This is a genomic window from Streptococcus sp. A22 (genome assembly GCF_043674215.1).
GTDB lineage: Bacteria > Bacillota > Bacilli > Lactobacillales > Streptococcaceae > Streptococcus > Streptococcus suis_V.
The window spans coordinates 1-57671 of record NZ_JBIMJQ010000006.1 but is presented as its reverse complement, the minus strand read 5'-3'; the positions used below and the strand labels follow the sequence as shown (position 1 = coordinate 57671).

Below are 57671 nucleotides of genomic sequence, written 5' to 3'. Positions count from 1 at the left end.
ATCTCTAAAAGCATATCCAATTTTTCATCGAACAGTTCTTCATAGTCATGCAAATCATAACCAAACAACGGGAAGGACTCCGTAAAGGAACCACGGCCAGCCATGATTTCCGCTCTGCCGTTTGACAAAGCATCAATGGTGGTGTACTGCTGATAGAGGCGGACTGGATCCATAGAGGAAAGAATCGAAACTGCTGATGTCAGTTTGATATGCTTGGTATTGACAGCACCTGCTGCCAGGACAATTTCAGGTGCAGAGACCGCAAAATCTTCGCGGTGATGCTCCCCAATCCCATAGACATCCAGGCCAACCTGATCTGCCAGTTCAATCTCTTTGACCAGCTGACGAATGCGCTCGTCGTGGCTGTACGTTTCTCCTGTCTTTTCAAGAGGGGTTGTTTCTCCAAATGTTGAAATACCTAATTCTACCATGATGTTACTCCTTTAATCTGAATGATGTCCTTATTTTATCTTTAACTAGTGACAATGTCAAGCCGTTTGCTCACAGAAAAACGACTAGGAAAAACCTAATCGTTTTGAATGTTATTCATATCGCAGTGCTTCAATTGGATCCAATTTAGAAGCCTTATTTGCTGGGAGGACACCGAAGATGATACCAACCAGGGCTGAGAAGGCGAGACTCCCCAGAACCACTGGGATAGAGATGACGGCGGACATACCCTCACCCATGACCTTGCTGATATTGAGCAAAACGACAGTCGTTTGGGCGATTAAGAGACCGATGGCACCGCCCAGAGTGGTCAAGACCATAGCCTCAATCAAGAACTGACTCAAGATATTGGCACGAGTCGCTCCCAGTGCCTTCCGCAGACCGATTTCCCGTGTCCGCTCGGTCACGGATACCAGCATAATGTTCATCACGCCGATACCGCCGACCAAGAGGGAGATACCTGCAACCGCACCTATAAAGGTGGTCACAATACCTAGCTCACTCTTGAAACTTTCAATCATGGCAGACATGTCAAAAATATCATAGCGAGCCTCTTTTAGACCAGAAACCCTAGTCAGATAGTCCGCAGCAGCCTGACCAACCTCTGTGGCCCTGGTCACATCTTCGACATAGACATAGAGTCCAGAATTTTCTTTCATGCCCATCTCTGCAGCAACCTGGGTATTGGCCATAATGGCATTACCGCCTGAGTTCATCCCAAACATGGCCGTACCAGCATTGGGCTCCTTATAAACACCGATAACTAGATAGGCATTGCCATTGAGAGAAACCGTCTGGTTGAGGGAGGCTTCCATGGAGCCAAACAGTTTTTCAGCCAGATTGACATCCAGCATGATAATGCGAGCAAAGCGACTATAGTCATTAGGAGTGAACTTGCGTCCTGCCAAAATTTCTAGATTTTTGACATCAAAATAGGAATGGCTGACCCCATTGATGGTCACATTATCAGCTGATTTGTTACCGGCTTCTATTGTTCCCATATTACTCAAATTGATATAGTAGTTGCTTAAACCGTCAATTTCCAGAAGTCCTTGCAACATGCTATGGGTCAAGTCAGGCTCTTCTTCCATAGACATTTCCCCAGTGAAGCCAGCATTAAATAAACCCGACGAAACCTCTTCTAAATTTACATAAGGAGAAAAATGGACAGAGACATTATTTTGCTCACCAGCCAGGGCCTTCTCCATGGATTTCTGTAGGCCTTCACCTAGAGCCATGATGATAACAACAGCAGCCACACCGATAATGATACCCAGCATGGTGAGGAGGGAGCGCATCTTGTGGGCTAGGATTGATTTTAAGGCAAATTTCCAATTTTCCATTAAGCCTCCTCCCTTCTTCTGTCCTCAGTGATAACCCCGTCCCGAAGAACGATTTTCCGCTTGGCATAGGCGGCAATCTCTGGCTCGTGGGTGACCATGATAATGGTCTTACCTTCATTATTGAGCTCAGTCAAAAGCTCCATAATCTGCTGGCCAGTCTTGGTATCCAGGGCCCCCGTCGGCTCATCCGCCAAGATAATGGCTGGGCTATTGACCAAGGCACGCGCAATAGCCACCCGTTGCTTTTGACCTCCAGACAATTCCGACGGCAGGTGGTCCATACGTTCTGCCAATTCAACTTTTTCTAGGTAACGTTTGGCCTTTTTCTTACGTTGGTTGGACGGTACTCCTGCATAAATTAGGGGTAACTCCACATTCTGCAAGGCGTTGAGCTTGGCAAGGAGGAAGAATTGTTGGAAGACAAAACCGATTTGGTCATTGCGGACCTGGGCCAACTTTTTCTCCGATAACTGGCTGACTTCCTCGCCTTCTAGCCAATAGTTGCCAGAACTAGACCTGTCCAGCAAACCAATAATGTTCATGAGAGTGGATTTACCAGACCCGGACGGTCCCATAATGGCTAGAAATTCTCCCTCTTCGACTTCCAAATCAATATCCTTGAGAACTCGCAACTCCTGGTCACCGTTTTTATAGGATTTGTTGATTTGTGTGAGTTTAATTAGCTGGTTCTTCATCGGCTTCTACCTCTTGACCCTCTTGTAAGTCAAAATCTGGGAGGACAATGACATGGTCACCAACAGACAAGCCCTTGATCACTTCCTGGTTAAGAGCATCTGCATTACCCAGAGTCACCTCTACTTTTTTAGCCTTACCATCTACCAATGTCCAAACAAAGGTCTTATCATCCTCATAGACAACAGCTGTCACAGGGACCAAGATATTTTTGCTGGTGTTGACCACTTCCATATTGACAGTGAAACCTTGCTTGAGGTCGCCGATATCGCTAGTCAAAGTCACCTTGAAAGGATACTTGGCACCACCACCAGATCCGCCGCCACCCGGTACTGCTACCGCAGTTTGATCATTGGCTGGATAGTTTGAAATATAGGAAATTTTACCAGTCCAGGTCTGTTCTGGATAGACTTTAGTGCTTAATTTCACTTCTTGGTCAACCTTGATATTGGCCAAATCATATTCTGTAAGCTGACCTGTCACCTGCAGGCTATTTTGGTTGACGATGTGAATGACTGTCTGGCTATTGGTTGAGCTCTTAGAAACAGACTTATTGACCTCAACAACTGTACCTGACACGGTGCTGGCAACGGTCGCTTCATTGACGGCCGTCCACGCCTTGTCTACCGCCGCTTGGGCATCCGCATAGGCATCATTCAAATCCGCCAATTGCAAATCAATGGAACGTTGGGCAGAGGCCGCTGCTTCTCCATCCAAGGCTGGGTCACCTGTTGTTGGCAAGGTCTGACCACCATTTTGCACCTCATATATTTGACGTCCAATCTTATCCCGTCCGCGCACAGCCGAATCAAGAGCCGTTTGCAATTCATAAGCATCATAGCGAAGCAGGGCCGTTCCAGCCTCTACCTGGCTCCCCTGTTCAACGTAAAATTCACTGATATCGCCTTTAGAGGGGTCATAATAGACAAACTGCTCTTCACCCGCAGCCACTGTCCCCGTCAACAAGGTCGACGAAGCAATCGAACCTTCCTGAACCACCCTGTAGGTCATGGGTAATGTAAAGTCTTCACCTGCGCTACCTGAACCACCTAAGGCATTAGAGAAGAGTAAGGCCCCACCGACCAGGGCTACCGATGCAACCCCAAGACCAGAAAAAAGGGCAATTTTTGCTTTTTTGGACTTAAACATATCTGTCTCCTTTACATGTTACAAAAATAATTGTCTTATACAGATAATACACCTATACATCGTTTTTTGCAAGTGTTTTCCATACTAATTTTATAATATTTTTGTCAATTATCCCACTTACATTTTTGTAAGAAATAGCTTCTATCAATCATGCAGGTATGGCCAGTATTTTTACAAAATAATAGTAAGAAAAACCTAAACAAGGTTTCACGATAGACGTAGCGGATTTTTGATTGAAAGATAAAAAAAGGGTAGAATGTAGTCAAGAAATCTTTGGAGGAAGAAAATGAGAGAATTTGATATTATCAGCATTGGTGGAGGAAGTGGTGGCATTGCCACTATGAACCGAGCGGCTATGTATGGTGCCAAGGCTGCCGTTATTGAAGGCAGCTATATCGGTGGAACCTGTGTCAATCTAGGCTGTGTTCCTAAAAAAATCATGTGGTACGGTTCTCAAGTAGCTGAAGCCATTCACACTTATGGACCAGAATACGGTTTCACCAGCCAGGATGTTCACTTCAACTTCGCAACCCTGCGTCAGAACCGTGAGGCCTATATCGAGCGTTCTCGTTCCTCTTATAGCAATACCTTCAAAAACAATCAGGTTGAGGTCATTCAAGGTTTTGCCAAATTTGTAGATAGCCATACGGTCGAGGTCAATGGTGAGCGAATCAAAGCCAAACACATTGTCATCGCTACTGGTGGTCTTCCAGTTATTCCCGCCATTCCAGGTGCTGAATTGGGTGTCGTGTCCGACGACTTCTTTGCCTGGGAAGAATTGCCAGAGTCTGTCGCTGTTATCGGCGCTGGCTATATTGCCGTTGAGGTGGCTGGCGTCCTACACGGTTTGGGCGTGGATGCCCAGCTCTTTGTCCGCGGCGACCGCCCATTGCGTAACTTCGATACCTACATTACCGATGCCCTCATGGAAGAGATGGAGCGGACCAAGCTCCCACTTCACACCCATAAAACGCCAAGCAAGCTGGAGAAAACGCCAGAAGGAAAAATCCAAATCTTCTTTGAGGACGGCACTTCCCACATTACTGACCAGGTTCTCTGGGCTGTTGGGCGCAAGCCAAATACCAACCAGCTTAACCTAGAAGCTGCTGGTGTGACACTAACAAAATCGGGCCACATCGAAGTCAACCAATACCAAGAAACAGTGGTTCCTGGCATCTATGCCTTGGGCGACGTGACGGGTGAAAAAGAGTTGACACCCGTTGCTATCAAGGCTGGACGGCTCCTATCGGAACGCTTATTCAACGGTAAAACAGATGCCAAAATGGACTATACAGACATTCCAACTGTTGTCTTCTCCCACCCAGCTATCGGTACGGTCGGATTAACAGAAGACCAGGCCCTTGTTCAATACGGTGCGGACCAAGTCAAGTGCTACACTTCAGCCTTTACCTCTATGTACACAGCCATGGCAGACAACCGCCAGCTGACCAAGATGAAACTAGTCACCGTTGGTCCTGAAGAACGAGTGGTCGGCCTCCACGGTATCGGCTACGGTGTCGACGAGATGATCCAAGGTTTCTCAGTTGCTATCAAAATGGGAGCTAGCAAGGAACAATTTGACGCCGTTGTGGCAATCCACCCAACTGGCTCAGAAGAATTTGTCACCATGCGATAGAAATTTCATAAAAACGCTCAGACTTTCATCTGGGCGTTTTATCATCTTATGGCAAAATAGCAATGGCTCTAACTGGTGAACCCGAGCCCTTTTCCCAATGTGGAAAGGCGATGGAAATCAAGCTCCCCGTCGCTGGAACCTGATCAAGATTGTTGAGGACTTCTACCTGGTAAATGTCTTTTGACAGAAGATAGTATTCCTCTGGAAGGCTACCACCATTCTCTGCTGCTGATACTCCTGAGTCTGTATCCAGGGTCTCATGACCAACGGCCTTGACCTTGCGTTCCTCAATCAGATACTCCAAGGCATCATGGCTCCAACCTGGGGTATGTTGCACTCCATTATCATCCAAATTACGGATGGCATCCTGGCTTGGCCAGCGATTAGACCAGTCTGAGCGGAAGGCAACAAAGGACTCCTCTGCAATAGGACCATGTTCCTCTTCAAAATCCAAAATATCCTGCTTGGTGATTTGGTAATCTGGATTTGCTGCAACTGCCTGCGACTTATCGATAACATAAAGAGGCAGGAGCAAATCTTTCAAGTCAATCTCGTCCAAATAACGAGCCCCCTCCACAAAGTGAACAGGCGGGTCGATATGGGTACCATACTGGCCAACGACCGTGAACTGCTCTACGAAAAATCCGTCCTTGTGGTCAAACAAGGTCTTCTTCTCCAAGGCAGGCAGGGCAGGGAAATGAGGACTATTTTCATTGATTTGATGGGTCAAATCCACCCATTTTTTAGCTTTTAAGGTACGGTAAATAGCTAATAATTCTGACATAGGATGTCTCGCTTTCTTATTTTTATCCATTGTAGCATGAGAATGGACCAGTCTACTTAAAAAACATAGTTTTTTGCTTATATAACTTTTTTATGAATAGCTATAGATTTTTCCTATAACTGTGACAGCTGATAGTCAATGGATTGACTTCCTTTGAAAATCAAACTATAATTTTGTTAACCAATTATTATAAAAGGATAACCATCCCATGAAACAAGAATCAACTCTCCATTTGGTCTACACTGCAATCGGTGCGGCCCTCATTGCAGCCCTTTCACAAATCAGCCTTCCCATTGGTCCTGTTCCCTTTACTCTCCAAACCCTGGCTATCGCCCTGATTGCCTGCCTCTACCCAAGGAAACTGGCCCTGGCAAGTGTCGGAATTTATCTGACCTTGGGTGCCATTGGACTGCCTGTATTCGCAGGATTGTCAGGTGGAGTGGCCAATCTTTTCGGACCGACTGCTGGATTTCTCTGGGGCTTTTTGGCCTACGCGGCTATCACATCCAGCTTGACGACAAATAATAGTTCTCCATTCCAGGTCTTTCTGGCTTGTCTGCTGGGAACCGCTACTTGCTTTGGACTGGGATGTTTAGTATTCAAACTGGTCAGCGGTGCTAGCTGGACAGATACACTTGTCTGGACAGTCCTGCCCTTCATCCTGCCTGATTTAGCAAAAATTTCCCTCGCCACAGTGGCACACAAACTCCTCCAACCAGTTATGAGAAAAAGGAACCTAATCGCTTAGGCTCCTCATCTTACTAATTGGTAAATGCATCCAGCATGACTTGAAATTCTTCATTGCTGAGGGTAATGCCCTTGCCCATCTTGGTATGGTCGGGACTCCAAGTGCGGATGTCATATTTGGCTGGTGCCCCGTTAAAGGACACACGATTAAGCTCCTTGGTCCAGCCCTTATCATTCTCAGATAGGACCAAGAGTTTTTCTTCGATTTCAAATGTAAATTCTGCCATTTGTTACCTCCTTCACTTATTTGTTCGCAAACACTTGTCATTTTTATAAAAATTGTATAAGATGATTATAGCAAGTTTGAAAGGATATTGCCATGAAGAGGTTTTTGGAATCCATTTTCGACCGTATCAATGATTTTCTGGTTTACAGATCCCAACCAAAGCCTATGGAGCCTGCAACCAGAGAAGAGATTCAAGAGTATCTTGAGCTGGCCATTCAAAAGAAGGCTGCTATCCATGTTATTTATGGTGAACGTAGCTTTACCGGGGATATTGTCAAGTATGACAAGGAACGACAACGCTTGATTATGAAAAATTTCAAACGGCGCGTGACCAGTATCATTCGGATTGATGAGATTAAAAAAATCTCTCTGGTTCCAGAAAACATCAAAAAATCACAATTATCAAAAGGCTGAATTTCTCCAGCCTTTTTCTTATGCACGAATAGTAACAGCCTTGCCGTCCTCTTGATAGAGATTGATGAGCCCTGACTTGCAGGCGCGGATCATATCGCCTGGATAGATTTCACGGTCTAGCTTAATAGTCAGCAGTTCCATAGGCTTATTGGCACGGTCAATCTTATCTCCATTGGAATCATGCAGGCCTTGAATGGTCGTTTCAAAATGACGGAAACCTGGCCCGTAGAACTCAACTTGGTCTCCTTCGTTGATGACATTGCGCTGACGAATAGTTGCTGTCATGGTTTCCTTGTCAAAGGCAACAACTTCAGCGATAAATTTGTACTCAGGAATTTTGCGACGGGCACCAAACAATTGCTCATTTTCAGTTGGTGGATTGTAGTAAAAACCAGTTGCCAGTTCACGCTGGGCTACTTTCCACAACTCGTCAATCAGGTCTTGTTTGATCGCTTCAAACTTTTCTGGACTTTCTAGATAGGCATCGACCGCAGCCTTATAGCAGTTGGTTACGGTTGACACGTAGTGGACAGATTTCATCCGGCCTTCGATTTTTAGGCTATCAACCCCATTTTCAATCATGTCTGGAATATGGTCGATCATACACATGTCCACCGCAGACATGGAGAACTCCTCTGGTATTTCCCCCTTAATCGAACGACGCTCTTCACCGAATGGCAAGTCATAGAGGTTGTACTTCCAGCGGCAAGACTGGGAGCAACCGCCGCGGTTGGCATCACGTTTGCTCATGTGGTTGGAGAGGACGCAACGTCCTGAGTAGGAGATACACATGGCACCGTGGACAAAGGCTTCGATTTCAACATCTGTCCGTTTACGAATTTCAGCTACCTCTTCCATGGTCACTTCGCGGGCTAAAACAACGCGGGTTAAGCCCAATTCCTTCCAGAACTCGAAGGTTTCATAATTGGTCGATGAAGCCTGGGTGGACAGATGGATTTCAAGTCCCGGCGCTTCAGTGGCACAAATGACGATGAGGGCTGGGTCAGACACGATAACCGCATCCAAGCCCATATCCCGCAGTTCACGGAACCAGGCTCCCGCTCCTTCTTCATTCCCTTCATGGGTCACCATGTTAGCCGCAACATAGACCTTGGCACCACGGGCGTGGGCGTATTCAATCCCTTCCCGCATCTCGTCCATAGTAAAGTTCCCAGCCCGGCTACGCAGACCGTAGGCCTGACCGCCAACAAAGACAGCATCGGCACCATAATCAATGGCAACCTTCAATTTCTCCAATGTCCCAGCAGGTGACAAGACCTCGGGACGCTTTAATGCTTTTGACATAATATTCCTCTTTCTATTTGCAGGATAGAATTAAGATAAAAATTAAGAATTGGCGACGGTTTTCAAATGGAACGATATTTTTCCACTTGAAAACCTATTGCAGGGCCTAGAACTCGCCTAAAGGCGGTTCCGTACTTGGACCTTACCTATATTAAGTGGCAAAGTTGGCTCTGCCAGTATAGATTGATTTGAATTAAAATATGCGACGATAGCTAGGTCAAAACGACACTTTTTGACCTAGCTGTCTAGTGTAACTGACTAGGAAAGGTTCAATGGAACTTTCCGTTTAGTGTCAAGCTCCTTTAGAAGCCGACACTAAGTCAGTTACCAGGATAGAATTAAGATAAAATCTAAGAATTGGCGATGACTAAAACAACCCTCTGGACCGGGCTTTCCCATTGACAGGCTCGGGATAAAACAGTCCCACGGACTGGCCTCGCTTCTCTATTTCTAGGCTCGGGATAAAACAGTCCCCCGGACTGGCCTCGCTTCTCTATTTCTAGGCTCGGGATAAAACAGTCCCCCGGACTGTTTTATTACCTCACCTTGTTCCGGTCAAATTCGTAAAATCCGGTGTCCAAACCGCGTTGGCTTGGGTGGAACTTGCGTACTTGTTCGTCCAAGAGAAAGGCTTGGTCGTAGGTGAATTCTCCTTTTTCCAATAAATCACGCGCTTGGACGAATAATTTGGCAATCTCGACGAAGTTCTGACCTGGACAAAAAATACCATCCAACTTCCAATTTCGGTAGCCATGTTCATAAAGCTCTGTCAACTTGGTCATCATGTCGATATCATTGTTAATAAAAATATGCGTTCCGTGTTTATCCTCAAAAATGGAATAATGACTTTCTGGATCTGCAGGTTCTGCCAAGAAAAGTCCACGTTCCTTGGACAAATCCGTCTCATCCGCCTTAGTGAAGTTATAGTAGTTTTTGAGCAAGGTCCGCTTGGAATGGTGGATAACAGAGGCACCGTAAACCAATATTTCCGCAGGAATTTCCAGATTTTCCGAAATATCAAAGAGTTCTGCCGATGGGATTTCTCTTGCTAAGACAGCCTCGACAGCGCCGTGGTCCTTCCAGAAATTGATTTGTCGGCTGGATGTTACAAAGACAGATGTGTCGTAAATAAGCTTGAAATTGTAGCCGTCCCGCTTATTGATATAAAAAACACCTGCATCCCCAACGACCAGATAATCGACCTTGATTTCTTTCATCAATTCCATAAAAGGCTTGATATTGTCCATCATATCTTGGTGCATGAGAGCGTTGGCTGCGACAGTCAATTCCTTGCCTGCCTCGTGAACCAGCTCTGCTATTTGGCGAAGCTCATCATAGGAAAAATTGGTCGGAATGCGGAGGGCATGGTCTGCCTCACCAACATAAATACGGTCAACACCTGCTGCTAACAGTTCTTTGACCTGTTCAATGCTTTCAGCTGTTGCTGTTATAATAATATTTTTCATAATGTTCATTATATCACAAAGATTTTCTAAAAAAGGAAGCGGACCTGAATTTTAATCTTCAGACTTTTCTAATTTCTTTGTAACAATATTGTAATAATCTTGTTACAGTTTCCACTCAATTTTATGGTATTCTTGAAAAGCAAAATAAAGGAGACGATATGGCACTTAGACAATATCGGCCTGACCAAATCCCCACTGAAGAGTATATCCCGAAAGAGAAACAGGCCCCTTATCAAGCGTACCAAGCAAGAGAATCCAGTCTTCCACGAATCAATGAATTATTATTTTTTGTGAATATTGTTGTTTTTAGTATTTTGACGGTTCTAGCAACTTACGTGTATCTTTCGCTGAACATCCCTGCCTTCCTGTCCTTCTGCTTGGCTATTCCAAGTGGTTTTATTGGCATGCAACTGCTCAAATACTCATCAAATAAAATATTTAAACGATTATTCTCGTAAACATCACCTGAGGGCTCAAAGCCCTCTTTTTCTTGCAAAAAAGCCAGGGCAGTAATACTGTCCTAGCTCGCTGTCTTCGTTAAAAAACTAATATTGATTCAATAGCCTTGAAGTAGAAATCCACTACTCTTGACGGACGTGGCTAATCTTATATCTGAACTGGTCTGCCCGCGCAATACTAAAGGTAAACTCAATAATCTTATTTTTTTGATTGTAGGTCTTCCGAGTGATATGAAGAACAGGACTATTGTTTTTAATGCCCAGGACCTTGGCCTCATGGTCTAGTGCAATACTGGCATAAAATTCTTCTTCTGCCAGCCGAATGGTTTGATTGTAATCTTCAGCAAATATTTCATAGAGCGGCATGTGATTAAGGCGCTCTTCAGTCATTCCAGGTACAACTTCAGCTGGAATATAAGTCTTTTCCAGCATCATTGGAACATTATCAGCTAGGCGAATCCGTTCTAATTCAACGATGGGCTCGTTGATGTCGATTTGCAGCTGCTTGGCCAGATACTCGGACGCATTTTTCTCAAGCAACGACAAAATCTGGGTCTTTGGAACCTTGCCGATTTTCCGCATCTGCTCTGTAAAACTATAGGCAGAGGACAAATCAACAGCAGGCTCTCTTATCTCTGAAACATAGGTTCCCTTGCCATGTTTTTTATAAACAAGTCCCCTTCTTTCCAATTCTTGAATTGCAAGGCGGACTGTAATCCTACTCACCCCATGAATATGGGTTAACTCGCGCTCAGAAGATAATTTATCATTCGGCTCCATGGTATTCCGAATCTTCATCTCCAATTCGTCTACCAATTGTAAATATAGCGGTTTGTCACCTGCTTCGGTAACCATATTATCACCTCTTTCATTGGTTATAACCACCATTAGTATAGTAAAAAAACGTTCGGAAATCAAGAGTTTGTAGGGATTTTCCCTACTTTACATTTTTTAGGAAAATTTCAAGAAAAATGTCGGTAAATCATCCGTGACTGCCAGTAATAGACTCATTTCCTCACCAACTTAACCACCGCTTCAACCGGTGTACTATTGTCCAAACTAATTTCTAAGTCTTCCTCAATGATTGGAAGCTTGAAATGAATGGCTTTTACCCAACGCCCTGCCTCATTTTTTTCATCATAAATCTCGACTTTTTCAATCAACATCTGACACAATCGCTTCTTGTCGATATCTTCCATGACGTCCATAAATGATGCAAAGTTAACTAATATTTTATAAATATTATCAGCGGTCATTTTATCTTTTAGGATTACCTCTCGTTTAGATTCACTTGTCTCAATTAGCATTTCTACATCTGCTAATTTATCATAAATAGTATTTAATCTCATATCTAAATCAATTGACTTTTGCTGAAAATGAGGATCTTCAAAATTTAAGGAGTCAATCTGTTGGATTAAATTCATTTTAGTTGCACTTAATTGGCGAAAGAGACTTTTATATTGTTCAATTTCACTGTCTATCCTACTTGTATCAACCTGAATATTTATTTTCTCTTGCAGTTTTCGTGCAAAATCAGGTCTTGAAACTAACTTACTAATGATTGATAATACTTCATGGTCTAAATTTCCTGTTTTAAGCTGTTTATTAAATGTGCACTTATGACCATCTACATGTTTTCTATGTTTACAAGCATAGTAGTAATAGTTTTTATAGTATTCATCTTTCTTATTTTTATTTCGCTTGATACTTTTATTTCCATAAAGCCCAGCATTGCATAATGGACATTTTATCAACCCTGAAAGTATATAGATAGAATCGCCCTTGTTTGGATTCTCACGTTTATACTTATGGGCATTAGCTTCTCGTTTTTTCCTCACTTTTTTCCAAGTCTCATCGTCAATAATTGCTTCATGGATTCCGTCTGTTAGAATATAATTTTCAGACTGCGTGACTTTCGTTTCACCAGAAATTTTATCTCGAGTGCTTTCACGCCGTCCAAAAGCAATTTTTCCATTGTAAACTGGATTGTCTAAGATTCTTGCAATGCCACTTGATGAAAAATATGGAAGCGTACTATTGTGTCGAATTGGTTTCTTTATATCTAGGTTGGCTAAATGCTTGGCAATAGCTATAGTGCCCATATCACTGTTGGCAAATAAATCAAAAATCATCTTTACGGACTCAGCTTCTTCATGATTTACTTGTAATTGACCATTAACAAGGGAATATCCTACAGGCGCAAATCCACCATTCCATTGACCAGCTCTCGCTTTTTGTCTACGACCTTCCATAGCTTGAGAAATAATATTCTCTCTTTCCATTTCAGCAACTGCCGACAAGATCGTAATAACTAACTTTCCTGAATCCTTTGAACTATCCAGTCCATCATCAACGCAAATCAGATTTACACCATGAGATTCCATAATAGCTAGAGATTTTAAAGTATCCGCAGCATTCCGACCAAAACGTGATAATTTGAATACAAGTACATAGTCCACCTTATCTTTCTCTGCTTCGATGTCTGATATCATGTTCATAAATTCCGTTCGTCCTAGCATGGTTTTACCAGATTTCCCAGCGTCTTGATAGGTTTTCACAATCTCAATATCAAAAGCATTGGCATATTGCTGAATTTTTGCTTCTTGAGCATCTAATGAAAATCCTTCAACCTGCATAGTCGTAGATACCCTTGTATAGATATAGGCTTTCTTTCGCTTCATTTAATTTCTCCTTGAAAAGTTTGACCAAAAAATACCCTTATAATCTTAAAGGTATTTTAACTCTTTTTAGAAAAGAATACAAGCAACTACTCATCAGTATACAGGTTTTCTTCCTTGATTGGTAAATTTGAGCAATCAATGTTGTCTCCATATTTCAGAAGCATTTCTTCCAAAAATCTCACTAGTTCATCCATAGATGACCTCCAAGTGAAATTATTTGACTCTGATTCCTCATTACAAAAGGCAGAAGTAGTTGCTTGTAGAAATGTAAATCATGTAAGTTCATGATAAACTCCTTCTATAACTCAACTATATTCTGCCATTTTTTGGAAATTATAAAAAAACCGTTAATGAATTTGATATTAGTTTTAATTCCATGCAAAAATCTTCTTACAGAAGGTAAGAAGATTTTAGTTTTAAAACATTGTTAGATGTGTACTAGAAGTATATATACAGTACGATTAAACACAACTCTTGTCAACATTTTAAAAATTATTATCCACTTAAAAAATTGCCTCATTCATCAACTTCATTTCATAAGGAATTAGCTTTGAACTTATTTGCGAAATATTATCCTTTAGATATTGGATAATATTAGGATAACCAGTTAACTCCTCTGGTAATTTTACTTTCTTGACTGCTGAACAAGGTACCCCATAATCAATTAAGAATTGTAATCTTTCATCAACTTGTTCATTTTCTAATAAAGCAGCAAACACGCTATAGTCCCCGCACTTCATTTTTGATTGGCTAAAAACATATTTTTGAATAGAATCAACAACAGCAAGAAGCTTGGGAATCTCAAAATTTGCATCAGTTCTCTGAAATTTCAGCATATAATCGATAGCCCGATCCAAAGGATCTTTCTTATTTTTTTTAACATAGTAATCGTATTGTTCATAAATCAATTCTTTGAATGATAGATTTATATATTTCAAGGCTGTTACTGCTTTATTTTGACTATAGCCATACTCATCTCTATGCTTCAGGTACTTATATCCTAAAAATAATCAGTTCTATAATAAATTAAAAATCGTGTTGGTAGAAAAATCGTCTACTTCTACCAACACGATTTTACAAAGAGCCAGTACTTACATCTCTTTTTCTCCTGTAAAACTATTGTATCTTGATACTTTAAGGAGTTTCAATCATTCGATCTGTTAACCGTTATTTTTTGGATCTAAACTTAATAACATAGCATTAATGGCGACGATGACTGTTGACACAGACATTAGGATTCCTCCTAATGCAGGGCTTAATGTGATACCAATAGGAGCCAAAATTCCTGCAGCTAGAGGGATAGCTATAAAGTTATAACCAGCTCCCCAAAATAGGTTTTGTTTCATTTTACGAGTTGTTTTGTGTGCTAATTCAATGAATGATTCAATATCTCCTGGATCGGATTGAGTCAATATGACATCAGCTGAATCCAATGCAACTTGAGTTCCAGCACCTACAGCTATACCAACATCTGCTAAGGCAAGAGAAGGAGCATCATTTACACCATCACCTACCATGATAACTTTCTTTCCTTCATCTTTAAGTGTTTTAACTAACTCATATTTGTCTTGTGGAGATTGATTTGATCTATACTCAATCCCTAAAACTTCTGCCGCGCCTTGAGCCGCTTTTTCATTATCACCTGTTGCCATAATTGGTTGAATATTGTTCTTTTTAAGAGCTTTAATTAACTCTTTACTCGTTGGTTTTAATTCGTCCCCTAAAGCTACAGCACCAATGGCATCATCGTTTTCTACTAAGACACTAAGAGTTGCTCCTTTTGGAATATCCATATCAAGATTACGTCCATAGGCTTTTTGACTGATTAATTGGTAACGGTGCCCACCTGCTTTACCCTCTACTCCAGAACCGGAAATCACATCAATCGAATCAAAAGATGCTGGACGTATATCTTGCTGCTCGGCGAACCTTATAATTGATTGAGCAATTGGGTGGCTAGATCCTCCTTCAATACCTGCCAATAAGGCAATGATTTCCTCTTTTGTATATTTGTCATTAAGAAGTTTTACATCTAATACTTTAAATTCACCAGTTGTTAAAGTACCCGTTTTATCTAAAATTATCACATCTGCATCTTGAGCTATTTCTAAGGCTTGGCGGTCTTTTACTAGTAAGCCACGGCTAGCCCCTAAGCTTGTGCTTCGGGCGGTTACCAATGGAATAGCCAGACCCAATGCGTGCGGACAAGCAATAACTAATGTAGTAATAGTAAATATAACTGCCGTTGGGATATCTCCAATAATCATCCACACTACAAAAGCAATTAGCGCGACAATAACAGCAATATAGAAGAGCCACCCTGCAACCTTTTGCGCAATATTTTCTGCCCTGGAAGGCTGACTTTGAGCTTGGCTAATTAAAGTCTGTACTTGAGAGATAAAGGATTGATCACCTGTCTCATTCACTTTAATATAAAGAACCCCTTCTCCATTTGTTGAGCCTCCGATTACTTCATCGCCAGGACCTTTTTTAACTGCTTTTGATTCTCCAGTCAAAAGAGCTTCATTCACACGTGATTCGCCACGCTCGATAGTTCCGTCTGCTGGCACATTTTCTCCGGCTTGAACACGAATTAAATCGCCTACCTGTAAGTCAGTAACTGGACGTATTTCAATTGAATCATCTTCTAACACAACGTGAGCATCTTTTGGTACCAACTTAGCCAATGCTGCTTGTGCGTCTCCTGCTTCTCCAATAGCTTTCATCTCAATCCAGTGACCTAATAACATGATTAATAATAATGAAGCAAATTCAAAGAAAAAGTCCATCACGTGTCCACCCGTTACGTAGGTAATGATAACAGCATAAATACTGTATAAATATGAAACACTTATACCTAAAGAAACTAGAGCCATCATTCCAGGTTCTTTTTGTTTAAATTCGTCAACTGCGCCTTGATAGAATGGACGTCCACCATAAATAATTAATATAGTAGATAAAATAGCTACTACAATATCAGAATATGGAAAAGTAAACTGGAATGGTAGGTCAAACCCAGCCATAGGGGATAAGAGCATAATAATGATTCCTAGTGGCAATGATTTTAAGAAAAGTTCCTTAAAGTTACCGTGATGATGGTGTTCATGCCCTCCGTGATGCCCACTGTGGTCATGCCCACTGTGCCCGCTGTGCCCGCTGTGATCATGCTCAGCATGATGTTCTTGATGTTGATTCTTATGGTCTCCATGTTCTTCCGTGCTTACGTGCTCATGTTTTGAATGATCCATGTCGCCATGATTATGGTGACAGTGGGATAAATGTTTGTTGTTATTGTTCATTTTAAATTCCTCCTTATTCTTAATGATGATGTAAATGACACTCGCATTGTCTTTCTGGACAATTGCAATCCACTTCTTCTACTGCGAAAGATTTTTTTATCTCTAATATTTTTTCTAGTCGATCTATATCATCGAAGCTTGAGACATGATCTTCAATATTATTTATTATTCTACTTTAATTTGTCCCATCATACCTGCTTCTTCATGTTCAAGAATGTGACAGTGGTACATATAACTACCCTTCTTATTAAACTTAACTATAAGTCTTACTTTTTCGTTAGGCTCAATATAAACAGTATCTTTCCATCCGCTCTCCTCTGGAGAAGGCGCATTACCGTTTCTTGATAGAATTTGAAACTGTGTGCCATGAATATGGAATGGGTGCCCCATTTCATGCATCATAGATCCTGGGTTTGTAATTTCCCAAATCTCTGTATCTCCAAGCTTCACTATTTCATCAATTCTATTCATATCAAACTTTATACCGTTTATTGATACCATTTGACCCATACCTTGAAGCTCAAAGCTTCTTATCTTAGTAGCTTGTGCTTCTGACATTCTTTCTATATTCGTTAAAGTGCTAGGTACTTCAGTATCATCTTTCCCATCGCCTTTAACATTAAAGGTCATAATGGCTTCCTTATTACTCATAAGTGATAGCTGCGTTCCCTTTTCATACTTTGAAAAGTCCACTATTATCTCTGCTCTTTCCCCAGGTGATAACATAATATTTCTCTGGCTAACCGGTTTTTCTAAAAATCCACCATCAGATGCTATTTGATAGAATCCATCTCTATTATCTAACTTCAAATTAAAGTTACTTGCATTAGCACCATTAACTATTCTAAATCTCATCTTGACTCTATTAACCTCTAAATTAGGTTTAATAGCTCCGTTAACTATGATAGTATCCCCTGTTGCTCCATCCATCATATTTGTATTATAAATAAAACTGCCGTCCTTGCCAAAGCTTCTATCTTGAATTACTAAAGGTATATCATTTACTCCATATTCCTTAGGAATATTTAAGCTTTTTGATACTTCATCATCCACATAGAATAGTCCTGCTAAACCTTTATAAACTTGGGTAGCAGTATTTCCTCCAAAGTGCGGATGATACCACAATGTTGCAGCCTGTTGATTTACTGTAAAACTAGGCTCCCAAGTTGTTCCTGGTTCAATTCCTTGATGAGGGCCCCCATCCTTTTCTCCTTCTACCTCTAGTCCATGCCAGTGAACTGTAGTTGCTTCTTTTAGCTTGTTATTTACGTGCACATTTACTTGCTCACCTTTACTTACTCTGATGACAGGGCCTAAGAAACTTCCGTTGTAACCCATAGTTCGTGTCTTGGTATTTGGTAAAAATGAAGTTTCTCTTTCTTGAGGTTCTAAAGTAAAATCCGCAATATTAGGATCTGGATTTTTATCCTCTAATAGTGGTGGTATAGGAAGTGTACTTTTTGTTTTACTTGTTTGAATATCTATATTAACTGCACTCTGGTTTATTTTAAAATAACTAATCATTGGTTCTAAAAGTGTAATATATCCAACTGCAGTTAATACGACTGTAAGTCCAATACCTAATAACATATGTTTATTCTTACTCATTTTTATTCCTCCTTATGTTAATGATGATGTAAATGACACTCGCATTGTCCTTCTGGACAATTGCAAGCCACTTCTTCTACTGCGAAAGATTTTTTTATCTCTAATATTTTCTCTAGTCGATCTATATCATCGAAGCTTAAGACATGATTTTCAATGATGCTTCCTATTACATTTCCAACTTTCTTATTGCAAATACGGTTAAAAATATCTTCTGCATAATCCCTTACGGCTTCTTTCTCTACAATATTGGCAGTGTAAATAAACTTTCTACCTTCTTGCTCTGTATTTAGTACGCCTTTTTCAACTAATCGACCTAAGATCGTTTTGATAGTGGATTCTGTCCAGTCCATTTTTTCTTTCAATACAGAGATGACTGTTTTACTAGTTACTCGATCATTTGCCCAAACTACACGCATTACTTCCCATTCAGCATCTGTGATAGAAGTATTAAGTTCTATTGTGCTCATTTTCCTTTCCTCCTTGTCGTTTACAAATGTAAACGAATGTGTTCAAAACAAGTCTACTATTGTAAACGAAATTTGTCAAGTCTTTTTATTAAATTCTCACTTTTTGGGGTCAGTCCCTTAAAACTGAAAGTTTTAAAATGAAATTAGCCATCTACCTATACTGTGAGATGAAGGCTACGACTCATTCTGATAAGTCATCGATTTCATTTGATGACAGGTTTGGAGCTGTTAGGCAAATTTGCCAAGGCTAATCATAGCCTTGCTTTAGCCCAAAAAAGACATCCAAGAGATTTCTCTTGAATGTCTGTAAACGCTGATATAATCGTAGGTCGCTTTGCTTTAAATTATACTTTTTTCTTAAACATTTGATACGAGTAGGTATTTCTTGTGAGTAATTTTCATCAAAAATTTCATATATAATCTTCCTATAATCATGGAAAAGTAGAAAGTAGTAAAAATAGTTGTTATCCTAGTTGATTAAAAAAATCTCTGATTTCCTCATCTTTTATAAAATAATATATAATTTTCCCCTCTCTTCTAGTGTCCAAGATGTTTTGATTGGCTAGTTTACGAAGATGGTGGGAGGCAGATGCCATACTGAGATTTAGTAAACAGGCTATATCGCAGACACAGAGTTCTTCAACAGCAAGGAGATAAAAGATGATATTTATCTGTTTATTATCGGTAAACTTTGATAAAATGCGAAGTGATTTTTGAACTTTTTCCTTTTCAAGGTAGTTCGTTGCGGTTGTAACATTTTGTTGATTAATAACATCCACTTGACAGATACTATCTTTTTTCATAATTTTTTCTCCTAGCCTAACACAGCCCATAGCATGTCAAAGCTGTTGTTTTCAATCAGGATATACATCCCCAATCCTAAATAGACAACGGCAATAAACCATCTGCTATATTTTTCCAAAGTTTCTCCAACAGAAGGGACTTGTGACAATTTTTGGGCAGAAAAAACCAAGAGATAAATCATGACTAGAAAGGTCAGTAAAGCCACTATCAAATTCGCTAAATTTAAGGTAGTAAAATATGGGACAAAGACACCAATATTGTCAGCACCACAACTTGCAAAAGTAATCATAGCGACTAGAAAAATCAGGTTTTTATTATCTTTGCTCAAACCTTCTTTGGCAATAGCTTCTCCATCAGAATCTCCTAAAAGCAAAACTTTGAGGCCTAGGAAAATTGGAATCAAACCGAGCAAACCTAAAATCTCTTTACTAGGAATATAATCTAAGACAAATGCAAAAAGCAAACTTAGCAATATTAGACTAACAGAGCCTAGAAATTGTCCTAAATAGATGTTAATGATGTCTTTTCTGCTTTTTCTTTTGGCAAAAAATAACATTAGGATAATAAGTAAGTCTACGGCTGTCCCAGAATACAGGATTATTGAAGTAACAATATTTTGAATCATAAAACACATCATTCAAATATATTTTTGAATGTATTCTAACATTAAACTTTATAGATGTCAACTTAAAATCCACCAATTAATAATTGCATGTCAATATTTGTATTGTGTAGTTTCAGAAATATATTGTAATTCAAATTGTAGAAAATTACATCAAATATTATAATGAAAAAAGAATCCAACAAAAATTGGACTACCTGTCTCCGGTTGAATACCGGAGACGGTAGCCCTAGGGTGTTTTTATTAAATTCTCACTTTTTTGGGGTCAGTCCCACGACCGTTGATTGAGTTTAAAACTATTTCGATTTATGAGCCATTGGAAATCTCGTATGATGAATATATGTCTAATTGCAAACATTAACTAGAGTAATAGCCTAGTTAATAAGCATGGGAGGGAGTTATAAGATCTCTCTTTTTTGTCTGCGCTGTTCGCGGACAAATCGCACGTTGATTCGTGCGACGGGCGAAGACCATTTTTTGCTGATAATTTTAGCGCAGCTGAAATTATCAGCAAAAGATGGGCAAGCAAAAATTGCGTGAAGCAATTTTTTCGGTGCGTAGTTCGCGCCGATTTTTTCGAGGCCACTTTTGTGGGCCGAAAAAGCAGTGAATTTTTTGAACCGTGAGGGTCAAAAAAGGGGTGCAACCCATAGCCCTCGGCAGAGCGTTTGTAGTTTTGATGAACCGTAGGGTTGTCAAAACTACAAAAACGTTACTTTTTGACAAAAAGTAACAAAAACCTCTGTTACTTGCTTCTCAAATTTTTTTAATGAAAATCATTGAGTCTAATTTATTTGGCGAGGAATAGCGGAGCGCCTCGCCGTTGCTCGCTATTCGAGTAATCATAACACAAAATTTTAAGATATTGATAATTTAGAAATTAAGATACCAATCTTAAATAATCCCTTTTCTACAAAAATAATGGGGTCATTTATCTATCCATTTTTTAAGTAATAATGGGTAACTTTATAAAACCATTATCTGTTAAAGGATGGATTACTTTATTGGTCCGCTATTTTTGAAAACATGGGCTTCTTTATTTACCCATTTTTTATAGAATATGATCTTCTTTATCTACCCATTATTTTAGAGAACGTCGTCTTCTTTATCCACCCATTATTTTAGAAAATATGGTCTCCTTTATCTACCCATTATTTTAGAAAATATGGTCTCCTTTATCTACCCATTATTTTAGAAAATATGGTCTCCTTTATTTACCCTTTATTTTAGAAAATATGGTCTCCTTTATCTACCCATTATTTTAGAAAATATGGTCTTCTTTATTTACCCTTTATTTTAGAGAACGTGGTCTTTTTTATTTATCCAAAATTACATCTAAAATAGTTAACTATACAAAACCATTATTTGTTTACATATGGATTACTTAAATAATCCACACAATTTTCAACTCTAGACTTATTCATTAGCCATTGCCATATCAATTATTCCCACAAATTTCTATGCTCAATAATATGACATTAATAATTAATTACATGATTCTAGAATATTCATCAACAAATTAATGCTCGAATTTTTTAAATTCGGTTTTTTGGCATACTCATAGTAAATAAGTAATAAGGAGCAATAGGAATGCCTAGCTTAACTATTTCATTTAAAACAAATCCGAGAATGACAAACATTCGACATAATAATCGAGATTTAACGGAAAAAGAATGGAAGAGTCCAGAACATTCACACATTCTTAGAAATAAAAGTCACCAAAATATTGTAGTGAAACAATTAGATATTCGAGAGCTATATGAAAAGGAATTTGGACCTGCTTTAAAGGAATATAATGAAAAGCAGAAAAGAAAAGATCGAGAAATTAAGGATTATTATAAACATGTTGGTAAACTTGATACCTTAGATCAACAGAGAGAGTTTATCATTGGTATTGGATCAAAAGCGGATTGGGATGAATTACCAGAAGGATATAAACTCAACATTGGGTCATATTTAGCTAAATATGCGCAAGATTTCGAAAAACGTCATCCACATTTTCGTGTTTATAATGCAGTAGTGCATCTTGATGAAAAAGGTGCTCCGCATTTACATCTAAATGTAGTTCCTGTCGCAACTGGTTACAAAAATGGTCTTTCTAAACAGCCCAGCTTTTCAAAAGCATTGAAGCAAGAGGGATTTACGGAAAAAGGAAAATTTCAGCTGATGGCTTTTCGCAACAACGAAATTAAAGTCCTAGAGGGCTTGTTGAAAGAAATGGCAGTTGAACGTAAGCAAGTAGGTACGAATAATATTAAAGATATGCGTGAGTACAAAGAAATGATGGCTAAACTTGAAGCAGAAAAAGAAAAGAAATTGAATGAGATTAAAGCTGAAATCACTTCTGAGGTCTCAAAAGTAGAAAAAGAATTTGCAAAAAAGAAAGAGAAGTTGAATACACTTGAAAAAGAGATTGATAGAAAAACACAATCAATTGAACAATTTGATAACACCATTCATTTAAAGCAAGAGTCAGTTAATAAGTTAGATAAGATGTTTGAAGCAAAAGTTGGCAAAGTTGAATTGTTATTGGCACAGGAAGAAGCTGTAAATGCTATCAACGAACAATTATTAAAGGATATTGGAATTAAAGAGGATAAGAATTACCTATTTACAAAAGATTTTAAAGTGGAAGAACGTGGACTAATTGGAAAAAAAGAAAAATTCGCTGTTGTACCTTTGAAAATTTTTGAAAAAATGTTATATCAAGCAAATACTAAACCTATGAAACAAATTTTAGACGATTTTATTGATAAAGTCTTTAACAATAGTATAGTCAAAGGATTGAAACAGAAAATTAGCCAGTTGACAGGCGAATTAAAAAGAGCCAGGGAGCAGCTTCAACATGAGAGGTCAGTACGCATTGCTGAACAAAAAGAAGCTGAGAAAAAAATGGATTCACTATTGAAAGACGTCCAACCTGCAATAAACTTTTACGACGATTTTCAAAAATATCTCACAGAAAATGATAAGAAAAAAGTATTTGAACGCATCGAAAAACACAAAAAGTTACACCAAAAACAAATAAGTAAAAATCGCAATACAAATGATTATGAACGTTAAAAAGTGCAGAGCAATTCTGCACTTTTTAATTTATTTAATTACTCAATCATTCTAAACCAACTTAAGGCATCGATGATAGCTTGTTCTTTTTTGGGCGGACAATTTGGAACTCTTTGATTTTCTTTCTTAGAGTGATTATAGTTCTCTCGCTCAGTTATCCCAAGTTTCCTTTTAACTTGAGCAATGTTAAGAGTAGATACTTTTAATTCAAATTTTCTAAAGACATAATCTTTGATTTCTGAATAAGTGGCTTCCTTCTTGACAGAAATGTCTTTGAGGTCATCTTCAGTGATTTCAAGATCAATATGATGGTTGATATCTCGTTTGGACAACTTAACCACCGCTTCTGTCCGTGCAGTATGTGGGAACATATCAACGGACTGGATGTATTCTACATCATAAACCTTGGCCAATTTTGCCAAATCCCGTGCCAGTGTCGACACGTTGCACGAGACATAGACCATCTTAGCTGGCTTGTAGTGTAAAATGGTGTCCAGCAACTTATCATCCAGACCTGTTCGAGGAGGATCCACTACCAAAGCATCTGCCCGATAGCCGTCCTGGTACCATTTAGGAATAATATCTTCTGCCTTGCCCGCCTCATAGTGGGTATTTTTCAGTCCCAGACGTTCAGCATTTTTTCTAGCATCTTGAATAGCTTCCGGAATAATATCCATTCCCCGAACCGACTGAACCTTTCTTGCAAAGGCAAAGCCAATGGTTCCGACGCCACAGTAGGCATCAATCAGATGCTCCGTCCCATCAATATCCAGCGCCTTGACAGCCTCGCCATAGAGAACTTCCGTCTGCTGCGGGTTTAGCTGGTAAAATGCCCGAGGTGACAGTGAAAATTCATAGTCCAAAACAGCCTCGGAAATGGCTTCTTGTCCCCATAAAATCTCCGTCCGTTCCCCGTAAATCTCGCTGGATTTGGACTGGTTCCAGTTGAGGGCAACGGTGACAATGGCAGGAAATTGCTTCGTCAATTGCTCAATCAATCGCGTCAAATTGACCTGGCAAGAGGTGACGAAAATCAGCTGCACCTGGCCAGTCTGGCGGGCCCTGCGAACCATCACCGTCCGAATCCCCTGCTCTCTTCGCTCATTGTAAATAGGAATCCGATGCTTAGTCAGTAAGTCTGACACGGCATTGATAATGGTCTGGGTTTCTTCATCTTGGACTAGACAATCTGTAATCCCAATCAAGCGGTGGCTACCTTCTGCGTAGAGCCCAGCAGTCACCTTGCCCTTAAAGGAGCGGGTCTGGAACTGCAGTTTTGCTCGGTAGTGGGTGGGCTGGTCCATGCCGATGGTCGGACGGATGTCAAAATGTTCATAGCCTGCTGGTTTGAATTTTTTCAGGGCTTGTAGCAGCAAATCTTGCTTGAAGTCCAGCTGCTTGTCATAGCGGAGGTGCATAATCTGGCAACCACCACAGGCCTGGTAAATCTCGCAAGCTGGCTGGACACGAAACTTGGACTCTTTATTGATTTTCAGAAGCTTGGCCTGGACAAAATTCCGCTTGACATCGGTAATTTGACAATAAATCTCTTCTCCCTTGAGAGCGCCAGGGACAAAAACGAGAGTTTTCTGGTAAAAACCGATACCTTCGCCGTTAATGCCCATGCGCTTGATTTTTAGAGGAATTCGTTGGTTTACTTGTAGATTCATGTTTCTATTTTACCGAAAATTCCTGTATAATGAAAGAATGAGAGTAACAAAGATTGAAAAGAAAAAAAGGCTCTATTTGCTGGAGCTGGATAGTTCAGATAAGCTCTATATCACTGAGGACACCATTGTACGCTTTATGCTGACCAAGGACAAGGAAATTTCTGAACAGGAGTTGGCGGAGATTCGGGACTTTGCCCAATTTTCTTATGGGAAAAACCTGGCTCTTTATTTTATTTCCTTTAAGCAGCGGACCAAGAAGGAAGTGGCTGACTATCTGCGAAAGTACGAAATTGATGAGAACACCATCCCAGCGATTTTGCGCAATCTAGAGGAGGAAAACTGGGTCAACGACCTAGCCTATGCGGAAACTTTTGTTCGGCAGAATAGCTTGAACGGGGACAAGGGGCCAGCTGTCCTTCGGCAAAAATTGCAGCTCAAGGGTCTTGAAAAATCCCTGATTGACCAGGCACTGACAGATACAGACTTTTCTGAGCTAGCGGCAAAGGTTGGAGACAAGATTCTACGAAAATATGGCCACAAATTGCCTCTCCGCGCCCTGCAGGATAAGATTGCCCAAGGACTGGTGACTAAGGGATTCTCCTATGGACTGGCCAAAAGCGTGGTAGCTAACTTGGACTTGGACAGTGATGAGGAGGCAGAAGCCGATTTGTTGGAAAAAGAACTGGACAAGCAATACCGCAAATATAGCCGAAAATATGAAGGCTATGAGCTTCAACAACGTCTGACCCAAGCCCTGGCCCGAAAAGGCTATGATTACGGTGACATTCGTTCGGCTTTACGCGACTATCTATGACAAAAATTTCGCCCAAGTGCCAAAAATATGATATAATAGTCAAGATAAATTGTAATAGTAGAAAGTTGGTAACAAGGTGAAATTACCAAAAGAAGGCGACTTTATTACAATTCAAAGTTATAAACATGATGGTGAAATTCATCGCGCCTGGCGTGACACCATGGTACTAAAAACAACAGAAAATGCCATCATTGGAGTCAATAATCATACATTAGTCACTGAAAATGATGGTCGACGTTGGGTGACAAGAGAACCTGCTATTGTCTATTTCCATAAAAAATATTGGTTCAATATCATCGCCATGATTCGAGAGAACGGGGTTTCTTACTACTGCAACCTTGCCAGCCCCTATGTCCTAGACAATGAGGCTTTGAAGTACATCGACTATGACCTAGACGTAAAAGTCTTTGCGGATGGAGAAAAGCGATTGCTGGATGTAGATGAGTACGAGCGCCACCGGAAATCGATGAATTATTCGACGGATATTGACTATATCTTGAAGGAAAATGTCAAAATCCTGGTAGACTGGATCAACAATCAGCGTGGTCCCTTCTCTCCAGCCTATGTCAATATTTGGTACAAACGCTATTTAGAACTGCGAAATCGATAAAGTCATTCATAAAGAAAATCCTGTTTTGCAGGCTTTTTTCTTACCTGAGAGGAGGTCACTATGGCATTTCAAGAGACAAAAGGGCGCTATGCCAGCTTCGGCGTCGTCACTTCCCTTCCTGGCGAAGTGATTGACCATTTTTGGTTTATCATTGATAATTATTTAAAAGGAGTCCTACCCTTGAAAAAGGTTCTGCGTTTCTCCCTGAAAAATCGCAAGGGCAAACTCAGCATTACCTTTTCACAGGAAGGCTATAAAGAGGTTCTCACCATTGATTTCCAAAACAAATTCGACCCCTTCTTCCCGTCAACAGTATTGGTATTCGATAAAGAGGGGCAAGAAACCGTCGCCCTGCCGAAGGAATTGAATTATATATAGCAAAAGACTTGAGCCGAAACTCAAGCCTTTTCTTTGTCTTAGGAATTAGGATCATCCAAACTACGGCCATGCAAGCCCTTTTCACGTTGGACTTGGCGGAGTTTCTCAGGTGTCACATCATTGCCGTCTTCATCGACAACCTTGATACCTTCAACATGGGCACGCACACTACGGCGGTAGCCCTCGATGTACTCCTCACGAAGAGCCGCCTGTTCCTGCAACTCCGCTTCTGTCAAGCCTTCCGCCTTTTTCTTTCGGGCCAATTCATTGATGCGATCGATTTTTGCTTGTTCCATTTTTGCCTCCTACTTACTGTTCAAGAGATTGAAGACTGCTACTACAGCAGCCTTATCCGCCAAGGCTTTCAATAAAGCCAAACGGTTGGCTTTAACCGCCGCGTCGTCTACCATGACCATGGTATTGTCGAAGAAGGCTGCGATGACTGGGCTGAGAGCAAAGAGCTTGTCCAAGTTGCCCGCCATGTCTTCCGTCAATTCCAAGCCTGCCACTGCTGCAGCAAGGGCTTTCTCCTGCTCATTTTCAAAGAGGGCCTTGTCAATCGCAGTCGCCTCCGCCTTTTCAGCCAAGTTGAAGACCCGTGACAAGTTTTCCACGGCTTCCTTGTAGTCAGCCTCTTTTGATTTTTGGAAAATAGCAGAGCTGGCTGCCAGTTGCAGTCTAACGACAAAGGTTGAGCTGGCCAGTACAGCCTCACGGATGTCTTTCGGAATAGCCTTATCCATCATTTTCTCTACACGGGCACGGATAAAGTCCATAACAGCTGGCTGGTTGTCATAGGTCAAGCTAGCAAAGTTCAAGCTGTAGAGCTCCGCAATCAGCTGATCCAATGGAATTTCCCAACCAAAGGCTTCCAAGATCCGCACGATACCCTGTGTTGCACGACGAAGAGCGTAAGGGTCGTTTGAGCCAGAAGGAATCAAGCCTACTGAGAAGAAAGATAGGAGGGTATCAAATTTGTCAGCCAGTGCCAAGACCGCACCGACCTTGCTCTCAGGCAATTCGCCTTCTGCTGAGTTTGGCAAGTAGTGCTCACGGATTGCTGCTGCCACCGCAGGTTTTTCCCCTGCAAGAAGGGCATACTTCTCACCCATAATCCCTTGCAATTCATCAAACTCGCCGACCATGCCTGTCAAGAGGTCAAACTTGTAGATGTCTGCCGCACGCGTCACATCTGCTTTTTCATCCGCAGACAAGCCTGCCAGGTCAGCCAGTTTTTCTGCGATAACTTTGGTGCGTTCCATGTGCTCGTAAAGTGAGCCAATTTTCTCATGGAAGGTTACGACTTTAAGACGGTCCACCAAGTCAGCAATCTTGAGTTTTTGGTCTTCACGCCAGAAGAATTCGCCATCTTCCAAACGAGCCACCAAGACTTTTTCATTTCCTTTGATAACATTGTCAAGGTGTTGGTCGTTACCGTTGCGGACGGAGATGAAGTTTGGCAAAAGCTTGCCAGATTTATCACGCACCACGAAGTAACGTTGGTGATTTTTCATAGAAGTTACCAAGACTTCCTCTGGCACTTCTAGGTATTTGGTGTCAAAGGAACCCATAAAGGCAGTTGGATACTCGACCAAGTTGAGAACTTCATTGAGCAAATCTTCATCAATCTCAACTGTCACATTGTGTTTGTCCTCGATAGCCTGGATTTGCTCGACGATCATATTTTGACGCTCTGCAGGGTCTGTAATAACAAACTGTGCACGCAAGTCAGCCTCGTAAGAATCTGCACTTGCAATCTCAGTTTCATTTCCAAGGAAACGATGACCACGGCTGATGCGAGCTGATCTAATGTCCAAGAAATCCATATTCAATGCTTCATCGTCCAAGAGAACGGTCAAGGTGTGGACAGGACGGATGTAGGCGAATTTGTTGGACGCCCAGTTCATGCTGACAGGGAAGGTCATAGCCTTCAAGACCTCTGGAATGCCCGCCAAGACTGCCTTTGCTGGCTGACCCGCTTCATGCTTGGTCACATAGACATACTCTTCGCCCTTGATCTCGCGAAACTCGATGTCAGCTGTCGTCAAGCCTTTGCCACGGACAAAGCCCTCAGCCGCCTTGGTGAAGTTCCCATCTGCATCCAAGGCAATCTTCTTAGCAGGACCCTTGAAATCTTCTGTAAGATCCGTCTGCTGGTCTGCCAAACCACGCACACGAACAGCCAAACGGCGTGGCGTTGAAAAAACATCAATGCTGTCAAAAGCCAAGCGATTGTCTGTCAAAAAAGTCGCCATGCGGTCACGCAACTGGTGCATGGCTGGGGTTACGATGTAGGCAGGGATTTCTTCCAAGCCAAGTTCAACAAGTAAATTCTTTGTCATTATTCTGCGTCCTCCTTCAACAATTCTGCTCGTGTTGCTTCATCCAAAAGTGGGAAGCCAAGTTTCTTGCGCTCTGCCACAAAGGTTTTGGCAACGACACGGGCAAGGTTACGGATACGGGCGATATAGCCTGCACGCTCGGTTACAGACACAGCTCCACGGGCATCGAGCAGGTTAAAGGTATGAGAACATTTGAGCACATAGTCAAAGGCTGGGTGAACCAAGCCCTCTTCCAAAGCCCGCTCTGCTTCTTTCTCAAACTTAGTGAAGTTTTCAAGGAGCATGTCTTGGTCGGATACTTCAAAGGAATATTTTGAATGCTCATACTCTGGCTGGATAAAGATTTCACCGTATTTAACACCGTCAGCCCATTCGATATCGTAAACGGAGTCAACCTCTTGGATATAGGAAGCCAAACGCTCCAAACCATAGGTTACTTCGGCTGTGACAGGACCTGTCGCCAAGCCACCGACCTGTTGGAAGTAGGTAAACTGCGTGATTTCCATACCATCCAACCAAACTTCCCAGCCAAGACCAGCTGAGCCTGTTGAAGGGTTTTCCCAGTTATCCTCAACGAAACGAATGTCATGTTCCAAAGGATTGATGCCCAAACGCTCCAAAGACTCCAAGTAGAGTTCTTGGATATTAGATGGAGATGGTTTCATAACTACTTGGAATTGATGGTGTTGGTAGAGACGGTTTGGGTTTTCCCCGTAACGACCATCAGCAGGACGACGAGAAGGCTCCACATAAGCCGCATTCCAAGGCTCAGGCCCGATAGCACGCAAGAATGTGTATGGGCTCATGGTACCCGCACCCTTCTCCGTATCATAGGCTTGCATGAGCAAGCACCCCTGCTCATTCCAAAATTGTTGTAAGGTCAAGATAATTTCTTGAAAAGTAAGCTTTTTTGACATATTGTTCTTCTTTCTATTAGATGATTTGGTGACGTTCCAGTTCTTAAAACGACATTTTTTTAAGAACCGGAACTAGTGCATAGGCTAGGAAGTTCGCCCTAGCGACTTCCGTTTGTCAGCCTGACTGACGGAGAAAGGAGGCTACTGACAATGTCTAGGTGAAATTTTTGACATAAAATCCTCTTTCTTTAAATACCATCTTTTAGTTTGCTTTTAGTACTAGACAACGAGCTGCAGGCTGTACTGGAGTACGGCAAAGCGAGCTCAAACAATAACAATTGTTTGAGGTTGGTAATGAAGAAACGGAGTTTCATCATTCGTCGACGTAGTAAAAGATAAACCGAAAGATGTACAGGTGCGAAAAAGAACCACCTTCTCTCCCCCCTGCCTTGCGACATAGGGGCGTTGAGAACGCGGTTCCACCCTAATTTATTACTTCATTTTATATAATTTTTCACTGAAAGCGCCAATTATTTCCACCCCGGCTCGGCTCCCACTCTCCCAAGCTCGCTAAACAAAGATGCTGAAACAACCTTCTTTCTTGTTGAATAGTATAGCAGATTTGCTGGGCTTTGTCTACTACCATATCACAAACTCAAGCTATCCCAGTCTCCTGTCTGGGCAATCTCTACTCGACTACTGATTTGCTTTGCAGATGCTGCTAGGAGGTCACATCCCTCCTGGGTCAAGTCTAGTGGCACCCTGTCTACAATGCCCGCTTTGCCGATAACTGCTGGATAACCTAGATAAACCCCGTACTCTTGCTGGTAATGAGAAACCGGTAGCACTGCTCTGCTATTGCCCAAAACCGCCTCAACCAAGCGTTTGGCCGCCGCTGCGATGGCAAAATTGGTATAGCCCTTGCCGAAAAAGACGGTGTGTCCGCCCATGCGCGCCTCCTCTGCCAGCTGGTCCAGCTCTTTCTTGAGCAAAAGTGCCTGAATAGGCTGACCCGCCACCACCACTTGGCTCCATGCAGTGAATTGGGAATTGCCATGCTCACCTAGATTGTAGCCTGAGATGGCCGTCGGAGAGACCCCAAATCGATGCCCCACCGCACGTTTCATCCGGGCCGTATCTAGTAAGGTACCTGTGCCAATCACCCGATTGCGAGGAAAACCAGTATAGGTCTGATAGAGCTGACTGATGACATCGACGGGATTCGTAATGACAATCAAAATACCAGAAAAACCTGAAGCAACCAACTTGCTCGAGACTTCCTTGACCTCTTGACTAGTGAAAGGCAGTTCCGCAAAGCGGCTATTGGTCGCATTGGCCTGGAGACTGATTTTCCCAAGGCTCGACACGATAATATCTGCGTCCGATAGAGCACTGTAATCATTGGCAATGAAAGTGGCAGACTGCCCCGTATTGGCCACACGGTCCTCCATATCCAGAATATCTGCCGCAAGTTTCTCTTCATTCTTGTCAATCAGGACATAGTCGTCAAAGAGATTGCCTGCCACCAAATCATGCAGGAGGGTGGCTCCGACATGGCCCAGACCTATGATACCGATTTTTCTAGCCATAGACTTCCTCCACCAGACTTTCCAAGGTCAACATGGCCTTAACCACATCCTGAGTTTGAATATTCTGATCGATATTGATGTAGCTTTCCTTGCTAGAGGTCGCAAACTCAGCCACCTTTTGCATAGCAGCTGCCCTATCCTCCGTCACACCCAGCTGTTTCCAAGAATAGATATAGCCGTTCTTTTGGTAAAAAGGCAGGAGTTTTCTGACCTCATCCCTGTCACCCGTCAGGCATAATTGCACCAAAATCCCATAAGAAACCTTGAGTCCGTGGGCAATGCAGTGGGTTTCATGGAGCAGGGTCAATCCATTATGAAGAGCGTGAGCCCCCGATACATAGTCGCTGGTCTGACAGCCGACATTAGCCGCAATGGCAAAGGTCGTATCCACAATCCGCTGAAAGGCTGGACTAAGTTTGTTCTGGTCAAAATCCGCAACAGCTGTCTCCGTGTCCTGAAGTAAAATATCCAGCGAGACCTTGGCTGTCGCTAGCGCCAGTTGAACAAGGGCAGGTAGGTCCGCACGATTTTTCCCTCTGTGAATCGCCTCCAGCTCATACCATTTAGCCAGGGTATCCGAAATGCCTGAAATGAAAAACTCCCGTGGCGAATCCAATAGCAGGTCATAATCCACCACCGTCATAAAACCCGACCGTTGGCAGTAATCAATAGACTTGAAGGTATGGTCTGGATGATAGGCCACCAAGAGCGGGGTCGAGCAGGCACAGGTAGAAACCAGGGTCGGTACAAAAACCGCCTCAATACCCAGACGGTCGGCTATCCCCTTGGTCGTATCCATGACCTTGCCGCCACCTACGCCAATCAAGACATCTGCACCTAGACTTTTAGCCTTTTCTGCCAAGCGATTCATATCTTCATGACTGGCTGTCTGGTCATAGAAGAGCACCGGCCAATTGGGTTGATTGCCACCGTGTTTGACAAAGGCCGCATAGGATTTCTGCCCTGTCACAATGACCGGCTGCTTGAAGATTACCAATCTTGCTGGCAATTCTTTAATGGCACCGCTGGATGCCACATATTGCCCCGGCTCACCCCGCACTAATTTTTCAAATTCCATACTATTCACCTCTTTTTTATTTATGATATGAAAAAAACAAAGATATATCAACCATTAGCCGACATCTTTGTTTTCTGTCTATTAACGATGGTTGATTTTCTTGGTCACAAAATCTCCGACAAACTGGATGAAGAAGATCATGATCAAGATGAGGAGTGTCGCAACCAAGGTTACATCATCATCCGAACGGTTATAACCATAGGAAATAGCGACGTTACCTAGGCCACCGGAACCAATGGCACCTGCCATAGCGGTGTAACCAACCAGGGAAATCAGAGTCAGGGTTGTTACACGAATCAAGTCTGGCAGACCTTCGCGTAGGTAAACCTTGATAATATCAGGAATAGTGGCTCCTACTGACTGGGCTGCCTCAATCACACCCCGGTCCAACTCTGACAAGACAACCTGAACCTGACGGGCATAGAATGGAAATACAGACAGGGACAGAGGGACCAAGGCAGCTTTGAGACCGATACCTGTTCCTACAATCGCACGGGTTACAGGGTTGAGGACAGCCAAAAGGATGATAAAGGGAACCGCCCGAAAAAGAGAGGCCACCTTGTCCAAAATCCAGAACGCATACTTGTTTTCCAAAATGCCACGAGGGCCTGTCAATACCAAAAGAAGACCTCCGACCAAGCCCAAAAGGCCTCCAAAGATAAAGGACCAGAAGGTCATATAAATGGTCGCCTGAATGGCTGGCAACCAACCGTAAGGCGTATCCCAGCCCATTTTTATCACATTTTCAAATGTTGTTTCAATCCACTGATTCATCTTACGCTCCCTTCAAAACAGTCACTTCTACCTGTGCCTCTGCCACAGCCTCCAAGGCATGGTGCAATTGGGCAGGTTCACCTGATAAGATAACGACTAGCTCACCCACTGGCGTGTGGTCCAAAATCTCAATATTTCCGTAAAGAATATTGGATGTCACCTGGTACATCTTATACAAATCATTGACAATAGCCGTATCCGTGCTGGCACCCGAATACTTGAGTTGGACCAGAAGACTGTCTTCCGGCAGATTTTGCACAATCCCCTGCTGGTAAATTTTGACCAGTGCTTCATCGATTCCTGTTGCTGTTTTGATAAAGTCCTGGGTCAATTCCTGCTTAGGATGTGAGAAAATCTCAAGAACAGACCCTTCCTCAATCAACTGACCATCCTGCATCACCGCCACCCGGTTGCAAATGTCTTTAACAATCTGCATCTCATGGGTAATCATGACAATGGTCAAGCCCAATTTCTCATTGAGTTCTTGCAAGAGAGCCAGAATCTGCTTGGTTGTTTTGGGATCCAAGGCAGAGGTTGACTCGTCAGAGATCAAGATTTTGGGATCATTGGCAAGGGCACGCGCAATAGCGACCCGCTGCTTTTGGCCACCTGAAAGTTGAGACGGATAGTTTTCTGCTCGGTCCGCCAAACCAACCAGGTCCAAGAGCTTGGCAACCTTGGTTGCCTTTTCTTCCTTGGTCAAGCCAGAATGCTTGAGGGCAAAAGCCACATTTTCCGCAGCAGTCATCTGGGCCATCAGATTGAAATGCTGGAAAATCATCCCAATTTCACGGCGTTTGATTCGCAGTTGGGCTGGTGTCAACGTAACCTTATCACCTTCAAAAATCACATCTTCATCAATAGTGATTTTACCTGCTGTCGGCACCTGCAAGAGGTTGATAACACGGACCAGGGTTGATTTCCCCGCCCCAGAATAGCCGACAATTCCATAAATATCGCCTTGGTTAATATGGATGGTTACATCCTTAACCGCCTCAATCGTGCGCTTTTTCTGATGAAAGGTCACATCGATATTATCTAGCTTAATCATTTCCTTACTCATAACTTGCTATTAACTCCTCAATTAGTTGAACATGACTATAATAGTCAGCAATTTTTACATTTTCATCGCCCGCATGGTCTCGGCTATTGGCATTGCCCAGTCCAAATCCAGCAATTGGCACCTGCAGGGCATGAAAGACCGTATGCATAGGGCCTGTCCCCGGCGAGGTTGGCAACACCGAAACCCCGTCAACCGTCAACTTTTTAGCTAACTCGATAACTTTTGCAATGGCTGGCGCAGTCATGTCGCTACGGTAGCTCTTGATACCTAGGGTGAAATCGACCTGAACCCTGTCAAAGCCATTCTTCACCAGCTGTTTACGGACCTTGTCCAGCACATCCTGAGGATCCAAATCCGGTACCAGACGAATCTCCATCTTGGCAGAAGCCTGGGCTGGAATAATGGTCTTGACTCCCTGGCCCAGATAGCCTGTGGAAAGACCCTCAATGGTAATGGACGGCTCAAAATAAAGGCGTTTCAAAAATGCTTTTCGCTCTTCCAAGAGTGTTGGCAGGGTCAAGCTGTAAATCTCCGTAAGATTTTCAGGACTGGTCAGGGCGAACTCCTCTACCAAGGCTAACTCCTGCTCATTCGGCTCCTGAACCTGGTCATAGAGACCATCCACCAGGACACGACCATCAGGACTTCGGAGGGACTGGAGGCCGGACAAGAGATACCAGCTAGCGGAGTCAATCACTCCGCCATAGGACGAATGAATATCCAGCTCTGCCGATTGGACAGAGACATCGAAAGTCACGATTCCCTTGTTTCCGCCGGCGATTTCTAGCTGATTGAGGGCATTTCGGTGACCTTGTTCCCAGATGAGCAGGTCTGCACCTGATAACTGGTCCTTGTACTTGACCAAATACTTATCCAAATCAACCGATGCCGACTCTTCAGCACCTTCCATGATGAAAATAACATTGACCGGTAGTTGACCGTCGTTCTTAGCCTGATAGCTCTGAAGGGCGGATAGGCGAGCTGTGATATGCCCCTTGTCATCATCCACCCCGCGGCCATACATGTGGGTCTCGTCCATTGTCAGTTCAAAGGGTTGCCCCTTGAGCCAAATTTGGTCACTATCAGCCGGCACTGTGTCATAGTGGTTGTAGAAAATCAGGGTCTTGGCATTGGGCACCGTCGCTGCAAAACGAGCCATGACAAAAGGAGCCGTATGAGACTGGTCCAAGATAACCTCTGCCCCTGCACTTTCAAACAAATTCTTGAGGTAAGTAGCAACCTCCAAAAGACCAATCTGCTGGGCAAAGATAGATTTCATACTAATCAGTTTTCTCAGATGCCCAATCCCCTCCTGGACAATCTTGTCTTCCTGGAAGGCTGCGATTTGTGCCTGCTCATTTGTCTGTCCCATTTTTTCTACCTCCTCCAAAAATAGGAAGAGAAGCTGGGGGTCTCCCAGCCTCTATCCTGTTGTTTAATTCTTTTTATTCTGCTTCGTTCCAGATTGGGAAATCTGTTTTCTTAGAGCCGTCCTCAATCAACTTACCAACTTCATCAGTGTTGTATGCTTTGACAAGGGCTTTGATCGCGTCAGCCTTATCTGACTCTTCCCACTTGTCTTGAGCAGCGATAACATTGTACCAAACTTTTGTATTTGGACCTTTTTCCTCGATATACAAGGCAGTGTCTGTATCGATACCTGCTTGTTGAGCGTAGTTATTGTTGATAACTGCCCCGTCAACTGATTCCAATGAACGAGCTGTTTGGCTAGCATCCAATTCAGTAATTTTGATATTTTTTGGATTTTCAGTAATATCAGCAAGTGATGCCAAGTCACCGTCTTTAACTTCCAACTTGATCAAGCCAAGTGACTCAAGCAAGAAGAGGGCACGGCTACCGTTTGTTGGGTCGTTAGGAATTGCGATTTCAGCACCTTCTGGAAGGTCTTCGACATCTGCATACTTGTCTTTACCGTCTGCGATACCTGAGTAGAAACGAATTGGGCTGTAAAGAGTGTAGCCCGCAACCTGCAAGTTTTCACCGTTTTCTGTGTTCCAGTTATCCAAGAAGAAAATGTGTTGGAAGGCATTGACATCCACATCGCCCTCAGCCAAGGCCTTGTTTGGTTGTGAATAGTCTGTGAATTCTGTGAACTCCAACTTCACACCTTCTTTGGCAGCATTTTCCGTAACCTTGTTCCAAACATCAGTCGTGTAAGTATTGCGCGTCATGATACCAACCTTCAAGGTTGTTTCCGCTGCATCTGAAGAAGTTGAACCTGATTCAGATGCTGGAGCACATGCTGCAAGTGTCGCAATGGATAGGGCAGCTGTTGCTGCAAAGGTAAATAATTTTTTAAGTTTCATAGAAAGTAGTCTCCTTAATTTTTGAACTGTATTTATCTTAACACAGAAAATGAAATCTGACCAATTGGTATTTTTTATAGATAGTTATAAGTTTTAACTATATCAACACCCAGTTTCACTATAGCTTTTGAAAACATGCAAAAACCAACCACCCTATCGAGCAGTTGGTTAGCTTAAAATCGATCAACAATGTATTGGAAGAGTTCGCGGTGTTGACGGCAATCCTCAAACAAGAACTCTGGGTGCCACTGAAGGCCAAAGAGGGCCTGCTTGCCCTTGCTTTCATAAGCCTCAATGGTCCCATCTCGTGGATCACGTCCTGTTGCTACTAAACCAGGTGCCAATTCCTTGATCCGCTGGTGGTGGAAGGAATTGATTTGACTACCTTGGGCAAAGAGGTGGCTGACACGGCTGTGGCCCTCGACTTCTAGCTGGTGAGAGGTTCCTGCCCAATCATTCTGCCAATGGTCCTCCAAGGACTGCTCCAGACTACCACCCAGGGCCACATTGAGCAACTGCATCCCACGGCAGACCGCAAAAATCGGTTTGCCCTGACGAAGAGCCTCCTTAATCAAGGCCAATTCAAACTCATCACGCGCCAACAAATAATCGTCACTGTCAATCTCTTTTTCCTGGCCATACAGGCTAGGGTCTACATGCTGACCACCAGATAAAATCAACTTGTCCACCATGTCAATGTAATCCTTGGCCGAATCCGGACTTCCCATAGGAATCACGATTGGCAAGCCACCAGCCTGACGCACACCGTCTGATAATTCACGCGCCACCGTCACATAATGACGGCCCGATTTGCTTGGAAATTCTTGCTCATTACCCGAAATACCAATCACAACCTTCTTCATAGGAAATCCTCTCTATCAATTTTTTATTATTCTATCACGAGCAAGAAACATCGTCTAATATAGATTTTCAATCTCGTTATAAATTTTATTTATCAGGGCTTGAAAGGACAAAATGTCCCTCCTCCACCTCTAACCACTGACCTTGAGTGACAAAGTCGTGGCTCTGCTTATTCTTTGCCAAATCAGCCAATTCCTGCCGGGCCTGAGCTGGATTCAAACTCAGATTGGACTTTAGCAGATAGCGGGTATAGGCGTGCTGGGGATTTTGGAAAATAGCTGACGCAGAACCCAGTTCGACTAGACTACCCTTATACATGACAGCAATCCGATCTGCAAAGTGCCGCACCAAGGTCAAATCGTGTGAGATAAAGAGATAGGTCAAACCAAATTCATCCTGCAAGCCCCGTAGCAAATCCAAAATGGTCGCCTGTATGGAAACATCCAAGGCTGATGTTGGCTCATCACAGACCACAAACTGAGGCTGCGAGACGACCGCCCGTGCAATCCCAATCCGCTGACGTTGACCACCTGAAAAGGATTTGGGACGCTTGTGAACCGCATCCCCACTGATTCCCACCCGCTCCAGAATAGCCAAGGCCTTGCTTTCCGCCTCTTCCTTGGGCAGGGCGTAGAGGGGTTCCTTGACCAATTCCAAGGCTGATAGGTAGGGATTGAGAGACGAATAGGGATCTTGGTAAATGACCTGCAAGGCCTGTTTTTTCAGCTCCTGATCCGATAGGCTTGGAAAACGAATGTCCCCTTGGCTGGCTGTTTCCAGTCCCAAAATAATCTTGGACAGGGTTGATTTCCCACTACCTGACTCACCTACCAAGCCCAGGGTTTCCCCCTTGAAAATGGACAGGTCAATATCTTTCAGGGCCTGAACCACCTGTTCTTGACCCAACCAGGATTTTTTCCGATAGGTCTTGCTGACACCAGCAACTTCTACCATAATATCTTTAGGCATCTGCTTGCTCCTTTCTTACCCAATGGTCCGGACCGACCTCAACCAACTGACTGGTCGGACTATCTACTGGCAAGCTGCCGTCAAAGGTTTCCAAACGGGCTGCCTTGAGTAGGGCCTGGGTATAAGCATGCTGCGGTTCAGCAAAAATGGTCTCCACATTAGCCTTCTCTACCACCTTGCCCTGACGCATAACATAGACCAGGTCACATATGCCAGCAATCACACTGAAATCATGACTGACAATGGCAATGGTCAAGCCAAAGGACTCCTGCAACTCATTGAGCAGGGCCAAAATCTGAGCCTGAATAGTCACATCCAAGGCCGTTGTCGGCTCATCCGCAATCAAGAGCTGGGGTTTGGCTAATAAAGCCATGGCAATGACAATCCGCTGCCGCATACCACCTGAAAACTCAAAGGGAAATTGCTTGAGACGTAAAGCTGGATCCGCAATACCAACCTTTTCTAGAATCGATAATATTTCTGTCTCCACCTGGTCCTTGCTCAAGCCTGGCTGGAAACGACGCACCACTTCCCTCAGATGAAAACCAATGGTCCGCAAGGGATTAAGAGAGGTCATAGGATCCTGGAAAATCATGGACAAGGGCAGAGCTTTGGGATTGTCAACAGCCTGTCCGTCCATCTCAAAGCTGCTATAACTTGCCTCCAAACCTCTGGGCAAAATCCCCATCAGAGACTTCATGGTCAAGCTCTTTCCAGAACCCGACTCGCCAACGATACCGACGATTTTTCCCTTGGGAATGCTGAGGTCAATACCGTCCACCAAGACCATTTGAGAGGTCCGTTTCTGATTGGTAATGGTCAGATTGTTTAAGCTAATCAAATTCTCTGTCATTAGTAGACCTCTCTTTCTAGGCAATCACGAATCAAGTCACCAATATTGTTAAAGGAATAAATGGTCAGAAGGATAAAAAGTCCAGGCAAGATTGCCATATGTGGAGCACTCTGCAAGGTTGACTGGGCATTTTGCAGGAGACTTCCCCAAGAAGCCAGCGGTTGCTGGATCCCCATTCCCAAGAAACTGAGGGCAGACTCCGTCATAATGGCCGACGAAATGCTGGTCGATGCCGTTACTATCAAGGTTGGGAGGATTGCTGGTAAAATATGGCGCCAGATGATTTTCCGCTTTTTTACACCGATAAAGTCTGCATAGCCAACATAGTCTGCCACCTTGGCTTTCATGGTCTCGGCCCGTAAAATTCGGGCAATGCTCATCCAAGAAAAGCCACCAATAACGATAATAATAGTTGACAAGCCAGGTTTCAAGAAGACGCTGAGCACGATGACCAAAACCAGCCAGGGAATAGAAGACAGAACTTCAACAATCCGCATGATGACATTGTCCCATTTTCCGCCAAGATAACCAGCCGTTATCCCGACCAGGCTGCCGATTGTCACCGAGGCGACCATGGCCATGAGACCGACTAAAAGGGAAATCCGTCCACCGTAGATAACGCGGATAAAGTAGTCACGCCCGACCTGGTCCGTTCCAAACCAATGCTCCGCACTCGGTCCCTGGTTCATCTGCGTCACATCCGTCAGATTGGGATCGATAGGGATAAGGGGGGCCAAGAGAGACAGGACTACCAAAAAGAGGATAAAGATGACTGAAAAGAGATAGAGGGGAGATTCTTTGAGTGTTGCCTTCAATTGTTTGAGTATCAACATTAGTTTTCTCCTCCTTTCCAGACACGTGGATCCACTAGGGCATACAAGACATCCGACAGGAGATTGCCCAGGATGACAAGGCTGGCAGACAGGAGCATAACCGCCATAATCACCGGATAGTCCAGGGCCTTGGTTGCTGCTGTCAGATAAGGTCCCACTCCCGGCCAGGCAAAAATGGTTTCTGTAATGATAGCTCCCGTCACCAACATAGGCAGGGCCATCCCCACCTGGGTGGCTACAGGAATCAAGACATTTCGTGCCACATGCTTGCCGAAGATTTCTGATTTTTTAGCCTTGAAAGCCTCTTGTACGGTCACATAGTCCTTGTCCACCTCCACAATGGCTGATGCCCGGATGAAACGAATTAATTCTGGCAGGAAAGCCATGGTCAAGGTCAGATAGGGCAGGGTGAAATGGGAGAGAAAATCCAGAAAATCCCCTTCCTTGCCCAGAGTATACATACCGATAAAAGGAAAAAGGCGCCAGTTATAACCAAAGAGGTAAATCAAAATCATGGCAAACCAGAAGGTCGGCATGGCAATCCCGATAGAGGCAAAGGCATCGATAACCTTATCAACCCACTTCCCTCGCTGGGAAGCTGAAATCAAACCCAAGGCCACTGCCATGACCAGAGCAGTCAAGTAAGAAGGCAAGACCAGCGAAATGGTATTAGGAATTTTCTCCGCCAAATCCGCCCCAATCGAATGCTGGGTCATCAGAGAAAAACCAAGGTCCCCTGTCAAGAGGCCCTTTAGCCAGATACCGTACTGAACCAAGAAAGGTTGGTTGAGCCCATACCGTTCCTTGAGCAGGTCAATTTGCTCCTGATCCATATTGGGCGTTGTCATGGAATCAATCACATCAAAGGGGGCCAATTGAATCAGAGAAAAGACGATAAAGGAAATGAGTAATAAGAGAGGAATGGCCTGCAAAATCCTCTTTACAATATAACGAAACATAGTTCCTCCAAAAACACGAAAAGGGAGCCGGCCAAAACCCTAGAACCTGTATTCACAGCTCGGCACCTTTAGCTAAGGCTATTTTTCTGCCACTCAGCGTTCGTTTTTCTAGAAATACTGACAGTATTTCTAGAAAAACGGCCTTGATGTGCAAAAAACTATTTCCTATCTAAATGTACCTTACTTGTGAATACAGGTTCTTATAAAGTTCGGACCTAACTTCCCACTATTGTTTGAATGGGCTGACTAAGATTAGTCAGGCCCATTCGTCTTGTTGAACAAAAGACTCCCTTATTCAATCGTCAATTTAGACGGATCTTCAAAGGTAAAGATTGGGACCAAACCAGCCTCTTCGACATTTTTCACACGCTTGTTAACAACCAAGATTTTCTTGTTGTCCACAATTGGGTAGATAGCCGCTTGGTCAGCCAATTCTTTCTGCAAATTGTCATAGATTTCTTCACGCTTAGCCTTATCCAGCTCAACCGCGCCTTCTGCAAAGTAGCCGTCAATCTCTGGTGAAGTCAATTTGAAGTAGTTAGACGCTCCACCTGACTTGAAGAGACGAGCATATTGGTCTGGGTCATTCCCCATGATGTAGCCACCCAGGAAGAGATTGTAGGCTGTTGAGCCTTCCTTGCGCAATTCTGTGAAGAGGGCAGATGAATCGCCACCAGCCAATTCAACCGTTACACCGATAGCAGCCAATTGCTGTTGGATCAAGGTTGCTTGTAGGGTTTGTGCTGCGTCAGATGAGTTGTAACCCAGGTTGAGGGTCAGATTGCTGACACCTGCTTCAGCCAAGAGCTCTTTGGCCTTCTCAACATTTTGCTCATATTTTTCAACATCATCTGTCTTGTATGGGTTGGCAACTGGAAGGAAGGAATAAGGTGTCTCATAGTATTTCTTATCCAAGTAAGCTGCCTGGTTGAATTCATCCTTGTTTAGTGCAAAGAGAATAGCCTTGCGGACCTTGACATCCTTCAACTCTTCAGTCGTCGTATTGAGACCCAGGTAGCCAACACGGTTTTCACTATAAGCATAAGTTTCAAGTGTATCTTTGTCCAAGTCCTTGATAACCGCCGGAAGAACAAAGGCTGCATCTACTTCACCTGTTTGAAGAGCAACCTTAGTCGTATCTGGGCTTTCGATAATACGAAGGACCAGATTGTCGATTTCTGCCTCACCCTTGTAGTAGTTCTCGTTGGCTTCCAACTTGATATACTCACCATTCTTGTACTCTACAAATTTGTAAGGTCCTGTACCGACAGGGGTTGCCTTCAATTGGTTAACAGACAGGTCTGCCTCATCTTTAAAGATGTGCTCTGGGATAATGTAGGTCTCTGCTACGATATTGTCCAAGGCAGGTGCAGACACTGCTGGAAGGACGAATTTGACCGTATAGTCATCTACCTTCTCAACCGTCACAGGTTGGTCGTTGATATAAAGGCCGTCTGAACCACCATTTTCTTTCTTCACTTTTTCATTGTAAGTAAAGACAACATCATCTGCGTTAAAGGCTTCGCCGTCTGACCATTTAACATCCTGACGGAGTTTAACCGTGATGCTAAGGCCGTCTTCTGCAATCTCGTAAGATTCTGCCAATTCATTGACATAGCTACCGTCTGCCTCGATACGAATCAATGGAGAGTAGATAAAGTTGGTCAAGGTCAAGCCCCAACGGTCGCTGGTGTTAAGCGGGTTGGTCGAACTTGGGTCGCCGTCGATAGCATAGGTAAAGGTTTCCGTATCTGCTGATGATGCAGCTTTTGAGCTAGAGCCTGTATTGGACGCTCCGCCATTGGCGCAAGCCGCCAAGGTCAAAACTGCTACAGTTGATAAGAGGCCAGTAAGCCATTTCTTTTTCATGTCATTTTCCTCCATTTTACAAAAGTAGTACTAGTTTACCAAGAATCAACTGGCTTGACCAATATATAAAATTTATGAAGACTTAAAATTTATCTATACAGATCGTCTTCAAAGAAAAAACTCTCCGTCCTAGAAGCTACATGTCCAAGACTGAGAGTATTTGTTATTTATAGATATAAAATTGCAAGCGTCAATAGACTCATTCCAAGGCCAAGACCCCAAAGGAAGAAGTCCACCTTCCATTCGCTCCATTTTTCGGATTTGCCAGATAAACCGCCTAGTTCCAAGTGATGGTGGAAAGGAGTCATGCGGAAAATCCGACGACCTTCTCCAAACTTTTTCTTGCTGTATTTGAAATAGGACACCTGTAGCATAACGGATGACGTTTCAAGGACATAAACAAAGCCGATGAGGAGCAGGGTCCATTCCACACGAAGAGCGATTGAAATCGTAGCTAGCATGCCGCCCAGTGCTAGCGAACCGACATCCCCCATAAAGATTTTTGCGGGTTTGCGATTGTATACGAAAAATCCAAGCAAGCCACCAATCATGGTTACACAGACCAAAAGAATATCAAATTTCTGCTCATTGTAAGCAATGACTGAGTAAGCTAACAAGCTGATAACAACTGAGATAGAAGCCAAACCATCAATGCCATCAGTCAAATTGACTGCATTAGAAAAACCGACTAACCAGAACAAAACAAATGGTAGATAGAGTACTCCTAAATTGATAATATGCCCAAAAACATTAAGTTCACCACCACCTGAACCTCGTACATGGACAAAGTAGAAAACTAGTCCACCCAAGATTTGCAAGGCTAGCTTTTGTTTGGGATTGAGTCCCTCATTGATTTTACGGAAAATTTTCAAAAAATCATCCAAAAAACCAACCAATCCATAGAGTGCAAGGATGAAGAGAATGGCTAAAACACCGCCAGTTAACATGTTAAGGCTAGCAGCAAAAATAAATGTAACCAAGATAGCAACAACTAGAAAAACCGTCCCTCCCATGGTTGGGGTTCCCGCCTTAAATTGATGTTGTTTCACATCCTCGTGCATCTGTTGCCCTTCGATGCGTTTGGCTTGATAAAAAGTAATAAAGCGTGGTATCAGAATCACCGTTGCTAAAAAAGCAACCAATCCCGATAATAGTGAAAATTGCATTTTAATTTTACTCTCCTAGTGTAATCGTTATTTTTTTGTGTTTACTGATTTTTGTACCAAACTCAATACTCTGTTCAACAACCATCGAACCTGCTCCTTCATAAGTGACTTCAAGACCTAGCCATTCTGCAAGAATATCCATATTTTCTTTTGTCAAACCATATAAATCAGGCATATCTTCTACTGAATCTGTCAGCAAGAGAATTTGCTGGTTTGAAGAAAGATTTGTTCCGACATCTACAGATACTTTCTTTATTTCGGAACCATTCCCTACAATAACTGGCTGAATTAAATAACGACGCAATTCCTCAGCAGTTGTGCCTGGGCCTTGACCAATAACATCTGGTAACTTAAATTCTGTTTCATTTTCCACAAACTGCAATGAAGGAGCAACATTATCCAAGTTTAAATTATCTTTCAATAACATAGCCTCTTTCAGTATTGGATTAAATATATCCTCCCACTCCATTCCAGTATAGGATTCTGGCTCTCTCACGGTTGCATACATAATAAATTCTGGATCCTCAGCTGGAACCATGGCTACGACTGACTGAAAGTATTGACCATCAATGTAACCCGTTCCATCTTCCTTGGCAATCTGGGCAGTACCTGATTTTACTGCCACATCATAACCATTAACCTGAATAACAGGAGACATAGTCCACTTGTTATAGAGCGTACCAAAAACTGGATCAGTCCCAACTGTGATCATGTAATCCCGTGTATCTGAAGCTGCTTTTTCAGATACAGGATGGCCAACCACTTCAGGTTTGGCAATACGCACCGAATCGGAATTTGGATCATACAAGCCTGAGATGAACTTGGGTTGCAACATGGTTCCGTCATTACCAATAGCCGAGAAGGCCCGCAACATCTGGACCTGAGTCGCTGAAATACCCTGACCGAATGAAGACATGGTAATGGTTACGATGTTGTCGCCCGGCAGGAGGCCTGCACTTTCAGACCCCATTCCAAAACGTGTCGGATAGCCAAAACGGAACTTGGCTAGGTAATCCAACCATTTCTCATTGCCCATTTTTTGTTCCAACATGATCGTCCCGACGTTACTGGATAGGGCAAATGCCTGGGCCATATTGAGGGAAACAGCAGACTCTCCCCCATTGACCGTCCAGTCGTTAACCGTTGCATCCGCAATGGTATAGCCATTATTGACAAGCATCTGATTAGGATCAAAGACATTGCTATCGATTGCTGATGCCAAGGTCATGACCTTCATGGTCGAACCTGGCTCCATAGTGGCCTGATACAGAAGGGAGTACTGGAGCAAATCTTTATCAGCTAACCCTTCTTTTGTATCCGCATCATAGCTTGGTCGTTGAGTTGTTGCTAAAATCTCACCAGTTTTGGCTGATACCAAGGTTGCACTGGCATATTTTCCCTTTGTCTTATCAAAGAAAATATCCATGTTGGTTTCTAGCGAACGTTGCAAATCAGCAGATAGAGTCGTATAAACATCTTGACCATTTACAGTTTCTTGTTCTACATTTTCAGTACCTGGTAAAATCCGCCCCTGGCTATCTTTCTCATAAAGTACTTTACCATCTTGACCTGCCAAAATATCATTAAGGTAGTATTCCATACCGCTCACACCCTGTAAACTATGACTACCATCCTTGTTTTCAACCGGGTTAGCCAACCCCACGAAAATTGAAGCAAAATTTCCATTTGGATACATTCGACCAGGGCTCATGTTAAACTTAATGCCCTTGATGCCGGCCGCTTCCATTTCCTGACTAATGGTCATCATGGTATTGTAGGAAATATTTTTCCCCTTAGCACCAAAGTAAATGTGGCTCAATTCTGGCTGCTTCAACTGCTTGAGAGCATACTCCTCATCAATATCTAGAAGATTTTTAAAAATAGAAGCCACCTTGGAGAATTGGCTCGACTCTACATATAAAATCTCATTGGAAGCTGATACATAATTCTTATCAACGACTGCATAGACCGTATAGGTGGTCGAATCTTCTGCGATTGGGAAGCCCAGTCGATCATAGATGGTCCCACGCCTTGCTTGAACTATTACCTCTTGCTGGTGCACACGACTAGCGGCCACTGACAAATCCACTCCGAACTTGGAGTCGGTCCCAATAATGATAGCAAAGTTGATAAGGAAAACCAAAAAGGTAAAAATACTGAGTAAAATCAGGTTCTGACCGACCCTACGCCTGTTCTGCGAAGGCCGGTAGCGTTGTTTCAATATGTACCGTAATAATTTCTTTCGTCTCGTCTGCATTATTCGGCAACCCCTACATTATTATTGTTTAAGGTCAATCCTTCTTTTTCAGCAATTTCCATCAATCGACCCGAGCGCGTCAATTCCTGGATAGCCTGCTTAGTATCGTCAATTTCGACCTGCTTGGAGTTGATTTGCTGATTGACCCGTGCCATTTCGCCCTGCACCTGCAAGAGCTTGGTCTGGATGAAAATAACCCCAATAGCCAAGAACAACGCTGTAAATATCAGGCTAGCATAAAAAGCCTTTTCAACGCGGTTAAAGGTTTTGATTTTTTCACTAATCAGACGCATGGTCGTTTCTCTACGTTTTTCCTGCAACATAGCTTACTCCTACTTATGCACTCTCTTTGCTACGCGCAATTTGGCTGAATGCGCACGGTTGTTACTGTCTAATTCTTCTTGACTTGGCAAGATTGGCTTTCTTATGACCAATTCAAGTGGTGCCTTCAAATCATCTGGGATAAAGGGTAAGCCTTTGGGAACATCAATTGTCGAAGCCTCTTTGAACAATTGCTTGGTTAGGCGATCCTCCAGAGAATGGAAGGTAATGACCGAAATCCGTCCTCCCACCGCCAGCAAATCGATGGCCTGCTGAATAGACTCGTCTGCCGCTCCCAACTCATCGTTGACCTCAATCCGAATGGCTTGGAAAATCTGCTTGGCAGGATGTCCCTTCTTCTTGAGTTCCTTGGCTGGTTTGGCAGATTTGATCAGCTCTGCTAACTCAGTCGTTGTTTCAATCGGCTTGAACGCACGCGCCTGTTCAATCTTACGAGCAATCTGCTTGGAAAATTTATCCTCACCATATTTAAAGAAAATCCGCACCAGGTCATGGTAGTCATAGCTATTGACCACATCATAGGCCGTCAAATGCCCTTCTCGGTTCATCCGCATGTCCAGCGGCGCATCTTGTTTATAGGAAAAGCCACGCTCTCGCTCATCCAACTGGGGACTGGAAACACCCAAATCATAGCAAATCCCATCAATCTCCGTCACACCCAGCTCAGCCAAACGCGCCCTTAGATTGCGGAAATTATCCTTGATAAAGGTAACCTGTCCCTTTTCAATATAGGGAGCCAGGCGGATGTGGGCATGGTCAATGGCCGTCTGATCCTGGTCAAAGGCATAAAGATGCCCACCTTCTGTCAGCTGGCTTAGCAGGTACTCGCTATGCCCTGCCCCACCCAGTGTCGCATCCACATAAATTCCATTTGGTTTGATGTCTAGCATGTCGATGGTCTCATGCAAGAGAACCGTCGTGTGATTAAATTCCTTGTTCATATCTTATCTATTGTACCATAAAATCAGCTTAAACCATGTTGCAAACTTTTTACAAAAAATATGTCAATTATAGTTGACATATTTTTAATATTTTCTTATAATAACATTAGGAACCGTGTCAGATATATTTGACAAAAATAGAGGAGACGTCCTCAAAAAATTTTATACAGAGATGTCGCATATATGTGACATAAGATAGGAGGTCATATGAATCGTGTCAAATCCTTCCGAACGGAACTCGGCCTGTCCCAGCTGGAATTAGCCAAGGCTATCGGAGTCTCACGTCAAACCATTAACATGATTGAAAATGACAAATACAACCCCTCGCTGGACCTCTGCATCAACCTAGCCAAGATCCTACAGACCGACCTCAACAGCCTTTTTTGGATTGATTAAAGAAAGGAGAACACTATGAAAAACAAAAGAACTCTCGTACGCTCTAGCCTCTCAACCATTCTCTTCCTTCTTCTGATGGCCATTTGGAATATCGCTGATTATGGCTTGGACCATTTCCTTGCTCAAGCAAGTAAACTGACCAGTTGGCTTCAGGTTGCCATTATGGGATTGGTCTACTTCCTAGCGACTCATCACATCACACCCTACCTCATCAAACGGTACAATCTCAACTAAGGAGACAGGCTATGAACAAGGAAACCTTTCAAAACAAGCTCATCAAACAATTTTACGGCATCGCAGGTCCGCTGGATGAATTTCGCCGAAAAGAGGCCATGAGATTGGGCAATATGGCCTTCATCTTCCTCTTCATCGGACTCCTGTTTACTCTTCTTCTGGCTCTCTCCTTGTCCGAACGATTTCCAGAGCAGGTTGGCTACGGCTACCCAGTCTTTTTAGAAATCATCTTGCTAGGACTTCAGAGCTATCTGGCTCTCCAAAGCTATCGCAGCCAGCTGACTGCACTAGATAGGGAGGATTTGTCGGAGAAAGAGGTACGTGGCCTCAAGTGGGCTAGTGTGAAATTCGCTGTATATTTCACTCTGGTCATGTATCTCTGGAATGCCTTTTTCGGGGCCTGGATGGACAAAGACATGGACTTCATAACCAATCTGACCACTCCTCGCTTTTTCTTCGCAGCTTGTTTAGGCGGTATCTTCGTGGGGATTGTGACTCACATTCAGTTAGTTTATCGCCAGAAACAGGCTCAAAATCTGACTAGTAGCTCTGCTATTTCCAAAAAAGAAAAACCCTGGATGACCAAGCTCATCAAACATTTCTACGGTGTACGAGGTCCCTTGGATGAATGCCGGCGGGAACAGGCTGATGAAATTGGCGGTCTTGCTTTTGTCTATCTAAGCTGGTTTCTTTTGATAAGCAATGCTGTCGCTTTTATGCTAGCTGTTCGCTATACAACCGAGGTTGCAACCTGGTATCCTATCCTGCTCGGTGCCATTCTCTTTATTCTCATCGCTGTGCTCAGTGTCCAGATGCTCAACCGTGATTTTGGTCAATTCGACCCTGAAGAAATCAGTCCAGAGGAGCAAGCCCGACCCTATCGCCACCCCTTGCGTTGGGGAATTGGTGTCAGCCTATTCAGCTTGATTTTTTCTAGTGTCTCAGACTTGTTTGACAGCAATGGTCCTGTCCTCGAAACTCTCTTCCAACCTAAAAACCTCTTCTACGCTGGTTTTATGGGACTATTTGCAAGCATTGTCATTTCTGCTACCAACTATGTCAAACGACTGGAAGACCAAGAAAACCAACGGAAAATGGAGAGGAGGAAAAAATGAAGAATCACCTATCAACTAAACGACAGTCCATTCTATACTGCATCATTTATATCTTCGTTGCCAGCATTTGCCTGGTCTCCTATTGGGCCCCAGAGCCCTTTGCCTCTCCTAGCCTCCTCACCGTCCCTATCACCATTAGCCTGCGTGTGTCACCTAGTCAAGAAGATATTGCCTACTACCTCCTCCAAATCGCCGTCGCTCTGCTAGCCTTGCTTCTGGTATTTGGTATTGAGGTCTGGCTAGAAAAGGTCAAGCCAATCGGACTCCTGTTCCTATTGGCAATGGGACTCTACCTCGTCTACCTTATTACCAAAAAGGAGTAAACACATGAAATCGAAAACACCCCTCCTTCTCTTCGCCATAGGCTACCTGACCATTACTGGTCTGCTCATTGATGGCTTTCTGACCAATCAGCCCAAACCCATGATAATATTGTTCATCCTGTCTATTCCTATCTTTACTCTCCATTTAGTGGAGACCAAGTCCACAGTGGGGCAGGTTCTACACAGACACAACAGTATTCTTCGTCTTATCGCTGCATCGGGAATCCTTTCAACCCTGGCAGTGGGCTATGCTACGGGGCATGTTGACCTGCTACTGCTCCTAGCCTCCCTGGTCTGGTTACTACTACTTTTACTGCCGTCAATTTTCAAAAGAACCTAGTTCGAGATGTACAAGCTCGAACTTTTTCTTTGTCTTCGGACAATTATTTCTTATACTTAACAAAAATCAAAAATAGTGGCTTAATGGTATTATGACAAACAAACTCACCCCCACTCAAGTTCACGAATTAAAATAAGCCCTCAGAGACAAGACAAATATTCCACATCACAGAAAAATTCAGGCTCTCATTCTTTACTCAGAAAACCAGAGCCTAACAGCTAGCGCAAAATCAGTGGGCTTTGTCCATTTAGCATGTGGTTGTAATAGTGATTGGATGAATGAATTTCTACACCAATTGTCAGAAGCTTATCAGATGACTACATTATTCTAGTCATGGACAATGCCGTCTGGCATAAATCTCAGACATTGAATATCCCTGAGAATATAGAATTTACCTTTATTCCACCTTACACACCAGAGATGAACCCTATTGAGTAAGTCTGGGCCGAAATCCGCAAACGTAGTTTCAAGAATAAGATATTTAGAAGCTTGAATGAGGTTATTGATAAACTTCAAGAGGTTATTCAAAACCTATCTCCTTCTCAACTCAAATCAATTGTACGTAGAGATTGGAGTTTGGCTATTTTTGATTTTAGTTGAGTATTAGTATTAAGTGTAAGGTTCCAGAAAATGGCAGAAAAAAGGAGCTCGGATTTCTCCAAACTCCTACATATAATTAAGCATGCACTGGTGCCAAGCTCTCACCAATTACCTCCAAACGTGCTGCCCATTCTTCGCGGGTCAAGCCGTTTTCAGAGATGTAACGGTTGCGCTCATGGGCACGGCATTCTGCAGAACATCCACGAACATACTTATGCTCATTTTCTTCTGACATGAGGGTACGGCGGTTACAGAATGGGTTACCACAGTTGACATAGCGTTCACATGGTGTGCCATCGAACCAGTCCTTACCAACAACAACTGGGTCTACATGGTTGACATCAACTGCAATACGCTCGTCAAAGACATACATCTTACCATCCCACAATTCGCCACGAACTTCTGGATCCTTACCATAAGTTGCGATACCGCCATGCAATTGGCCGACATCCTTGTAGCCTTCGCGGACCATCCAGCCAGAGAATTTCTCACAGCGGACGCCACCTGTACAGTAAACCACGACACGCTTGTCCATGAATTTTTCCTTGTTGTCACGGACCCATTGTGGCAATTCACGGAAGTTGCGAATGTCAGGACGGATTGCGCCACGGAAATGACCTAGGTCATACTCATAGTCGTTACGGGTATCCAAAACAACGGTATCTTCGTCCAGAAGCGCCTCTTTGAATTCTTTTGGTGACAAGTAAGCACCTGTTGTTTCAAGCGGGTCAATATCACTATCGAAGTTATTGTCTTCTAGACCCAAATGTACGATTTCTTTCTTATAGCGAACGTGCATTTTCTTGAATGCTTGTTCATTTTCTTCATCAATTTTAAACCAAAGGTCGCTGAAAAGCGGGTTAGCATGGACATAATCCATGTACTTTTGAGTTGTTTCATAGTCACCAGAAACAGTACCGTTGATGCCCTCATCAGCAATCAAGATACGCCCCTTGAGACCAATCGATTTACAGAATTCCAAGTGCTCAGCTGCATAAGCTTCCGCATTTTCGATTGGAACATATTTATAATATAGCAATACGCGAATGTCTTTTGACATGGTGTGATTCTCCTTTAATCTTTGCAATAGATTAGCGCTATTCAAGCGATTTGACCAGCTCGAAGCTCTGCTATTTTTCAATAACACAGTCTGTAAAATTATACCCCGAATCCGGCAGAAATACAAAAATCTTGATTGAAACTATTGGTCTGATAATTCTTCCCTCAATGCCTGCAATTTCCCAAGCTGCTCCTATGGTAGGACTATTTGCATGTTATTATGGTTTGAAGCTATAACAGAAAAATACCTGAGAATCTCTTCTCAGGCACATTTCTTAATCTTTTGACAAACTTCCAGTTTGAGTTTGTGATTTGGTATAAACGGCCACCAAAATTGTTCCTGCGATAGCCACTGTCAGGCCATTCACAATACCAGCAACCAAGCCTTGCGCAAAAACCTTATTTGCAGGCTCGCTATAAACCAGGATATCCAAAACAGGTGCAACTACTCCCCAAGCTACTACGTTAGCAATAATTTGGAAAATGTTGAAGGAAAGAATATCTTTTTTCTCGAAAATTCCCTCTTGGACACGAAGACGATTTTTGGCAAAACCAAGCACTAAACCAAATACACCTGATGCCAAAACCCATGACCACCATGGTGAACCATACTGCAATGAATCCTTGAAAGCATGACCGATAAAGCCGACCAAGAAACCAACAACTGGACCAAAGATAACAGAAAAGAGGGATTGGACAGCATACTGAAGCTGAATCGAAGTATTTGGTACAACAAGTGTCGGAATGCTGATTAAAATCCCAATTACCACAAAGAGGGCTGCACCAATACCGGTTGCGACAACTGTTTTGATAGAATTATTTTTCATCCTAAATCTCCTTAAAAAATATGTTTAGTTAACAATGCGTTTGATTTCAATATGCCAGTTTTGACCGACACCAACGTTGTAGGCTTTGGCAAATGAACCCTGGTTGATAGCAAGACCAACACGGTAGAGGGAATTGATATACAAGAGTGGCTGACCAATGCGGACATCCGCAAAGGACTTGCCATAGGTCACTTGGTTTTGGTAGACTAGCATATCGTTGTTGTAAATGGTCACCTCAAAGCGGTCTTCAAACTGCGGGTTGAGGGTATAGAACTCCTCACGGGTAATCGAGGTCCAGAGAGAACCGAAGCGAACATCGAGAATGTCGATGGCGCCCTTGACAAAGTCTTGTCCAAGTTCTGTTGGAACGGTTGGAATTTCAACAACGTCTTCTACTCGCAGTTCTGGCCCCACTTCTTCAAAAGTGATATGCCCAGATGCCAACTTAGCACCGGTATAAGCATAGACATCGCGACCATGGAAAGTATAGGAATGCTCTGTATTAGCTCTACGATTGGCCACTTCAGAAATCTCGCGTACTGCCTTGATACCAACGTGCTTCTTGATGAAAGACAGAGTACCGTTGTCAGGGGTAACGATATAGTGATTTTGCTCGGTCAATGCCACCACGCTCTTACGCTTGGAGCCAACACCTGGATCAACAACCGATACAAAAGTAGTGCCTTCTGGCCAGTATTCCACTGTCTGGAAGAGGCGGTAAGAGCCCTCAAAAATATTGTAAGGGGTGATATCGTGGGTCAAATTGTGAACCACAAGGTCACGTGATTCCTGGAGGGCTACACCAATCATGGCTGAAACCGCTCCGTCAACAAGACCAAAATCCGATTGTAAAACAAGTAAATTATTAGACATAAGTTCTCCCAAATTTGATACTGTTCTAGGATAACAAAAAACGCTTCAAGAATCCAATAGGTAATTTCTAAGCTCTGTTATAAGTTTTAACTATAACAAGAAAAGGAGCCTGAGTGTCTGATTAAAAATACACCCAAGTTCCTTATTCCTTAGGCTACAATAGCCTTAGCCACTTCTTCTGTCGTCATGCGTGAGAAGTAATGCGTGGTATCGATTTCTTGCAACTTGGCAAGGACGTCCGCATATTCGTAGCGTGTACCAATCAGCAATTTCTCAATATCCGAAACATCTCCGATACCAAAGAAGTCACCATAAATCTTGATATTTTCGATAACAGATTTCTCCGTTTTCACATAGGTTGTGATTTTACCTGCTGGGTAGCGAACGTTGCGCTCCACAGTGTACTCAGGCGTTTGACCGAAATTCCAGTCCCAAGTACCAAATTGGGTATCATGGATTTCTTGGATACGAGCCAAGTCCTCGTCAGTCAGGACATACTCGTCCATATCTGGATATTCCTTCTTCATTTGGTTAAGGATGGCATCCTTGAACTCCAGAACAGTCATTTTTTCTGGTAATTCATCATTGATATTGGTCACACGCGCACGGACAGATTTAACCCCTTTAGACTCAATCTTGTCCTTGGAAACTTTGAGCGCATTGGCAAGGACGGTCATATCCACGTCAAAGAGGAGACAGCCGTGGTGCATCATACGACCTTTAGCATAGGCTTGGGCATTTCCACAGATTTTCTTCCCATCAATCTCAAGGTCGTTACGTCCTGTGAAATTAGCCTCAACACCCAGAGTTGCCAGCGTGTCAATCACAGGTTTGGAGAAGGTTTTGAAGTCAAAAGCACCTTCTTCAGACTTATTGGAAATAATGGTGTAGTTGAGGTTGTTGAGGTCGTGGTATACCGCGCCACCACCTGACAAACGACGAACAACGTGAATGCCGTTTTCATCTGTGTACTCTTTGTTAATTTCTTGAATAGCATTCTGATGCTTACCGATGATAATGGCAGGCTCATTGATCCAGAGAATAAAGATTTCATCAATATCGGTCAATTCCTTGAAGGCATAGGCTTCGAGAGCGATATTGTAAGCAGGATTGTTACTGTTATTTACAATGTATTTCATGCTAGACTCCTTGATTTTATAAATTGTTAACCACCTTTTATTATATTGGAAACGATAACAAAAAACAAGCGCGAGGCTTGTTTTATATTAATCAATATCGGCACCGTTGCTGGCGATAACCTTCTTGTACCAGTCGAATGATTTTTTCTTAGAACGCTTGAGTGTTCCATTACCTTCATTGTCACGATCTACGTATATAAAGCCGTAGCGTTTTTTCATCTCACCGGTACCTGCAGACACCAGGTCAATACAGCCCCAGGTTGTGTAGCCCAGCAATTCTACGCCGTCCTCAACAATGGCATCACGCATGGCTTCAACGTGCTTGCGGAGGTAATCAATCCGGTAGTCGTCTGCCACATAGCCGTTTTCATCCGGCGTATCGACAGCGCCCAGACCATTTTCAACAACGAACATTGGCTTCTGATAGCGATCCCAGATAGAGTTGATCGTGATACGGAAGCCAAGTGGGTCAATCTGCCAGCCCCACTCTGAGGCATCCAGATATGGGTTTTTGATAGAGGCAAAGATGTTACCAGCTGTCTTTTCATTGACTTTTGGGTCACCAGATGCCACACGGCTTGAATAATAAGAGAAGGAAATGAAATCAACTGTATACTCTTTCAAAAGGGTCAAATCTTCCTCTGTCATCACGATATTCAAGTTTTCGCGTTCAAAATGCTTCTTGGCATAATTTGGGTATTCCCCACGCGCTTGTACATCAATGAAGAAATAATTTTCACGGTCCTGGTTGATAGCCGCCCAGACATCGCGCGGATGACAAGTATTTGGATAATATTGACCCGCCGCCAACATACAGCCGACCTTGTTTTCTGGGTCGATTTCATGGGCAAGCTTGGTCGCAATAGCTGAAGCCACTAACTCATGGTGGGCCGCTTGGTATTTGACCTCTTCTACATTTTCACCTTCTTCAAAGTAAAGTCCTGCACCCATAAATGGCGCATGAAGAATCATGTTGATTTCATTAAAGGTCAACCAATATTTAACCAAGCCCTTATAGCGAGTGAAGAGAGTCCGGCAAAGACGCTCGTAGAATTCCAGCATCTTGCGATTGCGCCAGCCACCATAGTGCTCAATCAAATGCATCGGACAGTCAAAGTGAGTAATGGTCACCAAAGGCTCAATCCCGTATTTGTGACATTCCTTGAAGAGATCTTCGTAGAACTGCAAGCCTTTTTCATTTGGCTCTAACTCATCTCCCTTAGGGAAAATCCGTGTCCAAGCGATAGAAAGACGATAAGTCTTAAAGCCCATTTCGCCGAAGAGGGCAATATCTTCCTTGAAATGATGGTACATGTCGATAGACTCTTTAGCCGGATAGAAATAACCATCCTCAAAGTCAAACATTTTTTTGCGACCTGTGATAATTGGTCCACGGTCTTCGCCAATCGGCACGACATCGACGTTGGCAAGACCACGTCCGTCTACATCGTAAGCTCCTTCACATTGGTTGGCTGCTGTTGCACCACCCCATAAAAATCCTTTTGGAAATACTTTTGTTACTGTCATTTTTTCTCCTTTTCCTTTCCTTCTTTTTGATAGAGAGTTTCTTTATTAACGGGATCCACAATGCTTTGCAAATCGTAGTGACCGTCTTCATAAGTAAAAGTCAGTATGGCACAATTCCGCATCCGCACTCGCGGAAAATCTGTCAATACCTGTCTGAAAAATTGGGCGATGGCGGCTCCATGGCTAACTACTAAAACGGATTGATCGTCCGCTTCTTCCATAATACCTCCAATGTCAATGGAAAGATATTTTTCATAACTTGCTCCTTTCTCTTTTCATTCTATTGTACCAAAAGCTAGGTAAATGACAAGGCCGTGATACAGCACTTCATTCCCTAAATTTTGGTAACAATTGATACAAAGAGTATTTCCTGATGAAATCATTTTCTTGACACAATTTTGCTTTTTTTGTTTCAAGCAATATATATTATGTATTATTCTATACAACTTTTTTCTTAGGAGATAGAAAATCCGAGAGCTACGCTCTTCAATGGAAACACATTGATTTTGAAAAATCTCAAATTCAGCTACTCCAGGTACTAGACAGATATGGCGATACGAAAGCAACTAAAGGGAACAAGAAAACAACATTTCAAATTCCTAATGAACTTACTGACCTTCTCCAATCTTGGAAAAAATAACAGAAAGCCGAACTAGCCAAATTCGGCATTATCCAATCTGATGAACAATATGTATTTACCTATATCGATATGAAAGGCAATGTGAATAGCCCCTTACACGCTGATTATCTCAATAACAAAATGAAGTCAGTCAAACGCCGTCACAAGGAGCTGACTCATGCAACACCGCACAAATTACGCCACACTGGAGCAACACTAGCTAAGGAAGCAGGAACATCACTAGAAGCCATTTCAGAGGCTCTCACGCATAGCGACACCCTCACAACCAAGACCTATGTCAATACTTCAAATGTCATTCCAATGGCTGTTAGCGAAATCGCTTATCGAAACCTCAAAAAGTAATAGTGTGAATTTGGTGTGAAAAGTGGTGTGAATTTTGCGAAAAAATATCAAAAAAACACCTCGTGGTGTGAACCATGAAGTGTTGTAAATGCTGTAATGTAGCTGGTTCTTAACGTTTTGAGAACTGGCTAGCTTTACGTGCTTTCTTAAGACCTGGCTTTAAAAACTTTTGTTTGAATAAATTTCAAAAACTTTTAATATCAATGTTTTCACGGGTTTTCAAAACTCTAAATTTCATCCAATTTCAACTAATTTCATCTGAATGGTGTGAATTTTACCCCCAAAATACACGAATTGAGCTAAATTATACCCAAAAGTTCACACCATTATCTAACTGTAACAGGAATAGAATTAAACTCCTTATCAGATAAAATTTGTACAACATTTATTAACTCAAGTGTTTTCACTTGAGTCAGACTGAAGACAAACACTTAAGAGGCGTTTGTCTTTTTCTGTTTATTGGTCTGATAGTCGGTCTTTTTGCCAGAA

General features: G+C 42.8%; 54 protein-coding genes and 5 pseudogenes (1 of these 59 running past the window's edge). 16 read left to right on the top strand and 43 right to left on the bottom strand.

Features of this window, described 5'->3' with window-relative positions; all coding sequences use genetic code 11:
- The 4 genes from ACHBHN_RS03780 to ACHBHN_RS03765 all read right to left on the bottom strand — a co-directional run.
- On the bottom strand, positions 1-431 hold the beginning of the coding sequence (locus tag ACHBHN_RS03780; protein WP_394733629.1) for an LLM class flavin-dependent oxidoreductase. 634 nt of this gene lie to the left of the window's left edge; the window shows 431 of its 1065 coding nt (coding positions 1-431); the start codon lies at positions 429-431; the stop codon falls past the left edge of the window.
- 111 nt (positions 432-542) lie between these two features.
- A complete protein-coding gene (locus ACHBHN_RS03775) occupies positions 543-1793 on the bottom strand; it encodes an ABC transporter permease (protein ID WP_105123080.1) in 1251 nt (416 codons plus the stop codon).
- Positions 1793-2488: an ABC transporter ATP-binding protein gene (locus ACHBHN_RS03770; RefSeq protein ID WP_105123079.1), complete on the bottom strand. Its 696-nt coding sequence runs from the start codon at positions 2486-2488 to the stop codon at positions 1793-1795. The genes ACHBHN_RS03775 and ACHBHN_RS03770 overlap by 1 nt, the downstream gene beginning before the upstream one ends.
- Positions 2469-3635 carry an efflux RND transporter periplasmic adaptor subunit gene (locus tag ACHBHN_RS03765; protein ID WP_105123078.1) on the bottom strand — a complete coding sequence of 389 codons (1167 nt, stop codon included), beginning with the start codon at positions 3633-3635 and terminating at the stop codon, positions 2469-2471. Before ACHBHN_RS03765 ends, ACHBHN_RS03770 begins: the two co-directional genes overlap by 20 nt.
- Positions 3636-3921: 286 nt before the next feature.
- On the opposite strand from ACHBHN_RS03765, the gene gorA reads away from it, so the two are divergent.
- On the top strand, positions 3922-5271 hold the full coding sequence (gene gorA / locus ACHBHN_RS03760) for a glutathione-disulfide reductase (protein WP_172058984.1): 1350 nt from the start codon (positions 3922-3924) through the stop codon (positions 5269-5271).
- 46 nt (positions 5272-5317) lie between these two features.
- Here the strand turns inward: gorA and ACHBHN_RS03755 are convergent, their stop codons facing one another.
- Positions 5318-6055, bottom strand: coding sequence for a cyclase family protein (locus ACHBHN_RS03755; RefSeq protein ID WP_105123076.1), 738 nt, complete (start codon positions 6053-6055; stop codon positions 5318-5320).
- A gap of 208 nt (positions 6056-6263) precedes the next feature.
- Between ACHBHN_RS03755 and ACHBHN_RS03750 the strand changes: the two genes are divergently transcribed.
- Positions 6264-6803 carry a biotin transporter BioY gene (locus tag ACHBHN_RS03750; RefSeq protein ID WP_394733628.1) on the top strand — a complete coding sequence of 180 codons (540 nt, stop codon included), beginning with the start codon at positions 6264-6266 and terminating at the stop codon, positions 6801-6803.
- A gap of 13 nt (positions 6804-6816) precedes the next feature.
- On the opposite strand, the gene ACHBHN_RS03745 is transcribed toward ACHBHN_RS03750, so the two are convergent.
- Entirely contained in the window at positions 6817-7029 is a 213-nt protein-coding gene (locus ACHBHN_RS03745) for a YdbC family protein (RefSeq protein WP_105123074.1), read from the bottom strand.
- Positions 7030-7121: 92 nt separating this feature from the next.
- On the opposite strand from ACHBHN_RS03745, the gene ACHBHN_RS03740 reads away from it, so the two are divergent.
- Complete coding sequence (locus tag ACHBHN_RS03740; protein WP_105123073.1) at positions 7122-7442, top strand: hypothetical protein; 321 nt, start codon at positions 7122-7124, stop codon at positions 7440-7442.
- Between the two features lie 18 nt (positions 7443-7460).
- Here the strand turns inward: ACHBHN_RS03740 and ACHBHN_RS03735 are convergent, their stop codons facing one another.
- Positions 7461-8747: a U32 family peptidase gene (locus ACHBHN_RS03735; protein ID WP_105123072.1), complete on the bottom strand. Its 1287-nt coding sequence runs from the start codon at positions 8745-8747 to the stop codon at positions 7461-7463.
- Positions 8748-9283: 536 nt separating this feature from the next.
- Positions 9284-10213, bottom strand: a complete 930-nt coding sequence (locus ACHBHN_RS03730) for a peptidase U32 family protein (protein ID WP_105110674.1) — start codon at positions 10211-10213, stop codon at positions 9284-9286.
- Positions 10214-10371: 158 nt separating this feature from the next.
- Between ACHBHN_RS03730 and ACHBHN_RS03725 the strand changes: the two genes are divergently transcribed.
- On the top strand, positions 10372-10671 hold the full coding sequence (locus ACHBHN_RS03725) for a DUF3270 family protein (protein WP_105110673.1): 300 nt from the start codon (positions 10372-10374) through the stop codon (positions 10669-10671).
- Positions 10672-10794: 123 nt separating this feature from the next.
- Here ACHBHN_RS03725 and ACHBHN_RS03720 read toward each other — a convergent pair whose 3' ends face one another.
- The 9 genes and pseudogenes from ACHBHN_RS03720 to ACHBHN_RS03680 form a co-directional block, all read right to left on the bottom strand.
- Positions 10795-11526, bottom strand: a complete 732-nt coding sequence (locus ACHBHN_RS03720) for a GntR family transcriptional regulator (RefSeq protein ID WP_105110672.1) — start codon at positions 11524-11526, stop codon at positions 10795-10797.
- Between the two features lie 152 nt (positions 11527-11678).
- On the bottom strand, positions 11679-13352 hold the full coding sequence (locus tag ACHBHN_RS03715) for a recombinase family protein (protein WP_394733627.1): 1674 nt from the start codon (positions 13350-13352) through the stop codon (positions 11679-11681).
- Between the two features lie 503 nt (positions 13353-13855).
- Positions 13856-14260 carry a hypothetical protein gene (locus ACHBHN_RS03710; RefSeq protein ID WP_142998733.1) on the bottom strand — a complete coding sequence of 135 codons (405 nt, stop codon included), beginning with the start codon at positions 14258-14260 and terminating at the stop codon, positions 13856-13858.
- Positions 14261-14512: 252 nt separating this feature from the next.
- Positions 14513-16651 carry a heavy metal translocating P-type ATPase gene (locus ACHBHN_RS03705; protein ID WP_394733626.1) on the bottom strand — a complete coding sequence of 713 codons (2139 nt, stop codon included), beginning with the start codon at positions 16649-16651 and terminating at the stop codon, positions 14513-14515.
- A gap of 19 nt (positions 16652-16670) precedes the next feature.
- A pseudogene (locus ACHBHN_RS03700) lies at positions 16671-16808 on the bottom strand (CopY/TcrY family copper transport repressor); the annotation flags it as partial.
- Between the two features lie 8 nt (positions 16809-16816).
- Positions 16817-18259, bottom strand: coding sequence for a multicopper oxidase family protein (locus ACHBHN_RS03695; protein ID WP_394733625.1), 1443 nt, complete (start codon positions 18257-18259; stop codon positions 16817-16819).
- Between the two features lie 17 nt (positions 18260-18276).
- Complete coding sequence (locus tag ACHBHN_RS03690) at positions 18277-18726, bottom strand: CopY/TcrY family copper transport repressor (RefSeq protein ID WP_018381135.1); 450 nt, start codon at positions 18724-18726, stop codon at positions 18277-18279.
- 464 nt (positions 18727-19190) lie between these two features.
- Positions 19191-19529: a Cd(II)/Zn(II)-sensing metalloregulatory transcriptional regulator CadX gene (gene cadX / locus ACHBHN_RS03685; RefSeq protein WP_000711078.1), complete on the bottom strand. Its 339-nt coding sequence runs from the start codon at positions 19527-19529 to the stop codon at positions 19191-19193.
- A gap of 11 nt (positions 19530-19540) precedes the next feature.
- On the bottom strand, positions 19541-20155 hold the full coding sequence (locus tag ACHBHN_RS03680; protein WP_024389446.1) for a CadD family cadmium resistance transporter: 615 nt from the start codon (positions 20153-20155) through the stop codon (positions 19541-19543).
- A gap of 110 nt (positions 20156-20265) precedes the next feature.
- On the opposite strand from ACHBHN_RS03680, the pseudogene ACHBHN_RS03675 reads away from it, so the two are divergent.
- Together ACHBHN_RS03675 and ACHBHN_RS03670 are read left to right on the top strand one after the other, a co-directional pair.
- A pseudogene (locus ACHBHN_RS03675) lies at positions 20266-20379 on the top strand (IS3 family transposase); the annotation flags it as partial.
- Positions 20380-21742: 1363 nt separating this feature from the next.
- Positions 21743-23215 carry a plasmid recombination protein gene (locus ACHBHN_RS03670; RefSeq protein ID WP_394733624.1) on the top strand — a complete coding sequence of 491 codons (1473 nt, stop codon included), beginning with the start codon at positions 21743-21745 and terminating at the stop codon, positions 23213-23215.
- Positions 23216-23535: 320 nt separating this feature from the next.
- On the opposite strand, the pseudogene rlmD reads toward ACHBHN_RS03670, so the two are convergent.
- Positions 23536-24885: pseudogene (rlmD, locus tag ACHBHN_RS03665) on the bottom strand (23S rRNA (uracil(1939)-C(5))-methyltransferase RlmD); the annotation flags it as partial.
- A gap of 37 nt (positions 24886-24922) precedes the next feature.
- On the opposite strand from rlmD, the gene recX reads away from it, so the two are divergent.
- The 3 genes from recX to ACHBHN_RS03650 all read left to right on the top strand — a co-directional run bounded on the left by recX (position 24923) and on the right by ACHBHN_RS03650 (position 26687).
- The gene (recX, locus tag ACHBHN_RS03660; protein ID WP_394733623.1) at positions 24923-25699 is read left to right on the top strand and encodes a recombination regulator RecX; all 777 of its coding nucleotides are present in this window, start codon (positions 24923-24925) and stop codon (positions 25697-25699) included.
- Between the two features lie 76 nt (positions 25700-25775).
- A complete protein-coding gene (locus tag ACHBHN_RS03655; RefSeq protein ID WP_105110663.1) occupies positions 25776-26309 on the top strand; it encodes a DUF402 domain-containing protein in 534 nt (177 codons plus the stop codon).
- A 60-nt stretch (positions 26310-26369) separates the two neighbouring features.
- On the top strand, positions 26370-26687 hold the full coding sequence (locus tag ACHBHN_RS03650) for a DUF960 domain-containing protein (protein ID WP_105122486.1): 318 nt from the start codon (positions 26370-26372) through the stop codon (positions 26685-26687).
- 38 nt (positions 26688-26725) lie between these two features.
- Here ACHBHN_RS03650 and ACHBHN_RS03645 read toward each other — a convergent pair whose 3' ends face one another.
- The 19 genes from ACHBHN_RS03645 to rsmH all read right to left on the bottom strand — a co-directional run bounded on the left by ACHBHN_RS03645 (position 26726) and on the right by rsmH (position 47767).
- Positions 26726-26983 carry a DUF896 family protein gene (locus ACHBHN_RS03645; protein WP_099833091.1) on the bottom strand — a complete coding sequence of 86 codons (258 nt, stop codon included), beginning with the start codon at positions 26981-26983 and terminating at the stop codon, positions 26726-26728.
- A gap of 9 nt (positions 26984-26992) precedes the next feature.
- A complete protein-coding gene (gene glyS, locus ACHBHN_RS03640; RefSeq protein WP_394733622.1) occupies positions 26993-29029 on the bottom strand; it encodes a glycine--tRNA ligase subunit beta in 2037 nt (678 codons plus the stop codon).
- Complete coding sequence (gene glyQ, locus ACHBHN_RS03635) at positions 29029-29946, bottom strand: glycine--tRNA ligase subunit alpha (RefSeq protein WP_002939388.1); 918 nt, start codon at positions 29944-29946, stop codon at positions 29029-29031. The genes glyS and glyQ overlap by 1 nt, the downstream gene beginning before the upstream one ends.
- Positions 29947-30533: 587 nt before the next feature.
- Positions 30534-31475, bottom strand: coding sequence for an L-lactate dehydrogenase (locus tag ACHBHN_RS03630; protein WP_394733621.1), 942 nt, complete (start codon positions 31473-31475; stop codon positions 30534-30536).
- Positions 31468-32553, bottom strand: coding sequence for an iron-containing alcohol dehydrogenase family protein (locus ACHBHN_RS03625; protein WP_105122483.1), 1086 nt, complete (start codon positions 32551-32553; stop codon positions 31468-31470). Before ACHBHN_RS03625 ends, ACHBHN_RS03630 begins: the two co-directional genes overlap by 8 nt.
- A gap of 81 nt (positions 32554-32634) precedes the next feature.
- Positions 32635-33327 (bottom strand): methionine ABC transporter permease, encoded by a 693-nt coding sequence (locus ACHBHN_RS03620; RefSeq protein WP_105110886.1) that lies wholly within the window; start codon positions 33325-33327, stop codon positions 32635-32637.
- A gap of 1 nt (position 33328) precedes the next feature.
- Positions 33329-34390 carry a methionine ABC transporter ATP-binding protein gene (locus ACHBHN_RS03615; RefSeq protein WP_105122482.1) on the bottom strand — a complete coding sequence of 354 codons (1062 nt, stop codon included), beginning with the start codon at positions 34388-34390 and terminating at the stop codon, positions 33329-33331.
- Positions 34383-35762, bottom strand: coding sequence for a M20/M25/M40 family metallo-hydrolase (locus ACHBHN_RS03610; RefSeq protein WP_394733620.1), 1380 nt, complete (start codon positions 35760-35762; stop codon positions 34383-34385). The genes ACHBHN_RS03615 and ACHBHN_RS03610 overlap by 8 nt, the downstream gene beginning before the upstream one ends.
- A gap of 73 nt (positions 35763-35835) precedes the next feature.
- A complete protein-coding gene (locus ACHBHN_RS03605; RefSeq protein ID WP_394732256.1) occupies positions 35836-36717 on the bottom strand; it encodes a MetQ/NlpA family ABC transporter substrate-binding protein in 882 nt (293 codons plus the stop codon).
- A 173-nt stretch (positions 36718-36890) separates the two neighbouring features.
- Entirely contained in the window at positions 36891-37580 is a 690-nt protein-coding gene (locus ACHBHN_RS03600; RefSeq protein ID WP_257104109.1) for a gamma-glutamyl-gamma-aminobutyrate hydrolase family protein, read from the bottom strand.
- An 85-nt stretch (positions 37581-37665) separates the two neighbouring features.
- Positions 37666-38547 carry an ATP-binding cassette domain-containing protein gene (locus ACHBHN_RS03595; protein ID WP_394733619.1) on the bottom strand — a complete coding sequence of 294 codons (882 nt, stop codon included), beginning with the start codon at positions 38545-38547 and terminating at the stop codon, positions 37666-37668.
- Positions 38540-39400, bottom strand: a complete 861-nt coding sequence (locus ACHBHN_RS03590; RefSeq protein ID WP_394732254.1) for an ABC transporter ATP-binding protein — start codon at positions 39398-39400, stop codon at positions 38540-38542. The genes ACHBHN_RS03595 and ACHBHN_RS03590 overlap by 8 nt, the downstream gene beginning before the upstream one ends.
- Complete coding sequence (locus ACHBHN_RS03585) at positions 39400-40233, bottom strand: ABC transporter permease subunit (protein ID WP_172094727.1); 834 nt, start codon at positions 40231-40233, stop codon at positions 39400-39402. The genes ACHBHN_RS03590 and ACHBHN_RS03585 overlap by 1 nt, the downstream gene beginning before the upstream one ends.
- Complete coding sequence (locus ACHBHN_RS03580; RefSeq protein WP_394732439.1) at positions 40233-41192, bottom strand: ABC transporter permease; 960 nt, start codon at positions 41190-41192, stop codon at positions 40233-40235. Before ACHBHN_RS03580 ends, ACHBHN_RS03585 begins: the two co-directional genes overlap by 1 nt.
- A gap of 291 nt (positions 41193-41483) precedes the next feature.
- Positions 41484-43061 carry an ABC transporter substrate-binding protein gene (locus ACHBHN_RS03575; RefSeq protein ID WP_394733618.1) on the bottom strand — a complete coding sequence of 526 codons (1578 nt, stop codon included), beginning with the start codon at positions 43059-43061 and terminating at the stop codon, positions 41484-41486.
- A gap of 167 nt (positions 43062-43228) precedes the next feature.
- A complete protein-coding gene (gene mraY / locus ACHBHN_RS03570) occupies positions 43229-44227 on the bottom strand; it encodes a phospho-N-acetylmuramoyl-pentapeptide-transferase (protein ID WP_394733617.1) in 999 nt (332 codons plus the stop codon).
- A gap of 7 nt (positions 44228-44234) precedes the next feature.
- Positions 44235-46484, bottom strand: a complete 2250-nt coding sequence (gene pbp2X, locus ACHBHN_RS03565; protein WP_394733616.1) for a penicillin-binding protein PBP2X — start codon at positions 46482-46484, stop codon at positions 44235-44237.
- Positions 46484-46807: a cell division protein FtsL gene (gene ftsL / locus ACHBHN_RS03560; protein ID WP_105160321.1), complete on the bottom strand. Its 324-nt coding sequence runs from the start codon at positions 46805-46807 to the stop codon at positions 46484-46486. Before ftsL ends, pbp2X begins: the two co-directional genes overlap by 1 nt.
- A 9-nt stretch (positions 46808-46816) precedes the next feature.
- Positions 46817-47767, bottom strand: coding sequence for a 16S rRNA (cytosine(1402)-N(4))-methyltransferase RsmH (gene rsmH / locus ACHBHN_RS03555; RefSeq protein ID WP_105160320.1), 951 nt, complete (start codon positions 47765-47767; stop codon positions 46817-46819).
- 207 nt (positions 47768-47974) lie between these two features.
- On the opposite strand from rsmH, the gene ACHBHN_RS03550 reads away from it, so the two are divergent.
- The 6 genes and pseudogenes from ACHBHN_RS03550 to ACHBHN_RS03525 all read left to right on the top strand — a co-directional run.
- On the top strand, positions 47975-48163 hold the full coding sequence (locus ACHBHN_RS03550; protein ID WP_105122471.1) for a helix-turn-helix transcriptional regulator: 189 nt from the start codon (positions 47975-47977) through the stop codon (positions 48161-48163).
- A 15-nt stretch (positions 48164-48178) separates the two neighbouring features.
- On the top strand, positions 48179-48397 hold the full coding sequence (locus ACHBHN_RS03545) for a hypothetical protein (protein WP_105160319.1): 219 nt from the start codon (positions 48179-48181) through the stop codon (positions 48395-48397).
- Between the two features lie 11 nt (positions 48398-48408).
- Positions 48409-49512, top strand: a complete 1104-nt coding sequence (locus tag ACHBHN_RS03540; protein WP_394733615.1) for a DUF3278 domain-containing protein — start codon at positions 48409-48411, stop codon at positions 49510-49512.
- Positions 49509-49835, top strand: coding sequence for a hypothetical protein (locus tag ACHBHN_RS03535; RefSeq protein ID WP_105122468.1), 327 nt, complete (start codon positions 49509-49511; stop codon positions 49833-49835). Before ACHBHN_RS03540 ends, ACHBHN_RS03535 begins: the two co-directional genes overlap by 4 nt.
- Positions 49836-49839: 4 nt before the next feature.
- Positions 49840-50175 carry a hypothetical protein gene (locus ACHBHN_RS03530; protein WP_105122467.1) on the top strand — a complete coding sequence of 112 codons (336 nt, stop codon included), beginning with the start codon at positions 49840-49842 and terminating at the stop codon, positions 50173-50175.
- 238 nt (positions 50176-50413) lie between these two features.
- A pseudogene (locus tag ACHBHN_RS03525) lies at positions 50414-50775 on the top strand (transposase); the annotation flags it as partial.
- 76 nt (positions 50776-50851) lie between these two features.
- Here the strand turns inward: ACHBHN_RS03525 and ACHBHN_RS03520 are convergent.
- From ACHBHN_RS03520 to ACHBHN_RS03495, 6 genes are all read right to left on the bottom strand, one after another.
- Positions 50852-51835, bottom strand: coding sequence for a rhodanese-related sulfurtransferase (locus ACHBHN_RS03520; protein WP_105110867.1), 984 nt, complete (start codon positions 51833-51835; stop codon positions 50852-50854).
- A gap of 274 nt (positions 51836-52109) precedes the next feature.
- On the bottom strand, positions 52110-52661 hold the full coding sequence (locus ACHBHN_RS03515) for an ECF-type riboflavin transporter substrate-binding protein (protein ID WP_105110866.1): 552 nt from the start codon (positions 52659-52661) through the stop codon (positions 52110-52112).
- 24 nt (positions 52662-52685) lie between these two features.
- Positions 52686-53534 (bottom strand): S-adenosyl-l-methionine hydroxide adenosyltransferase family protein, encoded by an 849-nt coding sequence (locus ACHBHN_RS03510; RefSeq protein WP_105110865.1) that lies wholly within the window; start codon positions 53532-53534, stop codon positions 52686-52688.
- Positions 53535-53683: 149 nt separating this feature from the next.
- Positions 53684-54673: a lipoate--protein ligase gene (locus ACHBHN_RS03505; protein WP_105110864.1), complete on the bottom strand. Its 990-nt coding sequence runs from the start codon at positions 54671-54673 to the stop codon at positions 53684-53686.
- Between the two features lie 87 nt (positions 54674-54760).
- Complete coding sequence (locus tag ACHBHN_RS03500) at positions 54761-56200, bottom strand: 6-phospho-beta-glucosidase (RefSeq protein ID WP_105160316.1); 1440 nt, start codon at positions 56198-56200, stop codon at positions 54761-54763.
- Entirely contained in the window at positions 56197-56421 is a 225-nt protein-coding gene (locus ACHBHN_RS03495; protein WP_238143416.1) for a histidine phosphatase family protein, read from the bottom strand. Before ACHBHN_RS03495 ends, ACHBHN_RS03500 begins: the two co-directional genes overlap by 4 nt.
- A gap of 206 nt (positions 56422-56627) precedes the next feature.
- Between ACHBHN_RS03495 and xerC the strand changes: the two are divergent.
- Positions 56628-57182: pseudogene (gene xerC, locus ACHBHN_RS03490) on the top strand (tyrosine recombinase XerC); the annotation flags it as partial.
- Positions 57183-57671 lie beyond the last annotated feature (489 nt).

Coding starts and splice junctions, on each gene's coding strand:
- ACHBHN_RS03500 (WP_105160316.1), bottom strand. CDS start 56,200: ATGACAGTAACAAAAGTATTTCCAAAAGGATTTTTATGGGGTGGTGCA.
- ACHBHN_RS03645 (WP_099833091.1), bottom strand. CDS start 26,983: ATGGAACAAGCAAAAATCGATCGCATCAATGAATTGGCCCGAAAGAAA.
- ftsL (WP_105160321.1), bottom strand. CDS start 46,807: ATGTTGCAGGAAAAACGTAGAGAAACGACCATGCGTCTGATTAGTGAA.
- glyS (WP_394733622.1), bottom strand. CDS start 29,029: ATGACAAAGAATTTACTTGTTGAACTTGGCTTGGAAGAAATCCCTGCC.
- ACHBHN_RS03670 (WP_394733624.1), top strand. CDS start 21,743: ATGCCTAGCTTAACTATTTCATTTAAAACAAATCCGAGAATGACAAAC.
- ACHBHN_RS03770 (WP_105123079.1), bottom strand. CDS start 2,488: ATGAAGAACCAGCTAATTAAACTCACACAAATCAACAAATCCTATAAA.
- ACHBHN_RS03505 (WP_105110864.1), bottom strand. CDS start 54,673: ATGAAATACATTGTAAATAACAGTAACAATCCTGCTTACAATATCGCT.
- ACHBHN_RS03725 (WP_105110673.1), top strand. CDS start 10,372: ATGGCACTTAGACAATATCGGCCTGACCAAATCCCCACTGAAGAGTAT.
- ACHBHN_RS03520 (WP_105110867.1), bottom strand. CDS start 51,835: ATGTCAAAAGACATTCGCGTATTGCTATATTATAAATATGTTCCAATC.
- ACHBHN_RS03580 (WP_394732439.1), bottom strand. CDS start 41,192: ATGTTTCGTTATATTGTAAAGAGGATTTTGCAGGCCATTCCTCTCTTA.
- ACHBHN_RS03575 (WP_394733618.1), bottom strand. CDS start 43,061: ATGAAAAAGAAATGGCTTACTGGCCTCTTATCAACTGTAGCAGTTTTG.
- ACHBHN_RS03630 (WP_394733621.1), bottom strand. CDS start 31,475: ATGGCTAGAAAAATCGGTATCATAGGTCTGGGCCATGTCGGAGCCACC.
- ACHBHN_RS03610 (WP_394733620.1), bottom strand. CDS start 35,762: ATGGGACAGACAAATGAGCAGGCACAAATCGCAGCCTTCCAGGAAGAC.
- ACHBHN_RS03740 (WP_105123073.1), top strand. CDS start 7,122: ATGAAGAGGTTTTTGGAATCCATTTTCGACCGTATCAATGATTTTCTG.
- ACHBHN_RS03745 (WP_105123074.1), bottom strand. CDS start 7,029: ATGGCAGAATTTACATTTGAAATCGAAGAAAAACTCTTGGTCCTATCT.
- ACHBHN_RS03650 (WP_105122486.1), top strand. CDS start 26,370: ATGGCATTTCAAGAGACAAAAGGGCGCTATGCCAGCTTCGGCGTCGTC.
- cadX (WP_000711078.1), bottom strand. CDS start 19,529: ATGAAAAAAGATAGTATCTGTCAAGTGGATGTTATTAATCAACAAAAT.
- ACHBHN_RS03545 (WP_105160319.1), top strand. CDS start 48,179: ATGAAAAACAAAAGAACTCTCGTACGCTCTAGCCTCTCAACCATTCTC.
- ACHBHN_RS03530 (WP_105122467.1), top strand. CDS start 49,840: ATGAAATCGAAAACACCCCTCCTTCTCTTCGCCATAGGCTACCTGACC.
- ACHBHN_RS03620 (WP_105110886.1), bottom strand. CDS start 33,327: ATGAATCAGTGGATTGAAACAACATTTGAAAATGTGATAAAAATGGGC.
- ACHBHN_RS03765 (WP_105123078.1), bottom strand. CDS start 3,635: ATGTTTAAGTCCAAAAAAGCAAAAATTGCCCTTTTTTCTGGTCTTGGG.
- glyQ (WP_002939388.1), bottom strand. CDS start 29,946: ATGTCAAAAAAGCTTACTTTTCAAGAAATTATCTTGACCTTACAACAA.
- ACHBHN_RS03625 (WP_105122483.1), bottom strand. CDS start 32,553: ATGGAATTTGAAAAATTAGTGCGGGGTGAGCCGGGGCAATATGTGGCA.
- mraY (WP_394733617.1), bottom strand. CDS start 44,227: ATGCAATTTTCACTATTATCGGGATTGGTTGCTTTTTTAGCAACGGTG.
- ACHBHN_RS03775 (WP_105123080.1), bottom strand. CDS start 1,793: ATGGAAAATTGGAAATTTGCCTTAAAATCAATCCTAGCCCACAAGATG.
- gorA (WP_172058984.1), top strand. CDS start 3,922: ATGAGAGAATTTGATATTATCAGCATTGGTGGAGGAAGTGGTGGCATT.
- ACHBHN_RS03510 (WP_105110865.1), bottom strand. CDS start 53,534: ATGTCTAATAATTTACTTGTTTTACAATCGGATTTTGGTCTTGTTGAC.
- ACHBHN_RS03750 (WP_394733628.1), top strand. CDS start 6,264: ATGAAACAAGAATCAACTCTCCATTTGGTCTACACTGCAATCGGTGCG.
- ACHBHN_RS03720 (WP_105110672.1), bottom strand. CDS start 11,526: ATGGTTACCGAAGCAGGTGACAAACCGCTATATTTACAATTGGTAGAC.
- ACHBHN_RS03585 (WP_172094727.1), bottom strand. CDS start 40,233: ATGTTGATACTCAAACAATTGAAGGCAACACTCAAAGAATCTCCCCTC.
- ACHBHN_RS03540 (WP_394733615.1), top strand. CDS start 48,409: ATGAACAAGGAAACCTTTCAAAACAAGCTCATCAAACAATTTTACGGC.
- ACHBHN_RS03590 (WP_394732254.1), bottom strand. CDS start 39,400: ATGACAGAGAATTTGATTAGCTTAAACAATCTGACCATTACCAATCAG.
- ACHBHN_RS03695 (WP_394733625.1), bottom strand. CDS start 18,259: ATGAGTAAGAATAAACATATGTTATTAGGTATTGGACTTACAGTCGTA.
- ACHBHN_RS03550 (WP_105122471.1), top strand. CDS start 47,975: ATGAATCGTGTCAAATCCTTCCGAACGGAACTCGGCCTGTCCCAGCTG.
- ACHBHN_RS03515 (WP_105110866.1), bottom strand. CDS start 52,661: ATGAAAAATAATTCTATCAAAACAGTTGTCGCAACCGGTATTGGTGCA.
- pbp2X (WP_394733616.1), bottom strand. CDS start 46,484: ATGCAGACGAGACGAAAGAAATTATTACGGTACATATTGAAACAACGC.
- ACHBHN_RS03535 (WP_105122468.1), top strand. CDS start 49,509: ATGAAGAATCACCTATCAACTAAACGACAGTCCATTCTATACTGCATC.
- ACHBHN_RS03690 (WP_018381135.1), bottom strand. CDS start 18,726: ATGAGCACAATAGAACTTAATACTTCTATCACAGATGCTGAATGGGAA.
- ACHBHN_RS03615 (WP_105122482.1), bottom strand. CDS start 34,390: ATGAGTAAGGAAATGATTAAGCTAGATAATATCGATGTGACCTTTCAT.
- ACHBHN_RS03715 (WP_394733627.1), bottom strand. CDS start 13,352: ATGAAGCGAAAGAAAGCCTATATCTATACAAGGGTATCTACGACTATG.
- ACHBHN_RS03495 (WP_238143416.1), bottom strand. CDS start 56,421: ATGGAAGAAGCGGACGATCAATCCGTTTTAGTAGTTAGCCATGGAGCC.
- ACHBHN_RS03730 (WP_105110674.1), bottom strand. CDS start 10,213: ATGAAAAATATTATTATAACAGCAACAGCTGAAAGCATTGAACAGGTC.
- ACHBHN_RS03600 (WP_257104109.1), bottom strand. CDS start 37,580: ATGAAGAAGGTTGTGATTGGTATTTCGGGTAATGAGCAAGAATTTCCA.
- ACHBHN_RS03605 (WP_394732256.1), bottom strand. CDS start 36,717: ATGAAACTTAAAAAATTATTTACCTTTGCAGCAACAGCTGCCCTATCC.
- recX (WP_394733623.1), top strand. CDS start 24,923: ATGAGAGTAACAAAGATTGAAAAGAAAAAAAGGCTCTATTTGCTGGAG.
- ACHBHN_RS03735 (WP_105123072.1), bottom strand. CDS start 8,747: ATGTCAAAAGCATTAAAGCGTCCCGAGGTCTTGTCACCTGCTGGGACA.
- ACHBHN_RS03755 (WP_105123076.1), bottom strand. CDS start 6,055: ATGTCAGAATTATTAGCTATTTACCGTACCTTAAAAGCTAAAAAATGG.
- ACHBHN_RS03595 (WP_394733619.1), bottom strand. CDS start 38,547: ATGCCTAAAGATATTATGGTAGAAGTTGCTGGTGTCAGCAAGACCTAT.
- ACHBHN_RS03705 (WP_394733626.1), bottom strand. CDS start 16,651: ATGAACAATAACAACAAACATTTATCCCACTGTCACCATAATCATGGC.
- rsmH (WP_105160320.1), bottom strand. CDS start 47,767: ATGAACAAGGAATTTAATCACACGACGGTTCTCTTGCATGAGACCATC.
- ACHBHN_RS03680 (WP_024389446.1), bottom strand. CDS start 20,155: ATGATTCAAAATATTGTTACTTCAATAATCCTGTATTCTGGGACAGCC.